The sequence below is a fragment of the Kitasatospora sp. NPDC028961 genome, from assembly GCF_055564815.1.
In genome coordinates this window covers 377,802-435,472 of sequence record NZ_JBVHVO010000001.1, presented here as the reverse complement: position 1 = coordinate 435,472, position 57,671 = coordinate 377,802, and the positions used below count along the sequence as shown (strand labels likewise).

The following is a 57,671-nucleotide window of genomic DNA, read 5'->3' as shown; positions in this document are numbered from 1 at the left end:
AGCTGCCACATCCGGCATCGAAGCGAGAACCGCATCCGCCGGAGCCCCGCGGAACGTGATACTGGTCACGCCGGGCAGGCGTCGTCCCGTTGATCCGTTGATCCGGCAGTCGCTGATCTGTTCAACGAGTGCCCCCTCCAAGGCGTCACGCAGCAGTGCGACCCGCCCCGCTTCGTCACCCAAGGCGAGGCGGGCGGCTTCGGCAGCCGCCCCGGCGCCGGCGATGCCAGCGACGTTCAGAGTGCCGGCTCGCCAGCCGCGCTCCTGTCCACCGCCGAGGAGCAGCGGGCGGTAGGGCAGGGGTGCGCCCCGGCGGACGAACAGCGCACCGACTCCCTGCGGTCCGCCGAACTTGTGCGCGGACAGCGACAGCAGGTCCACATCCGTCTCGGCGAGGTCGATCGGGAGCCGACCGACCAGTTGAGTCGCGTCGGTGTGGACCAGGGCTCCGGCCTCGTGGGCGGCCTCCACGATCGGCGCAAGATCCGTCAGCACACCCGTCTCGTTGTTGGCCGCCATGAGCGACACAACCGCGATCGTGCCATGGGCGAGCGCCTCGCGGAGGGCGGCCGGATCCACCAGGCCGTCGGTGTCGACGGGAAGAACCACAAGCGATCCAGGCGCATCGGCGGTCAGAGCCTTCGAGGTCTCCAGCACCGCCGGGTGTTCCACCGCACTCGTCACCAGCCGGCCGCCGGCGGAAAACGCCGCCCGCAGGGCGAGGTTGTTCGCCTCGGTGGCGCCCGAAGTGAAGACGATCTCCCCAGGAGAGCAGTTCAGGAGGGCGGCAACCTGACGGCGTGCCAGGTCAACGCGATCGGCGGCATCCCGGCCGGACCGGTGCGTGCTCGAGGCGTTGCCGACCGTACGCATGGCGGCGACAGCAGCTTCAAGAGCTTCGGGGCGAGCGGGGGCCGTCGCGTTGTAGTCGAGGTAGGCCGGAACCACATCAGGTGACTTGAATGTCACGCTCCACCCCATTTCGCTCTGCTCTGGTCGATCGACTGGTGGGGCGTCTCGTCCGGCGCGAGAACCTCCACCAGTAGTACCCCGCGATCCTAGCCGGATCGAAGGACAGACGGGGCGGAGGCTTGGTTTCCCCTTATCCGACGCGGGCCACAGCCAGCAAGGCGAACAAATGTTCCCACAGGTTGGCGCTGCCATTGAGGGGCCTAACCCCGTTGCCCAACAGGGAAGTTCGCTTACGGTCGAGAACTTCGCCGCCGCTGAGCAGCCGGATTTCCGGGGCCGACAGCGGCGTGTTGGCACGCAGAGCTAGGGTTTGGTCACCAACGGAGGGGCGAGGGGAAGGTCACACCGCAAGGTGGCCGGGTCCGGCAGAGGGGAATACCGCAGGTGAATGGCGATGGCGGAACGCGCACAGATCTGGCCAAGGCATGACGGGGTCACCGGGCATCCCGTTCGGGTCTGTCCTCGGGGGCGCGCCTCTGCCCTATATCCGGAGCCTTCTCGGCGAGCACGCCTGCGACCTCCTGGACCTCCTGCACCAGGGGCAGGACACCGAGGCAGCGTTGCGAAAGGTCGCGGCTTCGGCGGTCGCCCCCGAGCGGATCATCGGCGCCCCGGTCCGCCGCGCGGAGTTCCTGCAGCTGCTTCCTGAGGCAAAGCGGGCTGAACTCGCCGACCGCCTCGGCGGGACACCTGCCGGAACCACCGACCGCTTCCTTGCGGCCCTGCCGTGGTCTGCGGACCAGCGACGCACGCTTCTCGGGTTTCTGGGGCTCGTCGTCGACCGGGCGCCCGAGCCGCCCCCCGCGTTCCGGGGCTCCAGCACGCCGCAGTACGGGCTTTTCCCCCACCAGCGCCTCGCGGCCGGCCGCGTGCAGCGACTGCTGTACTCCGGGGAACGGCGCGTCGTCCTGCACCTTCCCACCGGTGTCGGGAAGACCAGAACCGGTATGAACATCATCTGTGACCACCTGCGGCGGCACGAACCGACCGTCGTGGTGTGGCTGGCCCGCGGACGTGAGCTCCTTGAGCAGGCAGCCGTGGAGTTCGAGAACGCCTGGACCGCTCTCGGCAACCGCGACGTGTCCGTGGTCCGGATGTGGGGGGACGCGCCGACCGACCTCGACGGAATCGAGGACGGCATCGTGGTCCTCGGCCTCGACAAAGCCACCGCGGCCGCCGGCACGGACCCGACGTTCCTCGACCGTCTCGGCATGCGCACCACGCTCACCCTTTTCGACGAGGCCCACCAGGCCATCGCCCCGACTTACCGCCGAACCGTCGACGCACTCACTCTGCGCAGCGACTCCAGCTTGCTCGGCCTCACGGCAACCCCCGGTCGGACCTGGGCCGACATCATCGAGGACGAGAAGCTGTCGGACTTCTTCGCACGCCAGAAGGTGATGCTGGAGATCGACGGCTACGACAACCCCGTCACCGCTCTCATCGAGCAGGGCTACCTCGCCCGCCCGTACTTCCGCACCGTGGCAGCCGAGTCCGGCACCACGCTCAGCAGCCGGGACAAGCAGGCCCTCGCCACCTCCTTCGACATCTCCGACACCCTCATGGCTCGCCTCGCCGGCAACGTGCAGTGGAACCTGCAGATCATACGGACGGTGATCGATCTCAGCCAGCGCCACCGCCGGATTCTCCTCTTCGCGGCCTCGGTCGAGCACAGCCGCCTGCTGGTGGCGATCCTGTCGGTACTCGGTCTCGACGCGGACCAGGTGACAGCCGAGTCCTCCCCCCGTCACCGCGATCGGGCCATCGCCAGGTTCAAGGGACAGGGCACCAGGCCGATGGTCCTCTCCAACTACGGCGTCCTGACTACCGGCTTCGACGCGCCGGCCGCGAGCGCGGCCGTGATCGCCCGCCCGACCCGGTCCCTGGTCCTCTACAGCCAGATGGTCGGCCGGGTCATCCGCGGCCCGAAAGCCGGCGGCACTCCGACCTGCGACATCGTCACCGTGATCGACCCCGCGCTGCCGGGCTTCGGAGACGTAGCGGAAGCATTCACCAACTGGGAGGACGTGTGGAAAGCCCGATGACATCCAAGTATTCGATCGTCACCTCTGACCTGACGGTCAAGGCGCTGCAGGACAGCGGCTACAAGTCCACCGCCCACGCCATCGCCGAGCTCATCGACAACGGTCTCGAGGCCGAGGCGGACCTCGTCGAGCTGTTCGTCGTGGAGGGCAACGAGCACACCGGCCAGCGAGCGCGGTACCGCGTCGAGAAGATCGCCGTCCTCGACAACGGGACCGGCATGGACCCCGAGACCCTTCGGCAGTCCCTGCGGTTCGGCGCCGGCACCCGCCAGCAGCGCAAGGGCATCGGCCGGTTCGGTGTCGGCCTGCCCAACTCGAGCATCTCTCAGTGCAACCGTGTGGATGTCTGGTCCTGGACCAACGGGCCCCAGAACGCCTTGCACACCTACCTCGACCTCAATGAGATCGGCAAGGGCCTTGAGGAGGTACCGGAGCCCAAGCTCGACGCCGTGCCCGACGAATGGCAGGCCCTGTCCGAGGGGCTGGGCAGCTCCGGCACCCTCGTGCAGTGGACGGAGCTCGAACGCGTCCAGTGGCGCGGCGCCCAGACCACCGTCGCCAACACCGAGAACCTGATCGGACGGATCTACCGGAATCTCCTTGCCAAGGGCAAGCGGATCAAGCTCGTCCCGGTGCGGGGCTGGGCCCAGCTCCCCGGCGCCGGTGACACCCGCCCGAACGACCCGCTGTACCTCATGACACCGAGCGCCACACCGGCACCGTTCGACAAGAAGCCGATGTTCCGGCCCTTCGGCGCCAGCAACACCGGCAAGGTCGGGGTCGAGAGGTTCATGGTCCGGGCCGCGAACGGGCACGAATACCCCGTGCACGTCCGCTCCTCCCTTGCAGTGGACTCCGCGCGTCGCACGGACGCGCCGGGCGAGCCGTGGCCGCCGAACGTGCCGCCGAGCCTCAAGCCCGGCGAGACGCCATGGGGCAAGCACGCAGCGAAGAACCTGGGAATCTCCCTCATCCGAGCAGACCGCGAGCTCGACCTCGACACCGGATGGATCAACTCCTACGACCCGGTCGAGCGCTGGTGGGGAGTGGAGATCGACTTCCCGCCAGAGCTCGACGAGGTCTTCGGTGTGACCAACAACAAGCAGTCCGCGACGATCTTCTCGAGCCTCGCCAACTTCAACTGGCGCGAGGAGGCAGCCGGACTGTCCTGGGAGGAGTACCGGGAGGAACTGCGCGACGAAGGCGATGCCCGCCTTCCGCTCATCGAGATCGTCTACCACATCCGCGAGAAGCTCCTCGGCCGCCTGCGCACCGAGCTCGCGCACCAGACCGAGGGCACCCGCTCCAGCCGCAAGCGGCACGAGGTGGCCGAGGTCCAGGCCGAGGTGGCGGTCCAGCGGCGGCGCACCGAGACCCGGCCCAGCCTGACCGACCAGCTCGCGGAAGAGACCACGGAGGCGGAGAGCAAGCAGCTCCAGTACGAGAGCCTGGTCGAAACGCACCGCTACAGCCCGGCCGACGCCCAACGCATCATCGAGGAGACGATGTCGCAGGGCAAGCACGTCCGCCTCCTGACCAGCCGCAACCCTGATTCGCCGGCCTTCTTCAACGTCGAGTACATCCCCGGCATGCTCCAGGTCGCCCTCAACATGGACCATCCGGTCTACAGCGATCTGATCGCCGTCCTCGACGGAGACATCGACGGCGCGAGCCGCGAAGAACTCGCCGAGCGTCTGACCCTGGCCGCCAACGCCTTCAAGCTCATCCTGATCTCCTGGGCCCGGTTCGAGGACGAGCAGCCCGAGAAGCCTCGCGAGCGCGCGAAGCGGATGCGCCAGGACTGGGGCCGCATCGCCAGCGAGTTCCTCGGTGCCAGCGACGCCGACGACGAGGACGACGAGTGACGCTCGACCACGTCTGGCGCCAGATCGAACAGCTCCTCGCAACCGCGACCGACCGCGTGATCCTGGTGGCACCCTTCATCAAGAAGGAGGTCTTCCAGGCGGTGCTCGACGCTGTTCCCGCGGATGTCGACAAGATCACCTGCGTCACCCGCTGGTCCGTTCCCGAGGTGGCAGCCGGCGTCTCCGACCCGGAGATCGCCGAGCTGGCGCACAACGACGGGCGTGCCACGATCCGCCTGTGCCACAACCTGCACGCGAAGCTGTACGTGGCCGATGGCCGCTGCCTCGTCGGGTCTGCCAACCTCACGGGCAAGGCCACCGGCCGTGTGCCGGCACCGAATATCGAGCTCCTCGTCGAAGCCGACACGGCCCACCCGGAGGTCCAGCGAGTCCTAGCCGCTCTCGAAGCCAACACGGTCCCCGGGACGGTCGAGCTGGCCGAACAGATCCGCGAACAGGCCGCCCTCATGCGGGACGACGAGGACAGCCCAGGTGTCGTGGTACCTGGCCACGGCGAACAGCCGGCACGATGGCTGCCGGAGACACGGAACCCGGACCGGCTCTACCGCGTCTACAACGGGCGACACCGCCACGTCGGCAGCGACGTGCTCATCGGCGTGCTTCGCGACCTCGCGCACCTCGATATCGGCCCCGGCCTCAACGAGCAGGCCTTCGGCGCAGAAGTACTGGCTCGCCTCCGCGCGATGCCCGAGCTGCACGCGCTGACGGCAGCGGGGCGGATGAGCCTCGCCGACGCCCAGGAGGAACTGCTGGCCGAGGGAGACCTGTCGGCCGAGCAGGCCAAACGCGCGGTCGAGACCATCGCGGCCTGGCTCCACTACTTCGACGACGTCCACTTCGTGGCCACCGGGCCCTGGGAGATCCGTCAGGGCAAGGAACTCGCATAGCGTCCCTGCTGGGGGTCGGGCGGCGCGGTAGTGCGCGCCGCCGGCTCCCGGCAGGCCCGGTCCCGGCGGGAGGGCCCAGCACGGAACCGAGCTGCGCGGTATTTTGAGGGGGCCCGCAACCGGGCTCGATCGTGGTGCGTACAGCGGAGAAGGCGCGGGACATGGCAGCAAGACGGGTCCCGTATCTGCTGGGGCACGCCGAAATCGCCGACCTCTTCGGCATCGAGCGCCAGACCTCGGCCAAGTGGCGCGTTGACGGCACGCTCGGCGAGCCGGATCTGCTCGCTTCGGGCAACCCGTACTGGCTGCTCGGAACCGTCCTCGAGCTTGATGGCCACGCCGGCCGGCACGTGACCGAAGATCGCCTACGACAGTACAAGGGGAAGATCCCCAACGGGTACCGCGTCGACACCCCTGAGCTGCTGCCCACCATCGCGGGCATCCAGGAAGTAGCCCTGGTTCTCGGCACCACCCAGCAAACGGTGTCCCGCTGGCGGCACCGTAAGCGGATCGCCGAGGCCGACCTGGAGCTTTCCCGATCCCCTCTCTGGCTACTCGACACCATCACCGCGGACGCCACCGAGCGCGGGCGCAGCCTTGTGATGGACGAGATCGAACGGCTGCAGGCCGGCGAGCGTCTCGCCCAGAAGCCGCGGGGCCGCAGAGCCGTGGCCGAGCCGAGGTCGCCCAAGAAGCCACTGCCCGAAGCGCAGAGCTTCACCAGTTCCGAGCACGAGGAAGCGCTCTCCTTCGTCACCGAGATGCTCGCCGAAGGACACACCACAGTCATCCGACCGAAGCGGTAGACACGCACGTCCAGGCAACTGGCTGCCCCGCTCCCACCCGCTCGCATCCGCCCACCCCCGAGTGAAATAAACAGTTGATGTGAGATACTCTATCCATAGAATCTCTCACATCGGGATTCACGCTCACCAGGGGGGCCTCATGCCACGCGACAACTGCGCCACCACGGCGCCGACCAACACCGGAAGTTCAATATCCACACCCTGTGGACAGGAAGTGGGCGCATGAGAGCGATCTCCTACGGTGGCGGGGTTCAGTCGACCGCGCTCCTCGTCCTCGCGGCCAAGCGCGAAATCGACTACACCACCTTCCTGTTCGCTAACGTCGGGGACAACAGCGAGCACCCGGCAACCCTCGCCTACATCCGCGACATCGCCGCTCCCTTCGCCGCAGACGCCGGTCTCGAACTGCACCGGCTACAGAGGACGCGCCGCGACGGTAGTACTGAGACGCTCATGGAGCGACTGAATCGGCCAGGCATCCGTTCGATCCCCATCCCGGTGCGGATGGCGAACGGAGCCCCCGGCCGCAGGTCCTGCACCGCGGACTTCAAGATCAAGGTGGTCGGACGCTGGCTCCGGCAGCACGGAGCGACCGCCAAGGCCCCGGCGACTGTGGGGATCGGTATCTCACTCGACGAGATCCACCGGGCGAACCGCCGCCGGAGCGAACCCCACGAGCAGATCGAGTACCCGTTGCTCGACCTACGACTGCGGCGCTCCGACTGCGAGCAGATCATCAAGGACGCCGGCCTCCCCGTGCCCCCGAAGAGCTCGTGCTTCTTCTGCCCCTTCCGCACCGTCGATGCCTGGCGCCAGCAGCGGCAGGCAGAACCAGAGCTCTTCGCCCAGGCGGTGGCACTCGAGAAGACCGTGAACGGCCGTCGCGCTGCCCTTGGCCGCGACCCGGTCTACCTGACCCGCTTCGGCAGGCCCCTCGCGGAGGCCATCCCCGCCCAGCGCGAAGCCCCGCCCGAGGAGACGGAGGACAGCAGCTGCGACTCCGGCTGGTGCATGACCTGACCACTCGCCGCCCGGCCAACCGGAGGACAGCACGGCTGCCCGAACCGCGGCCCGATAGAGTGCACAACTGGTAGAGCGCACCCAGACCAACCGCGCTTCCAAGGCCGTGACGGGGTGGAGATGCACGGAGCAAGGCTGGACAACCGGTACCGCCTGGACTCGATCCTGGGCGCTGGCGGTATGGGCCAGGTGTGGCGCGCCTTCGACGAACGGGTCGGTCGCCCGGTAGCAGTGAAGCTGCTGACGGGCGCCGACCCCGCCTCCGCCAACGTCGAACGGTTCGCCGCAGAGGCCAGGGCCGCCGGCAACCTCAGCAGCCCGCACATCGTGACCATCCACGACTTCGGCCGTAGCGGCCCTGACCACGGCCGTGCACCGTTCCTCGTCATGGAACTCCTCGAAGGGCTGTCCCTGGAAGAGGTCATCTCCCAAGGCGCCCTGCCGCCCGTGCAGGACGCCCTCGACTGGACCCGGCAGGTCTGCGTCGGCCTGGCCGCCGCCCACCGCGTCGGCCTCGTCCATCGGGACATCAAGCCCGCGAACGCCATGCTCCTGCCCGGCGGTACCGTCAAGATCCTGGACTTCGGGATCGCCAAGCACCTGTACGAGGACCTCGCCCTTACTGGGACCGGTCACGCCATCGGCACGGCCGCATACATGGCACCCGAACAAGCCCGAGGCGACCGAAACATCGGCCCCTCTGCCGATCTCTACGCCGTCGGCTGCCTGCTCCACACCCTCCTCACTGGCCAACCGCCCTTCACCGGAGCGCCGCTGGCCGTCCTCCACCAGCACCTGACCCGCACCCCCGAAGCCCCCAGCAGCCACCGCGCCTCAATCCCTGCCTCGGTCGACGAACTCGTCCTACAGCTGCTGGCGAAGGAGCCCAACGACCGGCCCGCAGATGCCGCCGAGGTCATCGAGGCGATCGACGCGCTGCTCTCGATCCCCCCACAGCGCCCACGCCCTATGCCGCCCCCCTCATCGGTCTCCCCGGACGTCTCGTCGGCCCCGACCAGGACCGCCTGGTGGGTACAGCCCGCAGCGCCACACCCTCCGACGGTTCTCGACGCACCCCCGGCCCGCACCCCGGCCAGCACCACGCCTGCTCAACGAGAGCCCGTACCTCTCGCCGAACCGACGGATTCCGAGCCGGAGGCCGCGCCCACGAAGCCCCGCACGGCGAGAAACGTCGCAATGGGACGAAGCGCGCTGGCAGGCGCCACGCTGATCGGACTGCAACTGGTCGCCTTCGCCTCCTGGTCGGTGCGCTGGACGGTCCCCGTTGCCATCGCTGCGGCTCTGCTGCTGGCCCTCGGAATGAAGTTTGACGTGCCCACAGAGGAAGACAAGGACGGTACGGGCGGGTTCTTCGTCTCCATGGGCGTGACCGCGGTCTCCTGCCTCCTCCTCCTGATCATCTCGCCCATGCCTTGGTGGAGCGTTCTGATCCTCAGCTGGGTGATGTGTCCCATCCTGCTCGTAGTCCAAAAGCCACTCGTGCGCGGGCTCGGGCGGGCATTTACGCGGCACCGGGCCGAAGTCCAGATGGGGGTCAGCGCCGGGCTGGTAAACGCCACGCTCACCACCGGCCTCCTCGCCGGCACCTGGTTGCCGGCTTTGGTCACCGGTCTTCTCGGAGTCCTCACCTGGATGGCCACGTCCGCCGCACTGGCCCTCCTGCTGCCCGTCCACACGTCGATCGGGTCCCGCGCCGTCCGTCAGAGCGGAGCGGGCAGGCACCGCTGACGGACGGCCCTGTGCTCGCACAACGGGCAGCGATCTGAATGGACTTGGTCGGCTGCGAGAAGGAGCCGTGCTCAGCGGGTACTACGGCGCGCTTCCCAGCGCCTGGATGACCGCTCGGATCGGGACGCGCTCTTGCTCCAGACGCAGGTATGGCCCATGGGTGCCGATGCGTAGTTCTCGGTCCACTGCGGCTTCGTCCGGGGTGAGGTGCAGTGGTGCCTCAGCGGTCTGGGTCTTCTCTTCGCCCCAGTGTGCTCGGTGGGCGAGGAGGGTTTCGCGGTCCATGAGGAAGGAGCGGGTGTGGGGGAAGTGGCGGCGAACGTGGCTGAGGATGGCGAAGCCGTGGGTGTCGATGTCGCCCCAGTAGCGGAGGTCGACGTCGGCGAGCCAGGGCAGGTACCGCAGGAGCGCGGCGGCGTAGCCGGCGCCGAGGATGGCGATGGCGCCGGGGACGTCGGGTAGCGACAGGTAGGTGATCTCGTTTTCGAGGACGAAGACGGTGTGGGTGCCTGGGGGTGGGGTGGTGAGTTCGTTCGCGCGGACGGTGATCTCGCTGAAGGGGCCTGGTTGGTTGCCGAGGTAGCGCAGGCGGACGTAGGGCGGCTTGGTGAGGAAGCCGTAGCGCTGGGCGAAGTCCGCCTTGGGGGTTCCGGTGTTGATGCGGTCGGCGGGCAGGGTGTGGTCGAGGAGTTCGCCAAGGATGCCTTTGTTGGTCTCGATGAACTTGGTGTCGACGCCGGCGACGTCGACCTGCCGGAGGTAGATCGGGCCGGTGTCGTGGGTGCGGATCCAGTGGACGGTGTCGACGAGCCGCTGCCAGTGGGCGTGGGCTTGGAGCGCCTTCATGGGGTTGGCGGTCATCCACTGGGCGAGGTGCGGGTCCTGCTGTGCGGTGCGGCTGTGGAGGGTGTGGAAGAGGTCGACCTGGGCGTCGACGCCCAGGATCGTCCAGAGGGCCTCGCGGGTGTCGACCCAGACCCGGTCGGGGATGGTGTTGGTGGGGGTGTTGTTGCGGCCACCGATGGTCTTGGTCTGGATGCGCAGGTGGGGGTGCTGGCGGGCGGCCCAGGACTCTGCCCATGCCCGTGCCTGGTCGTAGTGGCGGAGAGTGTCGGCCGCGACGGGGCCCTTGAGGGGGAGGCCAATGGGTTCGAACGGCTGGCCCTGGGCGGCGGCTGCCAGGAGGTGGCCGGCGGTCCACTTACGGCGCAAGGCCGTGACGACCTGGTCGGGGCTGGTCCACTGGGGCCCGGTCACGGCTGGACCTCGGGCTGGTGGAGCGGCTGGCGGGCCGCTGCCTGCTGGTCGCGGAATTCTTCGATGGTGAGTGTGGCCATGTGGGAGTGGACCTTGTCGGGTCGGTAGACGTAGCCGACGCGGTTGACGTGGGGGTCGATGACGTGCAGCTTCTGCAGCGGGGTGACGACGAGGAGCTGGAGCCCGAGGCGGTGGAAGAGGCCGAGCCCGAAGTGGGCGGCGTCGTCGTCGCCGCGGCCGAAAGCTTCGTCGATGACGACGAAGCGGAACGACTTGTCCTTCTTGGCCGTGGTGTCGATGTGGAACTGGTGGGCCAGTGAGGCGGCCAGGACGGTGTAGGCGAGTTTCTCCTTCTGGCCGCCGGACTTGCCGCTGGAGTCCGAGTGGATCTCGTACTCGGTGCCGTCTGAGCGCAGGTGCTCGCTGGCGGAGAAGGTGAACCAGCGGCGGACGTCGGTGACGCGGGCGGTCCACTCGGCGTCCCGGTCGCTCTGTCCGGGGCGGCCCTTGAACCGGTCGAGGAGGCGCTTCACCTGCAGGAACTTCTCCTCGGTGTAGGTGCCGTCGGTGTCGGTGGCCATGGTGTCGGTGGTGCATTCGCGCAGGTCGCGGCGGAAGTCGCGGATCTCGACGTTGGCGGTGGGTGCGGCGTTGAGGCGGACGTAGCGTCCGGGGTTGTAGTCGATCTCTTCCAGCGACTCGTTGATGACGTCGATGCTCTCGCCGATCTCCTGCTCCTGGGTGTGCAGGCGGGCCTGGAACGAGGCGACGTCGCGGATGACGTTGGTGCGCAGGTAGTTCTGGAACTGCGTCTCGAACCGCGGGAGGTCGTCGCTGACGAGCCGGCTGTGGAGTGCCCGGTAGTTCTTCGCGGAGGCGAGGGTGTGGTCCAGCTCTGTCGCGTCCTGCGGGAATTCGGTACGGAAGGCCGCCATCTTCATCGTGGCGGTGCTGGTCGCGGTCTGCAGGGCCCGTGTCTGGTGCTCGATCGTACGGTTGAGTTTCGTGGCCGCCTGGCTCTCGGCGCCCCGGAGGAGTTCGAGGTCGTCCTCGCTCTGGTCGGTGGCGGGCAGGAGGGCGGTGAGCGCCGTGTCGTGCTCGGCCACCGCTGTGAGGTCCGACTGTTCGAGGAACGCGGTGGTCGTGGTGAGCTGGGACTGCACTTTCTCGCTGTCGCGCCGGACGCCGCCGAGTTCCTCCAGCGCCTTGTCGGCGGCGTCGCTGCTCTGCCTGAACTCGTCTTCGGTCTTCTTCAGGTCGGCGGTGAGTTGGTCGAGACCGGCCTCGGCGACGAGGGCCTTCTTCTGTGCTTCGACCTGCTCGAGCTCGGCGACGGACGCCTGCCAGTCGATGTCGGTGTAGGAGCCGATGTTCGCGAGGAGTGTCAGGGCCTGGCCCTCGCCTGCTCTGGCCTTGTTGGCTTTCTCGATCTCGCGGGTCCGCTTGGTGATGGCCGCGCTCTGCTCGGTCAGCTGGGTCGCCTGCGCGAGCAGCGCGTCCAGTTTCGCCTGGTTGGACCAGCCGAGTACCCAGGACCTGCGGTCGTCGATGCGGGAGGTGTCGTTCTTCTCGTGCCGACCGCCGCCGCCCTTGATCAGGCCCTGCTGTGTCACGGCCGGGCGGGTGAAGCGGGTGAAGGCGTCCATGTCGGCGGCGCACAGGTAGTCGGCGCGGCTTCGCAGCTGTGTGGCGAGCCAGTCGCGTCCCCAGCTGTCGTCCCTGATCTCGAGTTTGCCCAGCAGCAGGTCCCGGTCCTGCGGCAGTTCGACGGCCGGTGTGTGGGCGGGCACCTTGTAGTAGACCAGGCGCAGTCCCAGGTGTCGGCCGTTCACCCAGGCCGACACCTGGGTGTAGTGGGCTTCGGGCACCAGGAGGGACAGGGCGAATCCGCGCAGGACGCGCTCGGCCGCGCCGGCCCAGGTGGCTTCGTCGTCGCGGACCTGGATGAGCTCTCCCGCGAACGGCAGGTCGTCGGCCGAGATGCCCACTGCTGCCGCGAGGTTGTGCCGCAGTTCGAGTAGGTGGGAGGGGATGCTGGAGCGCTGGTTCTGCAGGCTGGTGATCTCGCGGCGGATCTCACCCGATTCCTCGGTGTTGTTGTGGCGCTCCACGGCAAGGCGGTCGAGTTCCTCGCGGGCCCGCTGATCCTGCTGGGCGTCCCGGGCGCGGGCTTCGGTGATCTGTTCGGAGCGTTCGTGGAAGGACAGGGCGTCGGTGACCGGCTTCAGGCCGGCCTTCTCCAGCCAGCCCTCGTACGTAGCGGCTCGCTGCCGGCGCTGGTCACGCTCGCGGCCGAGGTTTTCGATGCTGACGTCGAGGCGCAGCAGCTTCTCCCCGCCTGCGCCGTCGATCCGGCGCTGCAGGATGTCGGCCATCTCGCGCAGCTGCTGCTGCTCGGCCTTGCGCCGCTGCTGTTGTTCGACGAGTTCCTGGATGCGGGTGCGCAGTTGCTTGTCGCGCCGGCGCAGGATGCGCTCGTGGTGCTGGGCGAAGAAGACGGGGAGGATGTCGCGGCGGCTCTGCAGCGTGTCGATCTCACGCTGGATGCCGTCGCAGCTGTCGCACGCTTCCACGATCGGCCCGAGAGCGGTGATCATCGCCTTCGCCCGGACGACTTCGTCGTGGCTGGCGGTCAGCGCGTTGAAGTGCGCGACGATCTTGTCGACCTCGGCCTTGGCGTTGAACGGTTCGAGCATCCGCTCGCGGACGAACTCGTCGAGGCTTCCGACGGCCTTCATCGACACCGTCTGGTGGAACAGGTCCAGGGCCTGGTCGCTGGGGATGCCGAGGCCGCGCCGCAGGGCCTTCGCGTAGGGCGGGTAGCTGGTGTGGATTGTCGCCTTGCTGCGCCGCAGTCGCTGGCGCAGGTCGTTGATGTCGGTCCCGAAGTCGGTGAAGTGCGTGGCGATGGACATCGGCTCGTCGGCGGTGACGTAGAACCGGTCGGGCTGGCCGGTGTTGGCGTCGGGTACCCAGAACACCTGGGCGAGGGTGACGTGGATGCCGAGCGTGTAGTTGGTGAACACGCCCAGGATCACGCTGTGCGAGGAGGAACCGCGAAGGCCGACCGGCCGGGTGCTGTTCGTCGCCTCGACACGCTCGCTCCGGTGGTGGCCGAGCACGTACGAGCGCAGGTTCCGCTCTTTCGCCTCGGCGCCGGCGGCCTTGTTGTAGGCGATCTTGTTGGCCGGCAGGAGCAGGGTGGTCATCGCGTCGACCAGCGTGGACTTGCCGGACCCCACCCCGCCGGTCAGCAGGGCGCTGTGGCCGTCGACGTCGAAGGCCCAGATGGTGCGGTGGAACGTGCCCCAGTTCAGCACCTCCAGGCGGGACAGCCTGAAGCCCGGGCCGACAGCGGGAGCGCCACCGGCGAAAGCCGACTGCCGCGGGATGAGGGCCGATACCGGCGTGGTGGTGCTCACTTGTCGTCCTCCGGCGTGATGGTGTCGCGGTAGGTGGAGAGCAGGTCGCTGAAGTCGTTGACGACCTGGGCGTCGACGAGGGCCTTGATGTGCCTGCGCACCTCGTACAGGCCGGCCTGCTTGGTCTGGCGCAGTGCCTTCAGGTCGCACAGCTTCTTGATGTGGCCGTCGATCTGGTCGACCAGCTGGGCCTCGTTGCTGCGCGGCGGCAGGAACCCGCGGACCATCTCGACGAGATCGTCGCGGGACATCAACAGCCGAGTGTCACCCGAGGTCGCGTCGCTCTCCGCGAGGCGTCCTCGCAGGAGGACCAGCATCAGGCTGACGGCGAAGGACAGGCGGTGGCGTGTCACCAGCCGCGGCACCGTGACGCCGTCGTCGCGGGCCTCCTGGTCGAGCTGGCGGGTGTAGGCGTAGCCCTCCGCCAGGTCGACCACGACGTCCAGGCCCATCACGCGCAGGTAGTCGCCGATGGCCGTTTGATGAGCGGTGATCTGCTCCCAGACCGCCGGCGCGTCACTCTGGTACAGGACACCGGCCTTCAGCAGCTGGACCACGGGCACAGACAGCGCGTCACTCACGCCTGTCCCTCCTCTCCGGCGGCCGTGCCGCCCTCGTTGAGCACGAACGTCACCTGCGGGACCGTGGCCACGGTGCGCTCCGGGGCGTTGACTCGCTCGTACACCAGGTCGTGGCTGTGATCGAGGTCGATCACAACGTCGAGGCCAGGGCGTTCCAGTTGGAAGTACGTCAGCAGTTCGGCCAGCCCCAGCGTCAGGGGATGACGGTCGACGACCGCGGCCAGGTTCGCCTGGCCGCTCGGGCTCTCCCCGAGCAGCGTCAGCACCTGGGCGGCCAGTGCCTCGCCGTCCACGTGCACACCGGCGAACAGCTCGGAGACGTCCACGTCCGTCTCGTCGGACGCCTCGCCCGCTGTGCTGTCCAGCTCCACCCGCTCGACCGGCATGTACAGGCGCCGCTCCATCGGCAGGACCAGCTCCACCTGGGGTGCCTCCAGGTCCATGCCCGGGAGGTCGCGGTGGCCATCACTCACCAGCTCCGTGACCAGGCGCTGGATGGACCGGGTGAGGGCCAGGACCCGGCGGTCCTCCTCCCTGCCGCGGTCGGTCAGGAAGCGGCGCAGCTGCTCGGTGAGCTGGCGGACCGTGTCCTGGGTGCTCTCGGCGGCCTGGAGCCACGCGCGGGGGATCTTCAGCAGGTTTCTGTTGGTCTTCCCGTCGAGCTGCGGCAGCCGGTTCACCTGCTCCAGGAGATCGCGCAGTTCTTCTTGGCGCTGAGCGGACAGCAGGTAGTCGAAGAAGGCCTGGAAGCTGCGGCCCTGGTCGGATTCGGCGATCATCTCGCGGTCCATGAGGAACGCCGCCAGCAGGTCGCCCTTGCCGCCGTCGGCCATCGCCACGTCCTGGCGAAGGCGCCGGTCCAGCTCCCGAAGGTTCGCCTCGACCTCGCGGAAGTCCCGGAGCAACTCGATCGCCGTGCTCTCCACCTGCTGGTAGCGGTCCAGCAGGGCCACCGGCGACAGCACCTCGACGTCGCCCGCGCGCAGCTGCGCGATCTGGGCGTCGATCAGGTCGCGTTCACGGCTGAGTTCGTCGATGCGTGCCTGGGGGTCCATCTCGGTACCGAACGCCATCTGCCGCAGCAGGTCCACGATGGTGCTCAGCCTGGACTCGGTTCCGATGAAAGAACGCGCAGGCAGGGCCCTCACCCACGCGACGGCCTTCTCCAACGCACTGGTCGCATCGAAGTGCGCCTCGTCCTCACCGAGCGGGTAGTACTTGCGCAGCCATCCGCTGTTGGTCCACTCCGTCAGGTACTCCGAGGCCGACCTCGGGTACGGGCCGAGCGCCCGCTCATTGAGGTCGTACAGCTGGTCGTCCAGGCGGGAGACCAGGACCGTTTCGGGAACCCCACGCTCATTCTCATCGACGAACACCGTCGCGCAGAACGCCAGGACCAGCGGCGCGTTCTCCGCACACAGCAGCCTCCACGCCGGATGCTTGAGCAAGCCGGTGACATCGTCGAATTCCATGCATCCCTACCTGGGCCGGACAGGTTCAGCGCCGCATTGGGCTCGGACCCGATCGGCGGTGCACACCCTAAAACCAGGCACTGACAAAACCGGATAATCAGACATATTTTCGATTCATCCTGTACCTTGTTCTCCCAGCGAGGATCCGGGCAGCCTGGACCGGACTGGCCACCTGGGGTCCTTCCGTAGGGCATGCTGGTGACGTGAGCAGGTATGCGGAGGCAAGGCTGCACGCCGTACCGGACACCCTGGCGGAGCTGGCAGGGCCGGTCCACGATGAGGTTCGCCTGCCTCGCCACATCGACTGGGGCCCGGAGTACACCTACGACCTCGCCGACCTCGCCGACCTCGCGGTCATGTACGAGCGTGTCGTGCGCGAGGCACGGTCCGTGGAGGAACTGCGGCAGTACATCGACGGTGCGACGCTGCGGCACCTGTGGCCACAGTTGATCATCCCCACGCCTGCCCGGATCCAGTGGGAACGGCGGATCCCACAGCTGCGGCAGCAGGCGACGGCTGCGTAGTGGACGAGCTGCACGGCCCGCCTGATCCGGATCTGCCTGGACGCGCTGGCCGACGACTTCGGGTTCGCCCTCGCGGGCGGCTACGCCGTCCAGGCCCACCAGATCGTGAACCGCCTCAGCGACGACGTCGACCTGTTCACACCGTTCGAGCGCAAGGAGCAGCTGCCGGCCGCCACCGCGCGCGTCGTATCGGCCCTCGACCGCGAGGGACTGCGAGCGGATGTCGCCACCAGCTTCGACACCTACGTCCGACTGCAGATCACCGACCCGGGCTCCGGCCGGGAGACCAAGGTGGAACTCGTCGCGGAGTTCCTGTCCCATCCACCCGTCGACGGGACACTCGGACCGGTCCTCCACCCGAAGTCCGCGACTTCATCGACGTCGACGGCATGCTCCGCGCCGGATACACGCCCGAGCGCCTCATCGCGCTCGCCGCCGACCGCGACGCCGACTTCGACACCGCCGTCCTCGCCGACATGTTCGCCACCGTACAGCGCTTCAGCGACCACCAGTTCGCCGCCTACGGCCTCGACACCGCCCACGCGGCCACCATCCGGGACACCTTCCTGCACTGGCGGAACCAGTTGCTCTCGCTCAATCCCAGCGGCCCACGCAGCGCTGCAGCCCGCACCCGGTCGATCGCGCCCACCTCGCACACAAATCCCCCGGCCACCGAACCGCAGAACCCTCCACACTCATCGCAACAGGACGGCCGCACCCACTGACGGAGCAGGGCCCGGGAGCCCCCGGATCAGTTACTCAGTGCGACCAATACGGGGCTACAATCGCGCGCAGCGGGACCAAGTGCCACCCAACCCGTTTCATGATCGCTGCACATGCGGGCACCCCTCGGGCACTTTCGGGACCGTTACAGCCCCGGAAACCCGCCCGACACCGTCCGCACAATCCAAAAAACCGCAGGTCAGAGGCTTACACACGGCCAAGCCAGGGCAATCCATCAGCGCAGAGTGCCCACCGATCCACGCAAATGGCATGCGTTGGTTTCGAGGGCAAATCGGGCACGGTTCCATGGTCACAAAAAAGCCCAACTCCCGCTTCAAATGCGGGAGTTGGGCTTTGCCTTGAGCCGCCTATGGGATTCGAACCCATGACCTACGCATTACGAGTGCGTTGCTCTGGCCAACTGAGCTAAGGCGGCACCGTTGCCGCACGTGGTGGCAACGCGGGCCAGTCTACACAGGTTCGCGGGTGATCCGTAACGGGGTTCCGCGGCGGTGGATCAGGCGGAGGAGACGGCCAGTTTGGCGGCGAAGCCGGCGAAGAGGACGGCGACGCCGCTGGTGAGGCCGGCGGAGAGGCGCTTGCGGCGGCGGAAGGCGGTGGCGAGGGTGGTGCCCGCGAAGATCAGCATGGAGAGGTAGAGCAGGCTGAAGGTCTGCAGGATGCCGCCGAGGAGGGCGAAGGAGAGGGCCGGCTGTCCGTAGGACGGGTCCACGAACTGGGTGAAGAAGGAGAGCAGGAAGAGGATCGCCTTCGGGTTCAGCAGGCTGATCACCAGGGCGCGGCGGAACGGGCGCTCGGTGGAGTCCGGGACGGCGGCCGCGGCGGTGTCGGGGGCGACCGCGGCGGCGCGGTGCTCGCGCCAGAGCTGGCGGGCGGCGCGGAGCATGCCGACGCCGATCCAGAGCAGGTAGGCGGCGCCGCCGAACTTCACCACGGCGAAGACCGCGGGGTTGGCCTCCAGCAGCGAGGCGGCGCCCAGCGAGGTGAGGCTGATCAGGGTGAAGTCACCGACGAAGACGCCGGCGGCGGCGGTGTAGCCGGTCCGGACGCCCTTGCGGGCGGCGACGGACAGCACGTACAGGGAGTTGGGGCCGGGGAGGAGGATGATCACGAGGGCGCCGAGGATGTACGTCGCCAGGTCGTTGACTCCGAGCACGGTGGGCTCCGGTGGGGGTGGCAGGGGCTGCGGGGCGCTCATCGTAACGTCGCACCGGTCGGCGGTTGAAGCCGAAATCACCCGCCGAGCCCCTCCCCCTCTACGCGCCGCAGCGCTTGCCCTGCTCCGGCGCCGAACCGCCCAGCAGGTACCCGTTGACCGCCCCGTCGACGCACTCGTCGTGCCGTCCGTACGCGGTGTGGCCGTCGCCGTCGAAGGTCAGCAGCCGCCCGGACTCCAGCTGCCCGGCGAGGGACCGCGCCCAGGCGTACGGCGTGGCCGGATCGCGGGTGGTGCCGATGACCACGATCGGAGCGGCGCCGGCGGCCCGGACGGTGTGCGCGGCGCCGGTGGCCCGGACCGGCCAGTAGCTGCAGGTCAGCGCCATCCAGGCCATGTCGCGGCCGAACCGGGGCGAGGTCCGCTCGAAGTCCGGCACGGCCCGCTGGACGTCGGCCGGGCCGGTGAACGGCGCGGGCAGGTCCAGGCAGTTCACCGCCATGTTGGCGAACATGAGGTTGGGGTACGAGCCGTCCGGACCACGTTCGTAGTACGAGTCCGACAGCTTGAGCAGGCCGGTGCCGTCACCGGCCTTGGCGTCGGCGAGCGAGGTGCGCAGCTTGGGCCAGAGGAAGTCGGCGTACATGGCCTGGATGACGCCGGTGGTCGCCTGGGACTCGGTGAGCCGGCGGGCGCCGTCGACGGTGGTCAGCGGCTTGGCGTCGATGGCCGCGAACAGGGCGCTGAGCTGCTCGCCCGCCTGCTGCTCGGTGCGGCCGAGCGGGCAGTCCTCGCGCTTGACGCAGTCCTTGGCGAAGGCCGCCCAGGCGGTTTCGAAGCCGCCGGCCTGGGTGCGGTTGCCGCTGATCGAGTCGAGCGACGGGTCCATCGCGCCGTCCAGCACGATCCGGCCGGTCCGGCCGGGGAAGAGACCGGCGTAGGTGGCGCCGAGGAAGGTGCCGTAGGACTTGCCCACGTAGTTGAGCCGTTCGTCGCCGAGCAGCGCCCGCAGGACGTCCATGTCGCGGGCCGCCTCGACGGTGCCGAGGTGGCCGAGCCGGTCGCCGGCCTGCTGCCGGCAGCCCTCCGCGAACTCCCGGTCCGCGGCCACCAGGGCGTCGATCTCGGCCTGGTCGTCGGGGGTGATGTCGGCGGCGGTGTACGCGTCCATCCGCTCGCCGGTCAGACAGGTCACCGGGCTGCTGCGGCCGACGCCGCGCGGGTCGAGCCCGACCAGGTCGTACCGGGCGCGCACGGCGCTGTCGTAGGTCTTGGCGACGGCCTCCACGTACTCGATCGCCGAGCCGCCGGGGCCGCCGGGGTTGAGCAGCAGCGACCCGAGCCGGCCGCCGGCCGCGCCGGGGGCCCCGCCCTGGTCCCGGTCCGCCGGGACGGCGACGGCCCGGACCGCCGAGAGGGTGAGGTCGCCGCCGCCCGGGCGGTCGTAGTCCAGCGGCACCGTGAAGGTGGCGCACTCGAAGCCGTCGTCGCAGGGCTGCCAGGCGGGCCGCTGGCCGTAGTACGGCGCCAGCGCGGCGGGAACGGCGGCCGGGAGCGGCTCCAGCGGAGTGACACCGGGACGGGCGTCGGCCGCCGCCGGCCCCCCGGAGGCGAGGGCCCCGGACGGGGCGGCGCCGGGCGCGGCGGTGTCCGAGGAGGCCGCCCCGGGGGTGGACGAGGAGGAGCTGCACCCGCCGACCAACAACCCCGCGACCGCCAGTGCCGCGGCCACCGCCCTCGCCCGCATGCCCCGCTCCGACCTCATCCGGTCCCTCTCAGGTGCTGGGGCGCGGCCGCTGCCGGCGCCCTGGGTACCGCGAAGCGTAGCCTCCGCGGACACCCTGGTCAGGACGCCTTCGCCAGCGTCTCGGCCAGGTACTGGACCGCCTGGCGGACCAGCCGCAGCCGCTCGCGGTCGGCCGTGTAGTCCTGCACGTTCTCGGAGATCCGGACGTCGGCACGGGCCGACGCGCCGGCGCCGCCGTGCAGCGCGGTCTGCAGCTTGCGGGCCGCGTCCAGGCCCGCGGCGTCGGCCTTGGCGGCGGCCAGGAGCAGCTTCGGGGCGGCGTCGGCGGGGGCCTCGGCCCCCGTCCGGGTCAGCGCGACGGTGTCGTACCGGCCGGAGACCGCGGCGGCCGCGCCGTACAGGTCGGGGCGGGCCAGCCCGGCGGCCACCGCGCAGGGCGCGCCCGCCTCGACGCCGAGCGTGCCCCAGGATGCCGGGCCGGGCGGCAGGGTGCGGAAGGTGGCCGCGATGGTGGTGCGCAGCGCGGCGTCGTCGGCGATGGCCTGGGGGGCGGCGGCGACCAGCTCGCACGGGTGCGCGGTGCCGTTCGGCGCCTCGGGGGCCACCAGGATGAACGGGCGGGCCTTGCCGGTCTGGACGGCGGAGCCGAGGCCCTCGAAGACGTCCGGGACTTCGGTGTCGGCGGTCATCCGGGGAGTGGCCGCGTGCATCACGACCACCGGGAAGCGGGCGTTCGGGTCCTTGGCGTACTGGGCGGGCAGCCAGACCCGGACGTTGCGGGGGTGCCCGTCCGGGCCGGGGACGGCGGACTGCAGCAGCTCGCCACCGCCCGGGTGGCCGACGCTGTCGAACCGGCTGGCGGCCGGTGCCGGCGCGGGGGCGGGAGCAGGAGCGGGGGCGGGGGCGGGGGCGGGCGCGACAGCCGGGGCGACCGGAGCGGGTGCCTCGTCGGCGGGCGGCGCGGCCTGCCGGCTCCCGCCCTGGCCCGTGCTGTCGGCGGTGAGCTCCGCGGAGTCGGACCGCGAGGCCGGTCCGCCGAAGGTGCCGAAGGTGCCCAGGGCCGTCAACACGGTCAGTGCCGTCACGCAGATGCCGCAGACCATCGCGCCGGCCGCGCGCAGCAGCATCGGCCGCTGATCACCGGTCAGCTCGTAGGTCTCGGCGGACCGCAGGTCGCGCCAGCGCAGCAGGGCGCCTCGGGCGAGCCAGATCCCGCCCGAGGCGGCTGCCAGCAGGGGGACGACGAGGAGCGAACGGACCATGGGACGCACCGCCTCGGGAGGAGGGCCGGACGACCGGTGGGGGCCGGTGCCGGACGGGACGCGACGGCCCCGGCGTCGGGGCGCAGTCGGCCCCAGCGTGCAGGGCGATCCGGCCGTCACACGCAGGTGTCCCCGGCGCGTACGGCTCGTTCACTCGAAGGTGGGACACCCGGGTAGCGCGGGAGGCCCTACCGGCGGCCCCACCGGCGGTCCTACCGGTGACGGCCCCGCCCCGGCCGCCATCCGCGTCCGCCGACTCAGCCCGCGCGCAGGGCGACGGTCATCGCCTCGACGGCGAGCAGCGGGTCGACGTTGCGGTCCAGCGCCTGCCGGCAGGCGAGCACCGCCTCGATCCGCCGCAGCGTGCCCTCCGGCGGGCCGGCCTGGGCGACGCGGTTCAGGGCCTGCCGCTGGTCCTCGTTGGAGAGCGCGCCGGTGGAGCCCAACTGGAGGGCGAGCACGTCCCGGTAGAAGCTCAGCAGGTCGAGCAGGGCGACGCCGAGCGTCTCCCGGCGGGTCCGGGTGGCCCGGCTCTTCTGCCGCTTCTCCAGTTCCTTGACCGCGCCGGCCATGCCACGCGGAGCCTTGCTGCCCTCGGCCGCGCCGTACGCGGCCCTGAGGTCGCCGGTCTCCTTGGCGTCCTGGGTCTCGGCGAGCGCCTCGGCATCGGCCTTCGCGGTGTCGACCAGCCGCTGGGCGGCGGCCAGGCAACCACCGATGTCACCGACCTCCAGCGGGATCCGCAGCACGTCCGTGCGCCGGGTGCGGGCCTGGTCGTCGACGGCCAGCCGGCGGGAGCGCTCGATGTCCCCCTGGCCGGCGAGCGCGGCCATCCGGGCCGTCGTGGGGTCGACACCGTCGCGGTTCACCAGCATGTCGGCGACGGCCTCGGCGGCGGGCTGGCGCAGCACCAGCAGGCGGCAGCGCGAGCGGATGGTGGGCAGGACGTCCTGCACGGAGGGCGCGCAGAGCAGCCAGACGGTGCGCGGGGAGGGCTCCTCCACCCCCTTGAGCAGGGCGTTGGCGGCGGCCTCGGTGAGCCGGTGGGCGGCGTCGACCAGGATCACCGACCAGCGGCCGCCGGTCGGGTAGCTGGACGCCCGCAGCACGAGGGCGCGCATGTCGCCGACGCCGATCGACAGGCCGTCGGTGCGCACGTACTTCACGTCCGCGTGGCTGCCCGCGAGCACGGTGTGGCAGCCGTCGCAGAACCCGCAGCCGGGCGTACCGCCGAGCGCGAGATCCGGGCTGGTGCACTGGAGGGCGGCGGCGAAGGCGCGGGCCGCGGTGATCTGGCCGGCTCCGGGGGGGCCGGTGAACAGCCAGGCGTGCGTCATCAGCGAGGCGTTGCCGCCCGGCTCCGGCGCGGCCCCGCGACCGGCGGCGGCCGTCGCCCAGGCCGCCCGGGCCGCGGCGCTCAGCTGCTCGACCACCCGCTCCTGGCCCACCAGGTCGTCCCAGACGGCCACTGCTGCTCCCAAGCTCGGTACGGACTGCGCCGGCGCCCGTCACCCGGGCGGCGGACGGCGCTCCGGGCACGGTTTCCCGGAGTCGAGCATACGTGCCCGGTACGACGGCGGGCGGTGCCGCCGGAGCACCGCCCCGGCCGCACCGCCCACCGTCCTTCAGGCCCCTGCCCCGCCCCGGCCGAGTCGGCCCACCAGGCCGCGTGGGACCGTGCGGGCCGGGGCCGAGTCAGCTCCGGCGCCCCCAGCGCCGGCCCTTGCCCTTGCCGTCGCCCCGGTCGTCCGACCCGCCCCGGTCGTCCGTCCTGCCACGGCTCTCCGGCCCGCCGGGGTCGGCCGGAGGAGCGGCCGCGCCACCGCGCGGGTCCTGCGGCGCCGGGTCGGCGGGGCCGCCCTGTTCCCAACGAGCCCACTCGTCGCGCGAGCCCAGCAGGGTGTCGGTGAGGCTCGGCAGGTCGTCCATCGGCGTCTCCTCGGCCCAGGAGGGCCGGGGGCGCGGTTCGGCCGCGGGCTGCTCCTCCACCGCCGGGAGCTCGCGGGTGCTGTCGACCGGCGTCTCCCGCCCGGCCGGGCCGGCCGGTCCGCCCCGGGCGTTCCGCTCCTCGCGCCACAGGCCCGGCGGCACCTGGTCCGCCGGACGGGTCGGCTCCACCCGCGGCAGCACCTCCGTCCGGTCCGCCGGACGGGTCGGCTCGACCCGCGGCAGCACCTCGGTCCGGTCCGCCGGACGGGTCGGCTCGACCCGCGGCAGCACCTCGGTCCGGTCGGCGTGGTCGCGCCGCCCGGCACCCGACCGGTCGGGATCCGCCGAAGGGACTCGGGGCAGCACCGCCGTCTCGTCCGCCGGAGCGGTGGGGACGACCGGCAGCTTCGTCGTCGCGTCGGCCTCCGGAGCCCGGGACGCCGGAGCGCCACCGGCCCCCGCGGCGCCGGCCGCCTCGGCCGCCCGGACGGCCGCCCGGCGGTCCCGCTCGGAGATCTCCTGGGTCGCGTCCTCGGGCTCCGGCACGATCCGCAGCTCGGTGGTCACGTCGTCGGCCGGCGGAGCGGGCCGGTCCGCCCGGTCCGCCGCGCTCTCGGCGGCGGCAGCGGCCGCGGCGAGCGCGGCGGCCTGCGCCAGCCGGGCCTCCTCGGCCCGCTGCAGCGCCTCCTCCGCGCGCCGGCGCTGCTCCTCGCGCTGCAGCTCACGCTGCCGCTGGAGCTCCGCCTGGGCGGCCGCCTCCTCGGCGAGCCGCCGGCGCTCGGCGGCCTCGGCGGCGAGCCGGGCCTCCTCGGCCGCACGCTGCCTGGCCTCCTCCTCGGCCCGCCGGCGGGCTTCCTCCTCCGCCTCGCGCCGGGCCTCCTCGGCCGCCTTGCGCGCCGCCTCGGCGGCGACCCGCTCGGCCTCCTCCTTGGCCAGCCGCTCCTTCTCCGCCTGTTCGGCGCGGAGCTGCTCCAGCAGCTCCAACCGCTTGCGCTCGGCCTCCGCCTCGGCCGCGCGCCGGCGGGCCTCCTCGGCGGCGCGGCGCTCGGCCTCCTCGCGGGCCAGCCGCTCCTGCTCGGCCCGGGCGGCCTTCTCCTGCTCCGAGAGCGGCAGCTCGCGGTCGAGCCGGTGGCGGATCGCGGTGGTGACGAAGCCGGGCTGCTGGCTGCCGTCCACGACCAGGTACCGGGCCGGGTCGGCGGCGGCCAGCGAGAGGAAGCCGGACCGGACCCGCTGGTGGAACTCGGTCGGCTCGGACTCCAGCCGGTCCAGCGCCTCGGTGAACCGCTCCCGGGCCTTGGTCGGGTCGACGTCGAGGACGACGGTCAGGTCGGGCACCAGCCCGCCGGTCGCCCAGCGCGAGATCCGGGCCACCTCGGTGGCGGCCAGGTCGCGCCCGGCGCCCTGGTAGGCGATCGAGGAGTCCATGTAGCGGTCGGTGATGACCACCGCGCCGCGGGCCAGCGCCGGGCGGATGACGTTCTCGACGTGCTCGGCCCGGTCGGCGGCGTAGATCAGCGCCTCGGCGCGGTGCGACAGACCGGTGTTGCCGACGTCCAGGACGAGGCCGCGCAGCCGCTGCCCGACCGGGCTGCCGCCGGGCTCACGGGTGAGCACCACCTCGTGGCCCTTGCCCCGGATCCACTCGGCGAGCGCCTGGGCCTGGGTGGACTTGCCGGCGCCGTCGCCGCCCTCCAGGGCGATGAAGAAGCCGGTACCGGTGGTGCGGTGCGGGGCCGGACCGGCGGCGCCGCGCACGGCGTCGACGAGGTCCCGGCCGAACGGGGCGGTGCCCCGCCGGTCGTCGGTCTTGAGCAGCACGACGGCCGCGAGCACCAGCGTCAGCAGCCCGGCGGTGGCCACCGCGAGGGCCGCGCCGCCGTGGATGAAGGTGAACGAGCCGGGCTCGAGCGTGCCGTACTCGACCTCGCCGTAGGCAGCGGCGATCAGCGGGACGACGATCAGCGCGCCGCCCACCACGGCCCGCAGCACCGCGTACAGGTGCTCGTCGACCTTCGGGAGCCGCGCCTCCTCGACCTCCTGGGCGAGCAGCGAGCGCCCGGCCGAGACGACGATCCCGGCGACCAGGCCAGCCAGCACGGTCAGCAGCAGCACCAGGACGAAGTCCAGCACCAGGCCGGCCAGGATCAGCGCGACGCCCTCGGTCAGCAGCGCCAGTGCGAGCAGCCGGCGGCGGGAGAGCGCGGGCAGGGTGGCCCGGGTGAGCCGGGAGCCGAGCGCCGGGGTGCCGACGGCGGCGAGCACCAGCAGGCCGTAGCCGATCGGCCCGGCCCGGTGCTCGGCGGCGGTCAGCAGCGCGAGCGCCGCGACGCCCGCCATCGACGCGAAGGCGGCGGCGACCGAGAAGGTGAAGTAGGGGGCGGCGCCGGTGCGGCCCTTGCTCAGCGCGGGGCCGGGCGTGGCGTCGGTCGGCGCGCGCAGGCTCCGCAGCGGGGAGTGCGGAGGGGCCACCGTCGGACCGCCGGGCAGCTGCTGGAGGTACGCCCGGACGGCCGAGACCGTGAACAGGGCGGCCGCGCCGAGCGCCGCGAAGGTGGTCTGGTGGACGCGCAGCCAGTCCGAGCCGAGGGCCGCGAAGACGTTGTTGACCAGGGTGAGCGCGACCAGCACGGCGGCCGCGAGCGGCACGGTGGCCCAGCCGGTGCGGCGGTCCAGCGTCCGCACGCTCTCCAGGTTGGCCGCGGACGGACGCTGCTCCCCGGGGGGCGCGAAGGGGTTGGCCGGCGGCAGCAGGCCGGGTACGGCGGCGCCCTTGGCGATCGCCCAGACCCGCTCGGCCGCACCGGTCACGAAGACGGTGGCGAGCAGTACGTAGGTCGCGGCGCCGGAGGGCCCGGAGTCGGAGCCCAGCCAGACGATCCACCAGGGCGCGACGCCGATCAGCACGGCCCGCAGCGCGTCGGCGCCGAGCAGCGTCCAGCGCCGGTCCAGGCGGCCGCTGAGCAGCCCGTGCACCGGGCCGAGCAGGGCGGCGCCGACCAGCAGGGTGGCGGCCAGCCGGGCCGCGAAGACCGCGGCGACGGCGAAGGCGAGGCTCCGCGGCAGGTCGCCGAACTGCCCGCCGAGGGCGGCCGCGATCACCGTCAGCGCGAGCAGCACCAGCAGCCCGAGCCGGTCGGCGGTGCCGCCGATCAGCTGGGTGGTCCAGAGGCGGCGGTAGGGGCGCAGCCGCAACAGTGCCCGGGCGCGCTCACCGGGGGTTCCGGCGGGCGCGACCTCCGGCAGGTCGGGCGTGCCGGCTCTGGCGGCACCGCCGGTGCCGGGGGTGGGCTGCTCCTCGCTCGTCATACGGTCAGCGTAGCGGTCGGCACCGGTCGGAAAAGAGGGGTGCGGGCTTCCGGATGCCCGTCATTGCAGGGTTGTGACGCGCCGCGCACACGCTCGCCACTCCGCGCCGGAGGTGCTCGCGCACCGCGCCGCGCACCGGTCGCCCACAGACCTCGGGCCCGCGCCTCCGAAGAGGGCGCGGGCCCGGTGCCGCTGGTGGAGGGTCAGCCCTCGTCGACGGCGGCGGTCTTGCTCGCGGCGGCCTTCTTGGTCGCCGTCTTCTTCGCGGCGGCCTTGGTCGTCGTCTTCTTGGCCGTGGTCTTGGCTGCGGCCGTCTTGGTGGTGGTGGTCTTCTTGGTGGCGGTCTTCTTGGCCGCCGCCTTCTTCGCCGGGGCCTTCTTGGCCGTCTTCTTCACCGGCCCGCGGGCCCGCTTCTCCGCCAGCAGCTCGTAGCCGCGCTCGGGAGTGATGGTCTCGACCTCGTCGTCCTTGCGCAGCGTCGCGTTGGTCTCGCCGTCGGTGACGTACGGGCCGAACCGGCCGTCCTTGACCACCACCGGACGCTCGCTGACCGGGTCGGTGCCCAGCTCCTTGAGCGGCGGCGCGGCCGCGGCCCGGCCGCGCTGCTTGGGCTGGGCGTAGATGGCCAGGGCCTCCTCCAGGGTGACCGTGAACATCTGCTCCTCGCTGGTGAGCGAGCGGGAGTCGGTGCCGCGCTTGAGGTACGGCCCGTAGCGGCCGTTCTGCGCGGTGATCTCCACACCCTCCTCATCGAGACCGACCACGCGCGGCAGGGACAGCAGCTTCAGCGCGTCGTCGAGCGTGACGGTGTCCAGCGACATCGACTGGAGCAGCGACGCGGTCCGCGGCTTCACGGCGTTCTTGCCGGTCTTCGGCGTGCCCTCGGGCAGGATCTCGGTCACGTAGGGGCCGTACCGGCCGTCCTTGGCGACCAGCTGGTTGCCGCTGACCGGGTCCTGGCCGAGCTCGAAGTCGCCGCTGGGCTTGGCCAGCAGCTCCTCGGCCAGCTCGACGGTGAGCTCGTCCGGCGGCAGCTCGTCCGGGATGTCGGCGCGCCGGCCGGGCTCGCCCTCCACGGTGGAGGCGCGCTCGACGTACGGGCCGTACCGGCCGACCCGCAGGGTGAGGTCGTCGCTGATCCGGAACGAGCTGATCTCCCGGGCGTCGATCGCGCCGAGGTCGGTGACCAGTTCCTTCAGACCGCCCAGGTGGTCGCCGTCGCCGTTGCCGGCCTCGGCGGCGCCGCCGGTGGCGTGGCCCTCGCCCTCACCGAAGTAGAAGCGCTTCAGCCACGGCACGGACTGCGCCTCGCCCGCGGCGATGCGGTCGAGGTCGTCCTCCATCCGCGCGGTGAAGTCGTAGTCGACCAGCCGGCCGAAGTGCTTCTCCAGCAGGTTGACCACGGCGAAGGAGAGGAACGACGGCACCAGCGCCGTCCCCTTCTTGAAGACGTAGCGGCGCCCGATGATGGTGTCGATGATCGAGGCGTAGGTGGACGGGCGGCCGATCTCCCGGTCCTCCAGCTCCTTGACCAGCGAGGCCTCGGTGTAGCGGGCCGGCGGCTTGGTGGCGTGGCCCTCCGGAGTGAGCTGCTCGGCGGACAGCGGGTCGCCCTCGGTCACCTGCGGCAGCCGGCGCTCGCGGTCGTCCAGCTCGGCGTTCGGGTCGTCGGCGCCCTCGACGTAGGCCTTGAGGAAGCCGTGGAAGGTGATGATCTTGCCCGAGGCGGAGAACTCGGCGTCCCGGCCGTCCGCGGAACGGCCGCCGACCTTCACGGTCACCGACTGGCCGACCGCGTCCTTCATCTGGGAGGCGACGGTGCGCATCCAGATCAGCTCGTAGAGCCGGAAGTCGTCGCCGCTCAGACCGGTCTCGGCCGGGGTGCGGAAGCGGTCGCCGGAGGGGCGGACGGCCTCGTGCGCCTCCTGGGCGTTCTTGACCTTGCTGGCGTACGTGCGCGGCGCGTCCGGCAGGTAGTCGGCCCCGTAGAGCTGGGTGACCTGCGCCCGGGCGGCCGAGATCGCGGTCTCCGACAGCGTGGTGGAGTCGGTACGCATATAGGTGATGAAGCCGTTCTCGTACAGCTTCTGGGCCACCTGCATGGTCCGCTTGGCACCGAAGCCCAGCTTGCGGCTGGCCTCCTGCTGGAGCGTGGTGGTGCGGAACGGCGCGTACGGCGAGCGGCGGTACGGCTTGGACTCGACGCTGCGGACACCGAACGAGGTCTGCTCCAGGGCGGCGGCCAGCGCCCGGGCGGCCTGCTCGTCCAGGTGCAGGGTGTTGACGCTGCCGGCCTTCAGCCGGCCGTCCGAACCGAAGTCGCGGCCGCTGGCGATCCGCTTGCCGTCGACGGCCGAGAGCCGGGCGCCGAAGGTCTCCGGGTTGGCGGCGTCGGCCGGGGTGCGGCCGGTGCCGAAGGTGGCGACCAGGTCCCAGTAGGAGGCGCTGCGGAAGGCGATCCGCTCGCGCTCCCGCTCGACCACCAGGCGGGTCGCGACGGACTGGACGCGGCCGGCCGACAGCTTCGGCATGACCTTCTTCCAGAGCACCGGCGAGACCTCGAAGCCGTAGAGGCGGTCGAGGATGCGGCGGGTCTCCTGGGCGTCGACCAGGCGCTGGTTCAGCTCGCGCGGGTTGGCCACCGCCTCCTGGATCGCGGTCTTGGTGATCTCGTGGAACACCATCCGGTGCACCGGCACCTTGGGCTTCAGGACCTGCTGGAGGTGCCACGCGATGGCCTCGCCCTCGCGGTCCTCATCGGTGGCGAGGAAGAGTTCGTCGGACTCGGCCAGCAGCGACTTCAACTTGCTGACCTGGGACTTCTTGTCCGCGTTCACCACGTAGATGGGCGCGAAGTCGTGGTCGACATCGACGCCGAGGCGGCGCACCTCGCCGGTGTACTTGTCCGGGACCTCGGCCGCTGTGCTGGGCAGGTCCCGGATGTGCCCGACGCTCGCCTCGACGATGTAGCCGGGGCCAAGGTAGCCCTTGATCGTCTTCGCCTTGGCCGGCGACTCGACAATGACGAGTCGCTGTCCGTGCGCGGTCTCGCTGCTCGGGGACACCTTCGCTCTTCTCTCCCGGTCGTTACGTGAGCTGGTCGGCGCCGGCAGCACAGGCTGCGCTCCGCCCGACCCCTCCACCGTCCCGGGGGCGCCGCTGCACGACGACCCCACCAGCGGAGTGTGACCGTACCCCGGCCACCCTTGTCAAACGGAAGGATCCTGCTTTTTCACCGGCAAGGCCGACCGACGCCACTCGAACGGTAACCCGATGATGGAGGATCGCGCCCCGTGGAGGGGGGCTTCGGCGGGTTTCGAAGGATGGAATGACGGATTTCAAAATCTGTCAACGGAAAATCGACACCGCGCGGCGGGCGGAGCGGCGGTGGGACGGGGCTCAGCCCGTGAGGCCGGCGGCGATCAGTACCGCCCCCGCGGCCACGCAGCCGGTGCCGAGCGAGGTCCAGAGCAGATCGGCCACCGCCGCCCGGCCGGTTTCCGCCGCCGCCAGGACCGCGCGGAGCGGCCGCCGAGGATCGTAGGAGATACGGACGGACGCCCCGGGCGCGAAGCGGGCCGGCCGGCGCAGCGGGGTGTGGCCGCGTGGGCGGGTGATCACCAGCTCGGCGCATCGCCCCGGGCCGGAGGCACCGGTGACGGCCGGCGCAGAGAAGGAGAGCAGCGGTGCGCTGTCCAGCTCACCGTGGGCGTCGGCCTCGGCGACCACCGTGGCCACCGCCGGCACGCCACGGCGTCGCACCAGGTGGCGAAGGCGCACTTCGGACGCGCACCAGAGCAGCAGTGCGCCGCCGAAGAGCGCGAGCACCGCGCCGCCCGCCGTGGCCGTCGTCGTGTCCACCCCTTGCCCCCAGCTCTGTCCACAGCCTGTGGACAGAGCTTCACATTCCGGGGCCAACGCGGGACAGCCGTTCGGCGACCGGCGGGCGAACCAGGAGACACCGGGAGATGAACCGGCAGGGGCCCGGCCCGGCCCGTTCGGACCGAATCGGGTCGTGCCCGGGCCGAGCCGTGGCGGGCCGTCGGACCGCGCCGGGCCGTGCCGGGTCACGGCAGGCCGTTTCGAGCCACGGCAGGTCGCGGCGGGGCCGCCTTCGGGCTTCGACGCGAGCCGAAGGAACGAGGGCACCGGCGGGTGGCGGACGGACAGCGGGGGGCGGCCGCGGGTGGGCGGCCGACCGGGCGCCGGGGGCGGCGGACCCGCAGGGCGGCCGGCCCGCGAGGCAGCGGGCCGGCCGGGCAGCGGGCCCGCGGGGCAGCTCCGGGGCCGTTACTCGACCGGTCGGATGAACCCCTGCTCGGTGAGGAGCCGCAACGACTCCGGCACCCGGTCCCGCAGGACCACCCGGTCCTCGCCGAGCAGCTGCGCGATGGCGTCCACGATCTCGCCGGCCGACAGCGTCCCGTCGCAGACCCCGGCGAACCCCGCTCCCACCGTGTCCACCTTGGTGGCCCGCCGCATGCCGCGGTTGTGACGCAGGATCACGTGCTCCGGATCCTCCGCCCCGGGTGCGCCGACCTGCTCCTGGACCACCTCGTCGGCCAGCACGTACCGGGCCGCGAGCAGCCCCGCGTCGTCGTGCGTGCGCAGGTAGTCCTGCCGGTCGAACCACTCCTCGATGTGCGGGCCGAGCGGCTGCTCGACCGGGTGCGGCCACTCCTCCACCCGGACGGTCGGCCGCTCGGCGCCGCTCGCCCGCAGCGTGATCCAGCCGAAGCCGATGCCCTCGACCCGGCCCGCCTCGAAGGCATCCAGCCACTCGCCGTACCGGGCCTGGTAGTCACCGCCGGCGCCGCGGTGGTCACCGCCGTCGCGCAGCCACAACTCGGCGTACTGGGCGACGTCCTGGACCTCCCGCTGGACGACCCAGGCGTCCAGGCCGGTGCCCGCCACCCAGCCGGCCAGCCGGTCGTGCCAGTCCTCGCCCTTGACGTGCTGCCAGTTGGCGAGCAACTGGCAGTAGCCGCCCGGCTCCAGGTGCGCGGCGGCGGAGCGGACCAGGCTGCGGCAGAGGTCGTCGCCGGCCATGCCGCCGTCGCGGTAGGTGAAGCGGCCGGTGGGCGAGATCACGAACGGCGGGTTGGAGACGATCAGGTCGAACTTCCGCTCTCCGACCGGCTCGAAGAGGCTGCCGGCGGCGGCGTCGGTGTTGTCGAAGCCGGAGAGCGCGAGCGTCAGCTCGGTGAACCGCAGCGCGCGCGGATTGAGGTCGGTGGCGGTGACCCGCTGCGCGTGCCGGGCGGCGTGCAGGGCCTGCACCCCGGAGCCCGAGCCGAGGTCCAGGGCGGCCCGGACCGGGCGGCGCACGGTGATGTTGGCCAGCGTCGTGGAGGCGCCCCCCACCCCGAGCACCAGGTCCTTGCGGGCCACGCCGTGCGCGGTCTCGCCGGAGCCGATCCCGCCCGCGCCGCCGACCGCGCAGCCCAGGTCGGAGACCACCCAGGCGTCCGAACTGGGCAGACCGGAGACCTCGTTGGCGTACGGGCGGACGTCCACGGTGGCGCGCACCTGGTCCCCGTCCGCGCGCAGCCAGCCGTCGGTCAGACAGTCCTCGACCGGCAGCGCGGCGGCGGCCGCCTGGTACGGCACGGGCTGCTGCAGCAGGAACAGCCGCACCAGCGTCTCCAGCGGGCTGCCGCCACGGGTGGCGCGCAGCGCCGGGACGGCCTCGCTGCGCGCCAGCGCCGCGTAGCCGGTGGGCCCGAGCAGGTCGAGGCAGCCGTCGGCGGTGTACGCGGCGGCGAGCAGCGCCTCACGGAACTTGGGGAGGCGGGTCGGGTCGAGAACGGGGCTACTGATCACCCCGCCATTGTCCCCCCGGCCGCCGGGCCCGCTTCCCCGCCGGGGCCGCCCGCGCCGGGGCGGCCGACCCGCCCGCGCCGGGCACGGCCGGGCGGGACCGGCTCCGGACCGGTCGGGTCAGCTCGCCGAGGGCGCGGGGCTGGACGGGGCGGGGGCGGGGGCGGGCGGGGCCGAGGTCGCGGCCGGGTCCGTCGCGGCCTGGCTGCCCGCCGGGCTCGCGCCGTCGGTCGCGCCGGGCGCGGGGGTGCCGGTGCTGCCGCCGGCCGTCGGCGTCCCGCTCGCTCCGGCGGTCGGCGCCGCGGCGGCCGAGCCCGGCTTGCAGCCCTCCTGCTTGGCCATCGCGGCACCGAGGTCGCCGCGCTGCAGCTTGGCCTGTGCCTGGGTGGAGAGCGAGGCCAGCTTCTGCACCTGGTCGGCGACGCTGCGCAGCCCGTCGGCGAACTTCGCCTGTTCGTCGTTGGGCAGCGCGTCCAGCTTCTTCTGGACGTCGAGGTACAGGTCGGCCGCCTTGTTGAGCTCGGAGACGGTGTCCTTCTGGAGGTTCCCGCCCTCGTCGACCTTGGGCGCACCCGCGGAGTCGATGGCGGCGGCGATCTCCTGGTTGGTCTTGGCCAGCCGCCCGATGTCGGCGGAGAGGCGCTTCTGCAGATCGGCCGGGGCCTCACCGGTCTTCACCTGGCCGGTGTCCGCCAGAGCGGTCTGCGCCTGGGCGATCGGGTCCTTGGCCGCGCCGCAGACGTTCGCCGCCCAGGACTCCAGCTGCTTGCTGTTGTCGTCGCCGCAGCCGACGGCGCCGAACGCCAGCAGCGCGCCGAGCGCGGGTACGGCCAGCAGTCGCTTGTTCACCGGGAGAAGCCCTTTCGGTTTCGGTCGTCGAACTGCGAACCTACACGGCCGCCACCCGGCCCCCGGTTCCCGCCCGTACCGGCTCCGACCGGTCTCCCCGGCCTGGATCGGTCGCTCCCCTCCTTCGGACGGCCTTCCCCGGCCTCGGGGGCCCTCACGACGGGAGGCGTACCGGGCCCGGGCGGACCGGGCCCGGGATAGGGACTCAGGCCGACCGAACCCAGGCCGACCCGAATCCAGGCGAACCGAGGCCAGGCTGACCGGGTTCAGGCCCGCTCGACCCTGACCGGGTCGTTCGGGCGTACGGTGCGCAGCACTTCGGGATCCCCGTCCAGGGAGCCGAGGATGTTGCAGGGGCTGGCCAGCCGGCACTCGCCGTCCCGGGAGATCGGCGTCGGCCCGAAGGGCAGCGCGAGGCTGTCACCGTCCGTCCAGAACGCCACGGTGCCCGGCTCGACGACCTGCCGGGCGTCATCCTCCCTGGGCACGCTGACCGGCGTCCCGAAGTACACCTCCTCGCCCCAGGTACTGGCCGACGAGCTGATCGGCAGCGCACCCCAGAGCGCCTGGGCGGTGGGGGTGGCCGCGAGCGTGGCGAGCGCCTGACCGGCGGGCCACAGGATGCGAATCCGCATGGGTTCCCTCTTCTACGACAGACCCGATCACCGATCGGGGCCGGTCGTGCCGAGAGCAGGGAACCGCTGGATTCAACAGTTTGTCAATGCGCTTCCGCCAGGTGGACTCCCCGGCTGCGGCCGTGGTGTGGCGCGAGGGACTGTGCGGCAACCGGTCGGCCGTCACGACGGCGGCGCGACCGCAACGGCGTGCGAGTGACCACGACAGCGGCCACCGCCGTAGTCGGCGGGCAGCAGGAACCGGCCGGACGGGAGGGACCGGCCGGCCGTCGGCAGTCGCCGGTCAGAGTGCCATCGCGTCGACCGAGACCGGCCAGCTCATCCGGATCAGGCCACCGCTCGCTCCACTGGTGACCTCCAGCTCCTCCACCAGTCCGGTGATCACGGCGAGACCCAGGGTGTCCTCGTCCGGATCGCCTTCGGCAGCACCCGGGGCCGGCACGGTGGCGGGGCCCGCCTCGTCCTCGACCTCGATGAGGAAACGCTTCTCCTGGTCCGTGAGAGCGACCCGGACCGCACCGGTGATGCCACCGCGCTGGTGCAGGCCGACCGCACGGGAGCACGCCTCACCGACGGCGAGCCGGACCTCGTCGAGCACCGACTCGTCGACCCCGGCTCGTCTTGCCACAGCCGCGGCGACCAGCCGGGCCGTACGGACATGCTCGGGAAGCGCGCTGAATCGAAGTTCGACGGTTGCCATCTCTCCCCCTCGGGGTGTCCGGCCGGGGCCGGGCATGCGGGCCCCTGCGAACCGGTCCCACCGGCTCCGGGGCGGGCCCGGACGGGCCGGGGCCACAGGGGCCCCGGCACGCCGGACACGTGGATCGGACGGGTCGACACGAGGCCGGCCCGGCCTGGTCAGTCGGTCGAGTTGACCGCGTCGTCCACCGAGGTGTGGATCGGGAAGACCTTGGTCAGGCCGGTGATACGGAAGATCTTCAGAATGCGCTCCTGGTTGCACACCAGGCGCAGCGAACCCTCATGGGCCCGCACTCGCTTCAGACCGCCCACCAGCACGCCCAGACCGGTCGAGTCGAGGAAGTCCACGCCCTCCATGTCGACGACGAGGTGGTAGTTGCCGTCGTTGACGAGCTCGACCAACTGCTCACGCAGCTTCGGGGCGGTGTACACATCGATCTCGCCGCCAACCTCGACGACCGTGCGATCGCCGACTGTACGGGTCGACAGGGACAGGTCCACGGAACCTCCAGCACCTTGCCTTGCTACGTCATTGCGATCTTCGGCCGGACGGCCGTCACCGCATGGTCGCGTACCCCGGACGCGCCCAATCACGCGTGGCGAGCCTCAGCGCTGCGACCCCCGGCCGTACGGCCGTCACGGCCACATTCAACCACCTGCGACCATGACCGCACGATGGCTTACGACGATTCTCCGTCACGCCGGTGACACACTGGGTCCTCATGCCGCCCCGTCACAGCCTGCCCGAGGCACTGCTCACGACCCTGTCCACCACCCGGGGGCGGTCGGACCGGCTCACCCATACGGAGCACCTTCCCGCCCGACCAGCACGTTATTCACCCTGGCCCGACTCGATCCGACCCGAGATCGTCGCCTCCGCCCGGGAGCTGGGCGTGGAACGTCCTTGGGCCCATCAGGCAGAAGCGATGAACCTGGCCAAAAGCGGCCATACTGTGGTGATCGCCACAGGAACCGCCTCGGGCAAGTCGCTCGGCTATCTGGCGCCGGTGCTCAGCGACCTGCTGGACGGGACCGAGGCCCGCAACGGCCGTGGCGCCACCGCTCTCTACCTGGCCCCGACGAAGGCGCTCGCCGCCGACCAGCGGCGACGGGCCGCCGAACTCGCCCCGCCCAGGGTCCGGCCCGCCCTCTACGACGGCGACACCCCGCCCGAGGAACGCGAGTGGGTCCGCCAGTACGCCTCCTACGTGCTCACCAATCCCGACATGCTGCACCGCGGCATCCTGCCCGCGCACGCGCGCTGGTCCTCCTTCCTCAAGACGCTGCGCTACGTGGTGGTCGACGAGTGCCACAGCTACCGGGGCGTGTTCGGCTCGCACGTCGCCCAGGTGCTGCGCCGGCTGCGCCGGATCTGTGCCCGGTACGGCTCCTCCCCGACCTTCATGCTGGCCTCGGCCACCACCGCCGACCCGGGCGCCACCGCCCGGCTGCTCACCGGGCTGCCCGCCGAAGCCGTCACCGAGGACGCCTCGCCGCGCGGTCCGATGGTGTTCGGGCTCTGGGAACCGCCGCTCACCGAGAACGTCGGCGAGCACGGGGCACCGGTCCGCAGGACAGCCACCGCCGAGGCCGCCCACCTGCTGACCGACCTCGTCGAACGGCAGACCCGCACCGTCGTGTTCGTCCGCTCCCGCCGGGCGGCCGAACTCGTCGCGCTCCAGGCCCAGGACCAGCTCGGCCGACCGCTCGCCGACCGGGTCGCCGCCTACCGCGGCGGCTACCTCGCCGACGAGCGCCGGGCCCTCGAACGCGATCTGCAGTCCGGCCGGCTGCTCGGCGTCGCCTCCACCTCCGCTCTCGAACTGGGCGTCGACATCTCGGGTCTGGACGCCGTCCTGATGGCCGGGTACCCCGGCACCCGGGCCTCGCTCTGGCAGCAGGCCGGGCGGGCCGGGCGCGAGGCCCAGGGCGCCCTGGCCATCCTGATCGCCCGCGACGACCCGCTGGACACCTACCTGGTGCACCACCCGGAGGCGCTCTTCGCCACGCCCGTCGAAGCCACCGTGCTCGACCCCGACAATCCGCACGTCCTCGCCCCGCACCTGTGCGCGGCGGCCGCCGAACTCCCACTCAGGGACAGCGACCTGGACCTGTTCGGCCCCTCCGCGGGCCCGCTGCTGCCCGTCCTGGAGCGGCGCGGGCTGCTCCGCCGCCGCGGCGGCGGTTGGTACTGGACCCGCCGCGAACGCGCCGCCGACGCCGTCGACCTGCGTGGCAGCGGTGGCAGCCCGGTGCAGATCGTCGAGGCTCCGACCGGCCGGCTGCTGGGCACCGTGGACGCCTCCGCCGCCCACACCACCGTCCACACCGGGGCCGTCCACATCCACCAGGGACGCAGCTACCTCGTCCGGGACTTCGACCTGGCCAGCTCCGTCGCCCTGGTCGAGCCGGCCGACCCGCCGTACACGACGGCCGCCCGGGACATCACCTCCATCTCGGTGCTCTCCACCGACACCTCCCTCGCCTGGGGCGAGGGCCGGCTCAGCTTCGGTTCGGTGGAGGTCGTCAACCAGGTGGTCGGCTACCTCCGCAAACGGATCTCCACCGGGGAGATCATGGGCGAGACCAAACTCGACCTGCCGCCCCGGACCCTGCGGACCCGGGCGGTCTGGTGGTCCGTCACCGAGGACCAGCTGCTCGACGCGGACATCCCGCTCGACCAGTTGCCCGGAGCCGCCCACGCCGCCGAACACGCCTCCATCGGCCTGCTGCCGCTCTTCGCCACCTGCGACCGCTGGGACATCGGCGGTGTCTCGGTGCCGCTGCACCCCGACACCGAGCTGCCGACGGTCTTCGTCTACGACGGCCACGCGGGCGGGGCCGGGTTCGCCGAACGCGGCTTCCAGCGCGCCGTCCAGTGGCTGACGGCCACCCGGGAGGCGATCGCCGCCTGCGAGTGCGAACGCGGCTGCCCGTCCTGCGTGCAGTCGCCCAAGTGCGGCAACGGCAACGAACCGCTGGACAAGGCAGCCGCCGTCCGACTGCTGGACATCCTGCTCGCCGGAGCACCGACGGCCGACGGGGCCGGGGCCGGGGCCGAGGCCCCGAGCGGGGACGGAGACGGGGACGGGGACCGCAACGGGGACGGGGGCCGGACGCCTCACGAGCCTCAGGGCGACGGCGACCCGGGGGCCGGGGCCGGGACGGCCGAGCCCTCCGCCGAGGGCTCATGAGCCGCCTGCCGTCGCACTGACGCCCTCGTCCGCGGCAGCAGCCGTAGCAGCAACCGCGGCACGGATCGGCCCGGCTCGGGAACGGGCCCGCGCCGGCCCGATCGGCAGATCCACCGGAAGGCGGCCGATCGACACCTCTGCCACCACCTCGACGGCGTCCGCCTCCCGGTCCACCGTGCAGGACACCAGGGCGGCCGCCTGTGCCCGTGCGATCCCGGCGGCCCGGGCGCACCCGCCGTCCAGGTCCAGCAGCAGCCGGTCGGCCGCCGCGAGGGCCGCCAGGTCGGCGGCGGACTCGGCGCGGTGGCGGGCTCCCACCACCGCGCCGACCGAGAGGACCGCGGCGAACGTCGTACAGCCGAGCACCGCGAACGCGACCAGCCAGACCGTCGCGGATCCGCCGTCGGTCGGGCGCCCGACCGACGCACGGGCGCCCCGGGCCCTGGCCACCCTGCCCATCACGGCCGCCCCAGGGATCAGGAGGGCCATGGACCCGCACCCGCGCCGCCCGTCAGGGTGTCCTCCCGCGCCGCCACCGCGGCCGCGCCGAGCCGCACCGAGAGCAGGCCGGCGAGCCGGCCCGGGGCCGCCGAGGGCGCGTCCACCGTGACCCGAACCGTGTCCGCCTCGACGGCCACCCGCACAGCCGCCCCGGGCGGGGCCGCCGCCTGGGCGATCGCGGCAGCGTCCACCTCGCCACGCGCGGCCGCCCGGGCACCCACCCGCGCCGCGTCGACGCAGCGGATCTGCGCGGCCGCCGCGAGCACTCCCCAGATCAGCATCACGGCGAGCAGGACCAGGGCCGGCATCGCCACCGCCGTCTCGGCGGTGACGAAGCCCGCGTCCCGGCGACGGAGCCGAGTCACCCCGACTGCCCCGGACGTCCTGGCTGCCCCGAATGCCCTGGGAGGCCTGTCGGCCCACCGGCCGTCACGACGCATGGAGCGCCCGGGTGATGACCTCGGTCAGCGCTTCGACGATGGCCGTGCTGGTCACCACCTTGTACAGCACGGCGGCCAGCGCGCACGCGGCGACCGTGCCCACGGCGTATTCGGCGGTGGTCATTCCGGCGTCCGACCTGCCCCGGGCGCGAGCTGCCCGCCGGATCCGGACGGCCGCCCAGCGACTCCGCCTGCGACACACCTCGAGCAGGCGCCGGTACGGTCGGCCGTTGTCGGCGGGCCTGTGCGCGATCACTGCAGTCATGGATTCTCTCCTTGGGTTCCTTGCCGCTCAGGACCGACTCGCGGCCCGGGCGGTGATTCGAGTTCGACAGCGGAGGTTTTGAGGTCGTCGATTCAGATAGACCGGGCGAAGCCGGCGGTGAGCCCCATGACCACCGGGACCACGCTGATCAGTACGAACGCGGGGAGGAAGCAGAGCCCCAGCGGCGCCGTGGCGAGCACTCCGGCACGGCGGACGCTGGCGTGCGCCGTGCGGGCGGCGGCGGTCCGACGGGCCTGCGCCAGCCCGACCAGCGGCCCGGCCGCCGGGGTTCCGCTCAGACTCGTCCGGATCAGGCAGCGCGCCAGCGGCGCCAGGGCCGGGTGCTCCTCACCCAATCGTCTCCAGCAGAGCTCCGGCGGTGCCCCCAGAGCCAGTTCGGCCGCGATCGTCACCAACCGTGGCCCCATCGGCGCGGCGACGCTCCGGCCGACCGCCGCCACCGCCGCGGCGGGCGAGGCGGCCGACCCGAGGCAGGCCGCGAGTAGCTCCGCCGCGAACGGGAGTTGCCGGGCCAGCTGTTCCTCCTCCCACGCGGACCGCCGCTCCGCCGGGGACCGCGCCCTGGTCAGCCACCGGTGCAGACCCACGGCCAGCAGGACGCCCGCCCCCAGGCCTGGCCCCCCGCCGAGCACGGCGGCCATAGCCGCGCCGGCGCAGGCCGCCACCATGGCCCGTTGCACACGCCCCATCGCGGCGATGCCCATCGCGGCGATGCCCGGTGCGGCGGACCCGGCGCTCCGGAGGTGGCCCTCTCCCCCGCCGGCCGGCCGCCCGGCCCAGGTCGGCCGACGCCCCCGCGCCGTGGGCCGGCCCGGCCGACGGGGCCGGGAGCGAGCACTGGACCGGCAGCCGCCGGAACGGAGCAGCGCGACCGCCCTCCGGCGGCCGGTCCGCCCCCTCGACCACCGCCGCAGAAACAGCGCTCCCGCTCCCAGCCCTGCCAGGAGGGCGAGCCGCTCGGTACCGGGCGTCACGCCGAAGCCGCCTCGGCACGGAACGAACCGCTCGGCCGACCGGGCCGGGCCCGCGTACGGGAGATGCCGCACCGCCACCCACCGTCCGGCCGGTCGCCGACTGCGCCGCCGCCTCCGGGCTCGACCACGACCCCGGACCCGACCGTGGCCCCGGCGGCCGAGCCTCCGCGGCCCAGAGGACCCTCCAGGGCGCCCCGGGAGGCAGCCCGGACGATCCGGGCCGTCCAGGCCGCGCCGAGCCCCTCCAGCGCCGCGCCGCCCGCCAGGCAGGCGAGCCCGGCCGGAGTGTGCAGCAGGACGGTCAGCGGCCGGGCCCCGAGCGCCGCGCCGAGCAGCAGCCCGGCGACGGGCAGCGCCGCCAGGACGGCGATCGTCGTCCTCGGCGCGGCCAGCTCGGCCGCGATCTCCTCAGCCAGCGCCCGTTCGGCCCGCAGTGCCTCGGCGACCCCGTCCAGCCCGGCGGCCAGCCCCGCGCCGCCGTCGGACGTGACGCGCCAGCAGGCGGCGATCGCGGTCGCCCCGCGGCCACCCGGCAACTCCGCCAGCGACTCGAAGGCACCGGGCACATCTCCGCCGTACCGGCCGGCCGCGAGCCGGGCCACCGGCTCCAGGCCGATCCGGCGCAGGGCCTCGTCGTCCTCGGCGATTCGCGTGGTCACCAGGTGGAGCGCCTGCTCGGGCGTGGCGCCGCTGCGCAACTCCCCGGCCAGTGCCGCGCAGAGGTCCACCACTGCGGCGGCCCGCCGACCGGCCTCCGCCTCCACCGCGCGACGCAGCCGTCGGCGCCGCAAGGGAAGGAAGGCCAAGCCCGCGGCCAGCACCGGCACGGGCGAAGCCGTCACCTGGGCGACTCCCAACCCGCCGGGCAGGAGGAGCAACTCCAGTGTCAGCCACTCCGGCCGTCGCGGCCGCGCGACCGAACCGGATCCGACCGCCTCGGGGCTCGACCAGGGCCACCGCCATCGGGGCATCGGCACGCCATCGCTCCCACCCCCTCCCCCACCCGTCCCACCGACGAACAGGAGCCTGGACCGCCTGACTCCCACCACCTGGCGCTGGAGAGCGCTCCACCCCACCGTGGCCACCACACAGAGCATCGCCACCCAGCACAGCTCGACCTGATCTCTCGTCATCTCGCTCACTCCTTTCGCCGTTCACCCTTGCCGCGCCACAACCCCAGCAGCCCGGCCGCACCCACCGCGCACCCGCAGACCAGCAGGCCGAACGCCACCTCGACCGCCCCCGGGTTCACGACGGTCCTCCCGCGAGCGCCGCGCCCACCGCCACCCCGCGGGCCGCGAGCAGCCGCAGAAGCCGGTCCCGGCCGGCTCCGGGCACGGTGGCCCCGCCCGCCGTGAACGCCACTGCCGCGGTGGTGACGGCCAGCCCGTCGCGGTCACCGGACAGCGTGTGGATCTCGGCGACCCGGCGCCTCCCGGAGGCCGGCTCCCGCACCAGGTGCACCACCACGTCCAGCGCGGCTCGGAGTTGGCTGTGCAGCGCCGCCCGGTCCAGCCCCGCGAGCGAGCCGAGCGCCTCCAGCCTGACCGGGACGTCCGCCGCGGCGTTCGCGTGCACAGTGCCGCAGCCACCTTCGTGTCCGGTGTTCAAGGCGGCCAGCAGGTCGGATACTTCGGCTCCGCGCACCTCTCCCACCACCAGTCGGTCGGGCCGCATCCGCAACGCCTGGCGGACCAGGTCCCGCAGGGTCAGCTCACCGAGCCCCTCCTGGTTGGGCGGTCGGCTCTGCAGCCGGACCACATGCGGATGGGCCGGTCGCAGCTCGGCGGAGTCCTCGACGACGACGATGCGCTCGCCGGGCCCGGCCAGCCCGAGCAACGCCGCCAGCAGCGTGGTCTTGCCCGTGCCGGTTCCGCCACTGATCAGCAGGGAGAGCCGGGCCCGCAGGATGCCTGCCAGCAGTTCGGCACCGGCGGCGGGAAGCGCGCCACCGGCCACCAACTCGTCGAGCGTGAAGGGGCGGGGCCGGCAGACCCGCAGCGAGATGTGGGTGCACCCGGCCGCGATCGGCGGCAGCACCGCGTGCAAGCGGGTGCCGTCCGGCAAGCGGGCGTCCACCCAGGGCCGCGCGTCGTCGAGCCTGCGCCCGGCCGCCGTGGCGAGCCGGTGGGCCAGCCGACGGACCGCTTCGGCGTCGGCGAAGCGGACACCGGTGGCCCTGCGCAGACCGCCGCCCCGGTCGACCCAGACCTCGTCCGGCCCGTTGACGAGGACGTCCGTGACATCGGGCGCCGACAGCAGCCGGTCCAGCGGGCCCGCACCCACCAGCTCGGCGCGCAGCGAGCGCACGGTGTCGAGGACTTCGTCGCCGCCGAGCGGCGGCCGGGTCGCCCGGAGCACCGCCGCGACGGACCCGGCGGTCGGCGCGGCGCCCGACTCGGCCAACCTGAGCCGCACCGCGTCGACCAGCGCCGCCGTCCGCTCCTCCCGAGCCGTCCGCCCGTAGGGGGGCGGCTCGGGCTGCCGGCCGGACTCCACCGGCCCGGCCGCCGTCACCACGCTGCGCAGCGGCCGGCGCTCCCGCGCACCGAGGCTCCGCCCGGTGGCGTTCGCCCTTCCCGTACCTCCGAGACGAACCATCAGTACACACCTCCGCCCACCGCCGGCACCGGCGGCAGCACCTCGTCCAGGAAGGTCTCGCAGAAACGCGCCAGCGGGCCCTCCGGACGGATCCCCGGCGGTACGCCCTGCTCGGCGTCGGCGGCCAGCCCGGGCTCCGGCTCCAACTCCCCCGCCAGGTGGAGCCGCAGCCCCTGCGCGATCCGGTGGGCCGGGAGCCCGAAGGGCCGCAGCGGGCGCACCACGGCCCGTACGTCCTGGAGCCGCATCCGGACGGATGCCGCGACCCGGCCGGCGGCCGCGACCGCGCGCAGTTCGGCCGGCACCACCAGGAGCGCCAGGTCGGACTGCTCCAGCGCCTGGCCGGCGGCCGGGTCGAGCCGGCGCGGCACGTCGACCACGACCAGCCCGCCCCTGCGCCGGGCGGCGGCCAGCACGCTGCGCATGGCCTCGGGCGGCACGGCGAGCGTGTCGCCACGGTCCCAGGACAGGCAGGAGAGCGAGGACAGCCGTTTGAGCACCGGCAGCGCCTTCGCGAGTTCGGCGCCGCTGACCCGGCCCCGCGAACCGGCCAGGTCGGGCCAGCGCAGGCCGCCGGCCGTCTCACCGCCGAGCAGGATGTCGAGCCCGCCGCCCAGCGGATCGCCGTCGACGAGTATGGTCCGCCGGCCCGTGCGGGCAGCCGTGACCGCGAGCGCGCAGGCCAGGGTGGAGGCACCGGCCCCACCCCGGCCGCCGAGGACGGCGACGGTGAGCGCCGAGGTGCCGATGCCCTCGGTGGCGTCCGCGATCCGGTCGAGCAGCCAGGCCTCGGCGTCCGGCAGGAACAGCACGTGCTCGGCGCCGAGTTGGACGGCCCTGACCCAGATGCCCGGGTCGTCCAGGTCCAGCCCGAGCAGCAGTACCCCGGTGCGGCGGGGGAGCCCGGAACAGCGCTCGGCCTGGTCGTCCCCGACGAGTACGAGCGGTGTGCTCTCCCAGAGCCCGCGCGTCGGCGGGGCACCCCGGATCAGCTGCGGCTCGGTACCGGCGGCCACGCACAGCCGCAGCAGGTGCTCGGCCAGGCCGTCGTCCTCGGTGACGACGAGCGGGCCGGTGGTCGCCGGGCCGTCCGCGGCGGCGTGGTCGGTGAGTGGTGTCGACATGACGGTCTCCCCTGTACGGCGCCCGTACCGCTCGCGCTGAGCGGTACGGGCGCGCATCCGGATGGACGCGGCGGGCGACCGCGCGGCCGGCCCCATGGGGTCCGACCGGCAACCGCTGCCGTGCATCACGGTGGGGGGTGATCCGGATTCCGTCAGCCCCGTTCCGATTCCCTGTGGACAACTCCGGGCTGTGGATAACTTCGTTCACTCGGACAGGGGGCTATTGAGCAATGAATTGACGAAACGGGCTCACCGAGAAGAGTCGGAACATCACGCCGAGGCTGATCGACCCGGCCTCCACCGAGGCCTCCCGAACACGCTCCGGGTTCTTCGCGCGCTCTTCGAAGCATCCCGAGGGCGTCTTCGGCGGCAGGGGGCCGACGCATGGCAACCCCGAGCAACTGACTACCGAGAGTGATGAAAGCGGACCGGTGCATCCTCGATCCGACACCCCTTGTAGATCGCCACCGGGCCGGGCGCGGAATCCTCCGCAGCAGCCGTTCAAGCCCTGAAAATGGCCCCGGACGTGCGACGACCCCCGCCGGGGGGGAGAGCGGGGGTCGTCTATCCACAGCCCGACTCGGGGGGGAGGAGCCGGACCGGGTTAGCACGGTCGCGAACGATCCGTGACTTCCATGGTGTACCCGAGCGGCCAGAAACACAAACCCGCGCGGCCATGAGTACACCGAATGGCGGGCTGTTTTCCAGCGCCCTCTATCCTCGGTTCCCGTGGACACCACCGAGAACGCCGACGAGTACGCCGACGAGTCCCCGGACTCCACCGCCGAGACTGCCGAGACCATCGAGACCATCGAGACCGCGGAGTTCGCCGGGACGACCGGGACGACCGGGACCGCGGCCTCGAAGTCCGCAGCGGCCACCGGGACCAAGGGGGCGGCTGTCGAGAACAGCGACAACCCCGCGGCGGACGGGAAGGCGGCGGAGGGGAAGCGCGGGAACTCCGGCGCCGTCCCGGATTCCGCGGCGGCCGAGCAGGACGGCGCCACCGCGGCCGAGGAGCCCGGCGCTCCCGCGGCGGCCGGCCTGCCGGTCACCCGCACGCGCCCGGCAGGCCCCAGGACTGCCGCCTTCTTCGACCTCGACAAGACCATCATCGCCAAGTCGAGCGCCCTGGCCTTCAGCCGGCCCTTCTACCAGGGCGGTCTGATCAACCGTCGGGCCGTCCTGCGCAGTGCTTACGCCCAGTTCGTCTTCCTGGTCGGCGGCGCGGACCACGACCAGATGGAGAAGATGCGCGAGTACCTCTCCGCGCTCACCCGGGGCTGGAACGTCCAGCAGGTCCGCGAGATCGTCGCCGAGACCCTGCACAACCTCATCGATCCGATCATCTACGACGAGGCCGCCTCGCTGATCGAGCAGCACCATGCCGCCGGGCGCGACGTGGTCATCGTCAGCAGCTCCGGCTCCGAGGTGGTCGAGCCGATCGGCGCGCTGCTCGGCGCGGACCACGTGATCGCCACCCGGCTGAAGATCGAGGACGGCCGGTACACCGGCGAGATCGACTACTACGCCTATGCCGAGAACAAGGCCGCCGCCATCCGGGAGTTGGCCGAGGTCGAGGGGTACGACCTCGCCCAGTGCTACGCCTACAGCGACTCCTCGACGGACCTGCCGCTACTGGAGGCCGTGGGCCACCCGTCCGCCGTCAATCCGGACCGGGCCCTGCGCAAGGAGGCGGTGGCCCGCGAGTGGCCGGTGCTGGTCTTCGACCGTCCGGTGGAACTGCGGCGCCGGCTCCCGGAATTCTCCGCGCCCAGCGGCTCGGTACTGACGGCGGTGGCGGTCGGCGCCGCGGCACTGACCGCCGGTGTGATCTGGTACGTGGCGCGCCGCCGCCGTCCGGCGGCCTGAGGGCGCGTGGCCGGCGGCCGGCGCACCGGGTGGGCTGACACTCGGCCCGTGCGCCGGGCGCCTGCCGCTCGCGCCGTCCCGGCCTGCCGAAAGCAGCTCCCCCCAAAGAGGTACTTAACCGGGCCCTTCGGGTAGAACGGGCAAAAGCCGAAGACTTCTCGATTCGGGTTCCCCTTTCCTCCGAAACGCGATACAAAGGAAGCACGGCCCGCGAGACCCGGTACAGGACCGAAGAGGTCAAACCGACAACGCAGTTCAGGCCCCACGGACCGCACGTACAGATAGTCGAGCACCCACATGCAGCCGACCCGCTGTCGGGCCGCCGCACCAGACGAACGGGCAGGATCCCCGTCTGATGGGCACTTCCGGTGCATGCATGGTCACCCGGCACCTGTACCAGCGGCGGCACCCAGGCAGGATCGGGTGCCGCCGCATCCTTGCTCTCACCGCCCGTCGACCGCCCGCGTCGCCGAAGCCGGCCGACCCCGCCGGGTCCGGCCCAGGGCGCGCCCGGCCGGACCGCGCCCCCGGACCGGTCAGACCATGCCGCGCTGCATCGCCTCGCAGACCGCCGTACTCTCCCGAACGCCCAGCCGCAGCGCCCGGCCGCAGTGGCCGATCCAGGCCGCCAGGCCGTCCGGCGTGCCCGCCAGGTAGCCGGCCAGCGCGCGCCGGTAGGTGTCCGTGCCGAGTTCCGCGAAACCGACCTCGGCCGGGCAGATCGACTTCGGGTCGAGCCCCTCGGCGATCAGGACGATCCGCTGCGCGGCACGCGCGATCACACCGTTGTACGAGCCGAACGGACGCAGCGCCAACAGCTCCCCGTGCACCACCGAGGCCACCACCAGGGCCGGCGTCCCGACGCCCTGGCCCTCGGCGCGGGCGATCAGCAGCCGGGAGAGCTGGTCCAGCCGGGCGGCGACCTCCTCGGCCCCGGGCGCCGGTGGCGGTTCGACCGCCGGCCCGGCCGGAGCCGCCTCCACCTCGACGCTCTCCACCGGCTTGAGTTCCAGCGGGAACAGGTCTTCCACACCCTCCCCGGCCCGCCTCGGCCGACCAGCCGCAGGGTCGGCGTCCCCGACCGCCAGCAGGTGCAGTCGGGCCAGCACCTGGAGCGGCGAGTGCCGCCAGATGCTCAGCAGCTGACCGGCCTCGGCCGCGATCCGCAGCGCGGCGCCGACGGTGCGGGACTCCTCGTCGGCGCTGAAGTCGCTGCGGCGCCGGACCTCCTCCAGCGGCCAGTCCGCCCCGGCCAGCGCCGCCGAGGCGCGGGCCCCGCGCAGCGCGGCTTCGGAGGTGACCTCGGCCGCGCGGCGGCGCATCACCCGGTGGCCGTAGAGCCGGTCGACGGCCTTGCGCACCTCGGCCACCGCGTCGGGCACCCCGGGGAGCTGGGCCAGCGGGGCGAGGGGATCTGTTCCTGTGCTCACCTACCCGAGAGTAATGAACGAGGGCCCCCTCCCGGAACAGCAACCCCGCATCACCCGTTAGAGGCAATCCTCACTTCCCTCCCCCGGTGAACCCGAAACCACGGATAGCATGGCCACTATCGGAGACGATAACGATTTCCAATTCAGGGGATCGTCGGCCTCGGCGCAGCCCGGACGCGACCCGGAAGGGGCGCGCGGAGCAGCCCGGCAGAGGCCCCGAGCAGGCGGCCCCGAGATCGGGCCCCAGAGCGAGAGCGGGAGTCCCAGTTGAAGATCGCCTTCGTCGGCAAGGGCGGCAGCGGCAAGACCACGCTGTCCTCGCTGTTCATCCGCCACCTGGCCGCCGCGGGGCGCCCGGTCATCGCCGTCGACGCCGACATCAACCAGCACCTCGGCCCCGCCCTCGGCCTGACGGACGCTCAGGCGGCGGAGCTGCCGTCGCTCGGCGCTCACCTGCCGGAGATCAAGGAGTACCTGCGCGGCGACAATCCGCTGATCCGGTCCGCCGATGAGATGATCAAGACCACGCCGCCCGGCCGCGGTTCGCGCCTGCTGCGGATCGTCGAGGAGAACCCGGTGTACGCGGCCTGCGCCCGCCCGATCGCGCTCGACGAGGGGTCCGTACGACTACTGGCCACCGGCGCCTTCACGGAGGAGGACCTCGGGGTGGCCTGCTACCACTCCAAGGTCGGCGCGGTCGAGCTGCTGCTCAACCACCTGGTGGACGGCCGGGACGAGTACCTGGTCACCGATATGACGGCCGGCTCGGACTCGTTCGCCTCCGGGCTGTTCACCCGCTTCGACCTGACCTTCCTGGTGGCCGAGCCGACCCGCAAGGGCGTCTCGGTGTACCGCCAGTACAAGGACTACGCCCGGGACTTCGGCGTCCGGCTGCGCGTGGTCGGCAACAAGGTGCAGAGCGCCGAGGACCTGGAGTTCCTGCGCGCCGAGGTCGGCGACGACCTGCTGACCACCTTCGGGCAGTCCGACTGGGTGCGCCGGCTGGAGCGCGGCGCCGAGCCTCCGCTGCGCGCCCTGGAGCCGGGCAACCGCGCCGTGCTGGAGCAGCTGCGCGCCGAGGCCGACGCCGCCCACGAGCGGCGGGACGCCCTCCGCTACACCGAGCAGGCCGTCCTCTTCCACCTCCGCAACGCGGAGAGCTGGGCCAACGCCAAGGTCGGCATCGACCTCGCCACCCAGGTGGACCGCGCCTTCGTGCTCGGCGGCCAGCGGCCCGCCCCGGCCGGCGCCCACGCCTGACGGCCGATCCCGCCCCACCCTCTCGGACCCCGCGCCGGAGCGCCTCCCGGTCGCACGCCCGCCCCGCCGCCGCCCATGGGCCGTGACTTCCCCCGCTCCCGGGGAAGCCACGGCCCATTTGCGCGTGTTCGACGCCGCCACGGGCGCCACCAGCAGATTTCCATCCGTTCGAACACCACCCAATGGGGTGAATCAAGGGCGCTGGACCTACCGCCAGAGATGACGCTGTGCAAAGCTTTCATTACCCTCGGTTTACCGAGTCTTGATGGTCCTCTCTGCGGCCCGGTCCTCCCCGGCTTCTTCGAGGCCCCTTGATGGTCCACGGCCCGGCCGGTGACACCCGCAATCCCCGCCGCGCCCCACGCCATCCCGCCACACCGTCGCGACCCACGACAGCCGATCCGACTCCCCGAGCCCCCACAACCGGACTCACCACCGGACCTGACTGCGTTCGTTCCCCCGGACAGACGGGAAGACAATGACCCTCGACATCTCCAGCGCACCCATCGCCTCCGACACCAACGACCACGCCCCGCCCGGACCCCCCTCTCGCGGTCACTGGGCGCAGGACCTCTCCGCCTCCCTGGTGGTCTTCCTGATCGCGGTGCCGTTCTCCCTCGGCATCGCCCTGGCCACCGGCGCCCCGCTCACCGCCGGGCTCGCCGCGGCCGCCGTCGGCGGCATCGTGGTCGGCTTCTTCGGTGGCACTCCCCTCCAGGTCAGCGGCCCCTCCGCCGCGCTGACCGTGATCACCGCCGGGCTGATCACCCAGTACGGCTGGCAGGCCACCTGCGCCATCACGCTCGCCGCCGGGCTGCTCCAGCTCCTGCTCGGCGTCCGCCGGGTGGCCCGGACGGCGCTCGCCGTCTCGCCCGCCATCGTGCACGGCATGCTGGCCGGCGTCGGCCTCACCATCGCCATCGCCCAGTTGCACGTCGTCCTCGGGGGATCCCCGCAGAGCTCCGCACTGGCCAATCTGCGCGCGCTGCCGAGCCAGTTGGCGGGCCCGCACCCGTCCGCGCTGGTCGTCGGCACGGTCACCGCCGCCGTCCTGCTCGGCTGGCCCAGGCTCGGCCGACTCCCCGGCAGGGCCGGGGCGTTCGGTGCCCGGCTGACCAAGGTGCCGGGCCCGCTGGTCGCCGTCGGCGCCGCCACCGCGCTCGCGATGACCCTCGGGCTGCAGCTCGCCCGGGTCGAACTGCCCGCCTGGGAGCCGCACGACCTCGTCCCCGACCTGCCGCACGGGCCGCTGGCCGCGATCCTGGCCGCCGTGCTGACCGTCACCGCCGTGGCGAGCGTCGAGTCGCTGCTCTCCGCCGTCGCCATCGACCGGATGGCCCACCGCACCGGAGACCTCGACCGCGAGCTGCGGGGCCAGGGCCTCGCCAACATGATCAGCGGCCTGCTCGGCGGGCTGCCGATCGCCGGCGGCGCGGTGCGCAGCACGGCCAACGTCCGGGCCGGCGCACAGACCAGGTGGTCCTCGATCCTGCACGGCGTCTGGGTGCTCGCGGCCGCGCTGGCGCTCACCGGCGGGCTCCGCCGGATCCCGCTCGCCGCGCTGGCCGCGCTCGTGCTGGTGGTCGGCCTGCAGATGGTCAGCTTCGCGCACATCCGCAAGGTGCACCGGCACCGGGAGTTCCCGGTCTACCTCGCCACCGTGCTCGGCGTGGTGCTGCTCGGCGTCCTGCTCGGGGTGGCGCTGGGCGCCGCGACGGCCGTCCTGCTCGCGCTCTACCGCCTGACCCGCGCCCATGTGGACGTCCTGGCCGGCCCCGACGGCTCCTTCACGGTGCAGACGCACGGGCCGCTCACCTTCACCGCCGTGCCCCGGCTGAGCCGCGCGCTGGCCGGCATCCCCGCCACCGCCGACGTGGCGGTCGTCCACGACGGCTCCTTCCTGGACCACGCCGCGTACGAGACGCTGCACAGCTGGCGGACGGGTCGCCAGGCGGCCGGCGGCCAGGTGTCCATGGTGACGCGGCGCCAGGACGACGAGGTCCTCGATCCCGACGGCACCGTCCGGGCGGGCAGTTCCTCCGGCCCGCACCGCTGCCGTGCCTGGACACCCTGGGTCGGCCACCACTGCATCGACCAGCAGGAGGATCCGCACGGCCGGCTCCTGGACGGCGTCCGGGTGTTCCAGCTGCACACCGCTCCGCTGGTCCGCCCCGAGCTCGCCCGGCTCGCCCGGGAAGGGCAGACGCCCTCCCAGCTGTTCCTGACCTGCTCCGACTCGCGCCTGGTCACCAGCATGATCACCAACAGTGGGCCGGGCGACCTGTTCACCGTTCGCAACGTGGGCAACCTCGTACCGGCGCCGTTCGAGCCGGGCGCCGCCGACGACTCGGTGGCCGCCGCAGTGCAGTACGCCGTCGAGGTACTGGAGGTGCGCTCCATCACGATCTGCGGGCACTCCGGCTGCGGGGCCATGAAGGCCCTGCTGGAGGGCGTCCACGACCGCCCCGGGCCGCCGACCGCGCTCACCCGCTGGCTGCGCAACGGCCGCGGCTCGCTCGACCGGATGCGCCGCGTGCCCGCCGAGTTCGCCACCCGCCCGGCGGCCGACGTGGTGGAGCAGCTCTGCATCACCAATGTGGTCCAGCAGCTGGACCAGCTGATGGCGAACCCCGCCGTGGAGCGCCGGGTCGCCGAGGGGAGCCTGCGGCTGGTGGGGATGTACTTCGACTTCGCCACCGCCCAGGCCTACGTGCTCGACCGGGAGAGCGGCCGGTTCAGTCCGGTCGAGGCGCTGGGCGGCACGGCGGGCCCGGCGCCCTGCGACACGCCCGGGCGAATGAGTGAAATCGAAGAGGTCTCCGCCACCGGCGCGGACCTCGCCACGGCAGCCGTCACCGGGGGCGACCCCCGGCTGGCCGCCTGAGAGCCGGGCCCGTGTCCCGCCGGGGCGGGCCGGGGCACGGGCCCAGTTCTCCGTACCGCCACCGAGGCTCTCCTCCCTCGGCCTACCGTTCGACTCTCGGTCAAAGGTCTACACCAATTACCCGGCGCCTCTTGTCAACCGACCACTTCGCCTGGTGAGCTGTGCGCTGGGACACACGGGACAATCCCCACGCACGGGATTGACCCCGATCATGACTCGATGAGGAGTGCGCGTTGAGCAACGAGAGCCTGGCCAACCTGCTCAAGGAGGAGCGGCGCTTCGCCCCGCCGGCAGAGCTCGCCGCAGCCGCCAACGTCACCGCGGCCGCGTACGCGCAGGCCTCCGAGGACCGCCTGGGCTTCTGGGCCGAGCAGGCCCGCCGCCTCACCTGGGCCGTGGAGCCCACCGAGACGCTCGACTGGTCCAACCCGCCGTTCGCCAAGTGGTTCGCGGACGGCAAGCTCAACGTCGCGTACAACTGCGTCGACCGCCACGTCGAGGCGGGCAACGGCGACCGGGTCGCGATCCACTTCGAGGGCGAGCCCGGCGACAGCCGCTCGATCACCTACGCCCAGCTCAAGGACGAGGTCTCGCAGGCCGCCAACGCGCTGCTGGAGGTCGGCGTCGCCAAGGGCGACCGGGTGGCGATCTACCTGCCGATGATCGCCGAGGCGGTCGTCGCGATCCTGGCCTGCGCCCGGATCGGCGCCACCCACTCCGTGGTCTTCGGCGGCTTCTCGGCCGACGCCGTCGCCTCCCGGATCCAGGACGCCCAGGCCAAGCTGGTCATCACCGCCGACGGCGGCTACCGCCGCGGCAAGCCGTCCGCGCTCAAGCCCGCCATCGACGAGGCGCTGACCAAGGCCGACGGCGTCGAGCACGTCCTGGTGATCCGCCGCACCGGCCAGGAGGTCTCCTGGACCGAGGGCCGCGACGTCTGGTGGCACGAGATCACCGGACGTCAGTCCACCGAGCACACCCCCGAGGCGCACGACGCCGAGCACCCGCTCTTCATCCTCTACACCTCGGGCACCACCGGGAAGCCCAAGGGCATCCTGCACACCTCGGGCGGCTACCTCACCCAGGCCAGCTACACCCACCACGCCGTCTTCGACCTCAAGCCGGAGACCGACGTCTACTGGTGCACCGCCGACATCGGCTGGGTCACCGGACACTCCTACATCGTCTACGGCCCGCTCTCCAACGGCGCCACCCAGGTCATCTACGAGGGCACCCCGGACACCCCCCACCAGGGCCGGTTCTGGGAGATCGTCCAGAAGTACGGCGTGACCATCCTCTACACCGCGCCCACCGCGATCCGGACCTTCATGAAGTGGGGCGACGACATCCCCGCGAAGTTCGACCTCTCCTCGCTGCGGGTGCTGGGCAGCGTCGGCGAGCCGATCAACCCCGAGGCCTGGGTCTGGTACCGCGAGCACATCGGCGGCGGCAAGGCCCCCATCGTGGACACCTGGTGGCAGACCGAGACCGGCGCCATGATGATCAGCCCGCTGCCGGGCGTCACCGAGACCAAGCCGGGCTCCGCCCAGCGCGCCCTGCCGGGCATCGCCGCCACCGTCGTCGACGACGAGGCGAACGAGGTCCCCAACGGCTCCGGCGGCTACCTGGTGCTCACCGAGCCGTGGCCGTCCATGCTGCGCACCATCTGGGGCGACGACCAGCGCTACATCGACACCTACTGGTCGCGCTTCCAGGGCCGGTACTTCGCCGGTGACGGCGCCAAGAAGGACGAGGACGGCGACATCTGGCTGCTCGGCCGGGTCGACGACGTCATGCTCGTCTCCGGCCACAACATCTCGACCACCGAGGTCGAGTCGGCCCTGGTCGGCCACCCGGCCGTCGCCGAGTCCGCCGTGGTCGGCGCCGCCGACGCCACCACCGGCCAGGCCATCGTCGCCTTCGTCATCCTGCGCGGCACCGCCACCGACAGCCCCGAACTGGTCGAGGAACTGCGCGCGCACGTCGGCCGCACGCTCGGCCCGATCGCCAAGCCGAAGCAGATCAAGGTCGTCGGCGAGCTGCCGAAGACCCGCTCCGGCAAGATCATGCGCCGCCTGCTGCGCGACATCGCCGAGGGCCGCGAGGTCGGCGACACCACCACGCTGGCCGACAGCTCGGTGATGAGCCTGATCCAGTCCCAGCTGCCCCCCGCGGGCAGCGAGGGCTGACACCCCGTCGAACGACGCGGTGCCCCGGGCGGTCGTGACCACCCGGGGCACCGCTGTCCGCTACCGGCGGCGCGGAACCTCCCGCACCTCACGGCGCTTCGCGCGGATCCGCTTCGGCGGGATCACTCCCCCTGCGACCGGCGCTCGGTGACCAACGTGCGCAGGGTGTCGTACGCGCTCTGGGCGAAGCTCCGGCTGCGCAGCGGCAGCGTGCCGGCCATCACCGCCAGCCCCACCTGCGCACGCGGGCTGAATCCGACGAAGGTGGTGAACCCCCGGGTGACTCCGGCGTGGTAGACCACCTCGTCGTCGAACTCCCGGCCGGTGCCACCCGAAGCAGCAGCAGCCGGGGCACCGACACCGCCCGTGGCGCCGCGCAGACCGTCACGCAGGTCGTCGCCCGAACCGCCACGTGGGTCGTCGCCCAGCGGGCTGCCGGCCGGTTCGGCCGCCGGGCGGCCCGCTTCCGGAGCCGTCGGGACCGAGCGGTGGTTCCAGCCCAGGCAGATCCGTGCCCCTCCCCGCCGCCGATCCACTCGCGGGCGCCGGACCTCGCCCAGCGCCGTCCGCAGCACCGAAGCGTCGGCCCGGGCGGGCAGCGGGACGGCGTCCAGCGCCAGATGCGCCTGCAGATAGCGGAGCATGTCGTCCGCCGTGGAGCGCAGCGCCGAGGCCCCGGGCAGCGCGGGCAGCCGGAAGGACGGGACGCGCCGGCCGCGCCGGTATCCGGCGGCGTCCTCGCGGCCCGGGCCGCAGGAGGTGTCCACCAGGCCGAGCGGCCCGCAGACCCTGGCCTCCAGCAGGTCCTCGTAGCGCTGCCCGGCCGCGTTGGCCAGCAGCAGTCCGAGCAGCCCGAAGCCGAGGTTCGAGTAGCGCACCTGCGCGCCCGGAGTACCGCGGACCGGGGTGCGGGGCAGCGCCCCGAGCAGGTGGGCCGGGCCGAACGTGGCGTAGGGGCTGGTGAACCACCGGGGGGCCATCGCCGGCAGCAGTCCGACCAGCAGCCGGGGCAGTCCCGAGGTGTGGGTGGCCAGGTGGAGCAGGGTGATCGGCCGCTCGCGCGGGTACCCGGGCGCGGCGCCGGCGGGGAGGTAACGGTCGATCGGGTCGTCGTAGCCGACCTCGCCGCGGGCGGCCATCTCGGCGAGCAGCAGTCCGGTGAAGGTCTTGGTGACGGAGCCGAGCGCGAACCGGGTGTCGGCACGGACGGGGCGCTCGCTGGAGCGGTCGGAGTGGCCGCGGCAGGCGACGGTCCGTTCATCGCCGCGGATCACCACGACGGCGGAGCCGCTGCCCGGAGCGGCGGCACGGAACAACGGGCGGAGCAGACGACCGAGTTCGGGGCCGGGCTCGGTGGCGGTGGCGGTGGCGGTGGCCGGAGCAGCGGCGGCGGCGGCGGGGGCGTACGTGGAGCCGTTCACCGGTCAGCGCTCCTGCGGAGCGGTCGGTCGGACAGCAGGGGCCAGTAAGAGGGGCGGTCTGGGCATCGTCAGGTCTCCACAGGAGGGCAACGGGGAATCGCGCCACCCGATCGGGTGGCACTGCGATCGACGATAGGGAGGCGTTCACCCGTCTGCATGCGGCCGACTCCATTCGGGTGCCGCGGCCGGGTGCAGCACGGGACACCGGGGCCCGAGTCCTGAATTATGACAATGCGGATATCCCACTCCGGTTCCGGCTAGACTGTCAACGACGCGACAAGATCTCCCCCGGGAATCGGTCGCGTCACAGGGCGCGCCGGGAAGTCTGGTCGGCACTGCACCACAGGTGCATCCGTACACCGTTCCCCCGCCCGAGGAGGTCCCCGCGTGACCGACCAGCAGCCCGTCAACGAGCCGACCCGGCGACGCCAGTTCCTCGGCAGACTCCCCCTCCCCGAGCGGACCTACATCGCCGACGCCCTGCGCACCGAGACCGTCGGCGGCGTGCTGCTGCTGATCGCTGCCGTCGTCGCACTGATCTGGGCCAATGCCTGGCCGGCCGCGTACGAGAGCGTCCTCGACTACACGATCGGGCCGTCCACGCCGCTCCACCTGGACCTCAGCCTGGGTTCCTGGGCCAAGGACGGTCTGCTGACCATCTTCTTCTTCGTCGCCGGCATCGAGCTCAAGCGCGAGTTCGTGGCGGGCGAGCTGCGCAGTCCCAGTGCCGCGATGCTGCCGGTCATAGCCGCGGTCTGCGGCGTCGCCCTGCCCGCGATCATCTTCGCCCTCGCCAACTCCGGCAGTGGCGGCCACCCGGGCGGCTGGGCGATCCCGACCGCGACCGACATCGCCTTCGCACTCGGCGTGCTGGCCGTGGTCGGCACCCATCTGCCCTCCGCGCTGCGGGCCTTCCTGCTCACCCTCGCCGTGGTGGACGACCTGATCGCGATCCTGATCATCGCCGTCTTCTACAGCTCCGGCATCAAGTTCTGGGCACTGGGGCTGGCCTTCGCCGGCCTGGTCCTGTTCTGGTTCCTGCACCGGCGCGGCGTGCACGGCTGGTACCTGTTCGTCCCGCTCGCCTTCGTGATCTGGGCACTGATGCACGAGAGCGGCGTGCACGCCACGGTGGCGGGCGTCGCGATGGGCCTGATCCTGCGCTGCCACCGGGTGGGCGACGAGAAGTACTCCCCCGGCGAGCACATCGAGCACCTCGTCCGACCGCTCTCGGCCGGGTTCGCCGTCCCCGTGTTCGCGCTGTTCGCGGCCGGGGTGGCGATCTCCGGGTCGGCCCTCGCCGACGTGTTCACCCAGGCCACCCCGCTCGGGATCGTCCTCGGTCTGCTGGTCGGCAAGACCGTCGGCATCTTCGGCGGCACCTGGCTGGCCGCCCGCTTCACCCGCGCCGAGCTGAATCCGCAGCTCAAGTGGGCCGACATGTTCGCGGTCTCGGTGCTCGCGGGGATCGGCTTCACCGTGTCCCTGCTGATCAGCGAGTTGGCCTTCCCCGACGACGCCGACCTCGCCGACCTCTCCAAGGCCGCCGTGCTGGTGGGCTCGCTGCTCTGCGCGCTGGTCGCCACCGTGCTGTTGAAGCTGCGCAACCGGCACTACCGGGAGCTCTGCGAGGAGGAGGACCGCGACGTGGACGGCGACGGCATCCCCGACGTCTACCAGCAGGACGATCCGGCCTGGCAGGCCCGGGTGGCGGAGGCGGCCCGCCGGTCGGCCGAGAGCGGCCCCGGCGGCGCCGGACCGGGACCCGGCTCCGGCCCCGCCCGCTGACGGCCCGCCGACGGGTACGAGGCGGCGGGCGGCCGAAGGCGGTGGCCCCCGGCACCACCCCGGCGCCCCGCCCCGCCCGACTGAGCGCGCCCGCCGCGGCCGGGCGCGCTCCCCCCGAACGGGACACGTACCCCGGGCGGGGCCCCGGAGTGGTGTGCGACTGACCGGTAGGGGCATGATTCTGAGCTGTCGACAGTCCACAGACGCCGCCGGCCGCCCCGATCCCCGGAGCGGTCCCCGATGACGGCCCCCGGAACGACCGGGAGCCGCACCGCCCGGCGGCGTCGTGCCGCACAGCCGCAGAGGAGAACCGCTGATGCCCGCAGGAGCCGCAGACCCGTCCAGCAACGGCCGGGCGCCCTACGAGGGCGAGCGTTCGGTGGGGCAGCTGTTCGCGGCGGCCACCACCGACCTGTCCGCCCTGGTCCACGACGAGATCGCGCTCGCGAAAGCGGAGCTCCGCGCGGACGTCAAGCGCGGCGTCTCCGGGGGTGTGTCGCTGACGGTCGCCGGCGTGGTGGCACTGGCCGCGGTGCCGATGCTGAGCGCGGCGGCGGCGTACGGGATCCACGCCCTGGGCCTCTCGCTCGGCTGGTCGTTCCTGATCGTGGCCGGCGCGTACCTGCTGCTGGCGCTGCTGCTCGGGCTGCTGGCACTGCGTTCGTTCAAGCGGATCGAGAAGCCGCACCGCACCATCGAGGGCGCCCAGAAGACCGCGGACGTGCTCAAGAACGCCCGGCCCCGCCCGGCCACCCAGGAGGAGATCGACCGGGCCCTCGGCCGCATCCCGTAGGCACCGCCCGAACCGCCCCGGGGCCCACCCACCCCCCCCCCCCCCCCCCCCCCCCCCGTTGTCCGGGGGGGGTTTGTTTCCCCTCCCGTGGTTGCGGCCAGGAAAAGAATGGGGGGGGGGAAAGGGGGGGTTGGCCTGGTCGA

41 protein-coding genes and 1 tRNA gene (1 of these 42 only partly in view) are annotated in these 57,671 nt (G+C 72.4%); 15 read left to right on the top strand and 27 right to left on the bottom strand.

The annotated features are described in order from the left end of the window. Positions 1–969, bottom strand: partial view of a cysteine desulfurase family protein gene (locus ACZ4UX_RS01915; RefSeq protein WP_465704931.1) — the 5' portion only. 201 nt of this gene lie to the left of the window's left edge; the window shows 969 of its 1,170 coding nt (coding positions 1–969); its start codon is at positions 967–969; its stop codon lies beyond the left edge, outside the window. Positions 970–1,397: 428 nt separating this feature from the next. Between ACZ4UX_RS01915 and ACZ4UX_RS01910 the strand changes: the two genes are divergently transcribed. The 6 genes from ACZ4UX_RS01910 to ACZ4UX_RS01885 all read left to right on the top strand — a co-directional run bounded on the left by ACZ4UX_RS01910 (position 1,398) and on the right by ACZ4UX_RS01885 (position 9,365). Then, the gene (locus ACZ4UX_RS01910; protein ID WP_465704929.1) at positions 1,398–3,017 is read left to right on the top strand and encodes a DEAD/DEAH box helicase; all 1,620 of its coding nucleotides are present in this window, start codon (positions 1,398–1,400) and stop codon (positions 3,015–3,017) included. After that, entirely contained in the window at positions 3,014–4,882 is a 1,869-nt protein-coding gene (locus tag ACZ4UX_RS01905; protein WP_465704927.1) for an ATP-binding protein, read from the top strand. The genes ACZ4UX_RS01910 and ACZ4UX_RS01905 overlap by 4 nt, the downstream gene beginning before the upstream one ends. Next, complete coding sequence (locus ACZ4UX_RS01900; protein ID WP_465704925.1) at positions 4,879–5,790, top strand: phospholipase D family protein; 912 nt, start codon at positions 4,879–4,881, stop codon at positions 5,788–5,790. The genes ACZ4UX_RS01905 and ACZ4UX_RS01900 overlap by 4 nt, the downstream gene beginning before the upstream one ends. 161 nt (positions 5,791–5,951) lie before the next feature. After that, positions 5,952–6,596 (top strand): hypothetical protein, encoded by a 645-nt coding sequence (locus ACZ4UX_RS01895; RefSeq protein WP_465704923.1) that lies wholly within the window; start codon positions 5,952–5,954, stop codon positions 6,594–6,596. A 222-nt stretch (positions 6,597–6,818) separates the two neighbouring features. Continuing rightward, complete coding sequence (locus tag ACZ4UX_RS01890) at positions 6,819–7,616, top strand: phosphoadenosine phosphosulfate reductase (protein ID WP_465704920.1); 798 nt, start codon at positions 6,819–6,821, stop codon at positions 7,614–7,616. 120 nt (positions 7,617–7,736) lie between these two features. Then, positions 7,737–9,365 (top strand): serine/threonine-protein kinase, encoded by a 1,629-nt coding sequence (locus tag ACZ4UX_RS01885; protein WP_465705399.1) that lies wholly within the window; start codon positions 7,737–7,739, stop codon positions 9,363–9,365. Between the two features lie 81 nt (positions 9,366–9,446). Here ACZ4UX_RS01885 and ACZ4UX_RS01880 read toward each other — a convergent pair whose 3' ends face one another. Genes ACZ4UX_RS01880 through ACZ4UX_RS01865 form a run of 4 tightly spaced genes read right to left on the bottom strand, consistent with a single transcriptional unit; the run spans position 9,447 to position 16,097 of the window. After that, the gene (locus ACZ4UX_RS01880) at positions 9,447–10,622 is read right to left on the bottom strand and encodes a Wadjet anti-phage system protein JetD domain-containing protein (protein ID WP_465704918.1); all 1,176 of its coding nucleotides are present in this window, start codon (positions 10,620–10,622) and stop codon (positions 9,447–9,449) included. Continuing rightward, positions 10,619–14,044 carry an ATP-binding protein gene (locus tag ACZ4UX_RS01875; RefSeq protein WP_465704916.1) on the bottom strand — a complete coding sequence of 1,142 codons (3,426 nt, stop codon included), beginning with the start codon at positions 14,042–14,044 and terminating at the stop codon, positions 10,619–10,621. Before ACZ4UX_RS01875 ends, ACZ4UX_RS01880 begins: the two co-directional genes overlap by 4 nt. Then, a complete protein-coding gene (locus ACZ4UX_RS01870; protein ID WP_465704915.1) occupies positions 14,041–14,625 on the bottom strand; it encodes a DUF4194 domain-containing protein in 585 nt (194 codons plus the stop codon). The genes ACZ4UX_RS01875 and ACZ4UX_RS01870 overlap by 4 nt, the downstream gene beginning before the upstream one ends. Further along, positions 14,622–16,097 carry a DUF3375 domain-containing protein gene (locus ACZ4UX_RS01865; protein WP_465704913.1) on the bottom strand — a complete coding sequence of 492 codons (1,476 nt, stop codon included), beginning with the start codon at positions 16,095–16,097 and terminating at the stop codon, positions 14,622–14,624. Before ACZ4UX_RS01865 ends, ACZ4UX_RS01870 begins: the two co-directional genes overlap by 4 nt. 203 nt (positions 16,098–16,300) lie before the next feature. Here ACZ4UX_RS01865 and ACZ4UX_RS01860 point away from each other — a divergent pair, with 203 nt between their 5' ends. Continuing rightward, the gene (locus tag ACZ4UX_RS01860) at positions 16,301–16,621 is read left to right on the top strand and encodes a hypothetical protein (protein WP_465704911.1); all 321 of its coding nucleotides are present in this window, start codon (positions 16,301–16,303) and stop codon (positions 16,619–16,621) included. 389 nt (positions 16,622–17,010) lie between these two features. Next, positions 17,011–17,346: a hypothetical protein gene (locus tag ACZ4UX_RS01855; RefSeq protein ID WP_465704909.1), complete on the top strand. Its 336-nt coding sequence runs from the start codon at positions 17,011–17,013 to the stop codon at positions 17,344–17,346. A gap of 360 nt (positions 17,347–17,706) precedes the next feature. On the opposite strand, the gene ACZ4UX_RS01850 is transcribed toward ACZ4UX_RS01855, so the two are convergent. The 13 genes from ACZ4UX_RS01850 to bldG all read right to left on the bottom strand — a co-directional run bounded on the left by ACZ4UX_RS01850 (position 17,707) and on the right by bldG (position 35,272). Continuing rightward, a tRNA-Thr gene (locus ACZ4UX_RS01850) sits at positions 17,707–17,780 on the bottom strand. Positions 17,781–17,861: 81 nt separating this feature from the next. Continuing rightward, positions 17,862–18,521: a leucine efflux protein LeuE gene (gene leuE / locus ACZ4UX_RS01845; RefSeq protein ID WP_465704907.1), complete on the bottom strand. Its 660-nt coding sequence runs from the start codon at positions 18,519–18,521 to the stop codon at positions 17,862–17,864. Between the two features lie 100 nt (positions 18,522–18,621). Further along, a complete protein-coding gene (locus tag ACZ4UX_RS01840) occupies positions 18,622–20,268 on the bottom strand; it encodes an alpha/beta hydrolase (protein ID WP_465704905.1) in 1,647 nt (548 codons plus the stop codon). 98 nt (positions 20,269–20,366) lie between these two features. Beyond that, positions 20,367–21,530, bottom strand: coding sequence for an alpha/beta hydrolase (locus ACZ4UX_RS01835; RefSeq protein ID WP_465704903.1), 1,164 nt, complete (start codon positions 21,528–21,530; stop codon positions 20,367–20,369). Between the two features lie 257 nt (positions 21,531–21,787). Further along, the gene (locus ACZ4UX_RS01830; RefSeq protein WP_329492156.1) at positions 21,788–22,999 is read right to left on the bottom strand and encodes a DNA polymerase III subunit delta'; all 1,212 of its coding nucleotides are present in this window, start codon (positions 22,997–22,999) and stop codon (positions 21,788–21,790) included. Between the two features lie 226 nt (positions 23,000–23,225). Further along, positions 23,226–26,768 (bottom strand): dTMP kinase, encoded by a 3,543-nt coding sequence (tmk, locus tag ACZ4UX_RS01825; protein WP_465704901.1) that lies wholly within the window; start codon positions 26,766–26,768, stop codon positions 23,226–23,228. Positions 26,769–26,971: 203 nt separating this feature from the next. Next, on the bottom strand, positions 26,972–29,833 hold the full coding sequence (gene topA, locus ACZ4UX_RS01820) for a type I DNA topoisomerase (RefSeq protein ID WP_380382484.1): 2,862 nt from the start codon (positions 29,831–29,833) through the stop codon (positions 26,972–26,974). Between the two features lie 334 nt (positions 29,834–30,167). Next, a complete protein-coding gene (locus tag ACZ4UX_RS01815; protein WP_465704899.1) occupies positions 30,168–30,629 on the bottom strand; it encodes a hypothetical protein in 462 nt (153 codons plus the stop codon). Between the two features lie 429 nt (positions 30,630–31,058). Then, a complete protein-coding gene (locus ACZ4UX_RS01810) occupies positions 31,059–32,591 on the bottom strand; it encodes a DUF7059 domain-containing protein (protein ID WP_329488495.1) in 1,533 nt (510 codons plus the stop codon). Between the two features lie 117 nt (positions 32,592–32,708). Then, a complete protein-coding gene (locus tag ACZ4UX_RS01805) occupies positions 32,709–33,437 on the bottom strand; it encodes a hypothetical protein (protein WP_465704898.1) in 729 nt (242 codons plus the stop codon). A 266-nt stretch (positions 33,438–33,703) separates the two neighbouring features. Then, positions 33,704–34,072 (bottom strand): cyclophilin-like fold protein, encoded by a 369-nt coding sequence (locus ACZ4UX_RS01800; RefSeq protein ID WP_380382476.1) that lies wholly within the window; start codon positions 34,070–34,072, stop codon positions 33,704–33,706. A 283-nt stretch (positions 34,073–34,355) separates the two neighbouring features. After that, complete coding sequence (locus ACZ4UX_RS01795; protein WP_329488498.1) at positions 34,356–34,772, bottom strand: ATP-binding protein; 417 nt, start codon at positions 34,770–34,772, stop codon at positions 34,356–34,358. Positions 34,773–34,930: 158 nt separating this feature from the next. Next, the gene (gene bldG, locus ACZ4UX_RS01790) at positions 34,931–35,272 is read right to left on the bottom strand and encodes an anti-sigma factor antagonist BldG (RefSeq protein ID WP_148644090.1); all 342 of its coding nucleotides are present in this window, start codon (positions 35,270–35,272) and stop codon (positions 34,931–34,933) included. 221 nt (positions 35,273–35,493) lie between these two features. Here bldG and ACZ4UX_RS01785 point away from each other — a divergent pair, with 221 nt between their 5' ends. Beyond that, the gene (locus tag ACZ4UX_RS01785; protein WP_465704895.1) at positions 35,494–37,965 is read left to right on the top strand and encodes a DEAD/DEAH box helicase; all 2,472 of its coding nucleotides are present in this window, start codon (positions 35,494–35,496) and stop codon (positions 37,963–37,965) included. On the opposite strand, the gene ACZ4UX_RS01780 is transcribed toward ACZ4UX_RS01785, so the two are convergent. From ACZ4UX_RS01780 to ssd, 7 genes are all read right to left on the bottom strand, one after another. Next, the gene (locus ACZ4UX_RS01780) at positions 37,960–38,454 is read right to left on the bottom strand and encodes an Rv3654c family TadE-like protein (RefSeq protein ID WP_465704893.1); all 495 of its coding nucleotides are present in this window, start codon (positions 38,452–38,454) and stop codon (positions 37,960–37,962) included. The genes ACZ4UX_RS01785 and ACZ4UX_RS01780 overlap by 6 nt on opposite strands. Further along, on the bottom strand, positions 38,442–38,831 hold the full coding sequence (locus ACZ4UX_RS01775; protein ID WP_465704891.1) for a TadE family type IV pilus minor pilin: 390 nt from the start codon (positions 38,829–38,831) through the stop codon (positions 38,442–38,444). The genes ACZ4UX_RS01780 and ACZ4UX_RS01775 overlap by 13 nt, the downstream gene beginning before the upstream one ends. Before the next feature lie 64 nt (positions 38,832–38,895). Further along, complete coding sequence (locus ACZ4UX_RS01770) at positions 38,896–39,171, bottom strand: DUF4244 domain-containing protein (protein ID WP_465704889.1); 276 nt, start codon at positions 39,169–39,171, stop codon at positions 38,896–38,898. A 92-nt stretch (positions 39,172–39,263) separates the two neighbouring features. After that, the gene (locus ACZ4UX_RS01765) at positions 39,264–39,881 is read right to left on the bottom strand and encodes a type II secretion system F family protein (RefSeq protein ID WP_465704887.1); all 618 of its coding nucleotides are present in this window, start codon (positions 39,879–39,881) and stop codon (positions 39,264–39,266) included. Between the two features lie 281 nt (positions 39,882–40,162). Continuing rightward, a complete protein-coding gene (locus ACZ4UX_RS01760) occupies positions 40,163–41,008 on the bottom strand; it encodes a type II secretion system F family protein (RefSeq protein WP_465704885.1) in 846 nt (281 codons plus the stop codon). A 406-nt stretch (positions 41,009–41,414) separates the two neighbouring features. Continuing rightward, entirely contained in the window at positions 41,415–42,767 is a 1,353-nt protein-coding gene (locus ACZ4UX_RS01755; protein WP_465704883.1) for a TadA family conjugal transfer-associated ATPase, read from the bottom strand. After that, entirely contained in the window at positions 42,767–43,891 is a 1,125-nt protein-coding gene (gene ssd, locus ACZ4UX_RS01750; RefSeq protein ID WP_465704881.1) for a septum site-determining protein Ssd, read from the bottom strand. The genes ACZ4UX_RS01755 and ssd overlap by 1 nt, the downstream gene beginning before the upstream one ends. A gap of 1,044 nt (positions 43,892–44,935) precedes the next feature. On the opposite strand from ssd, the gene ACZ4UX_RS01745 reads away from it, so the two are divergent. Continuing rightward, on the top strand, positions 44,936–45,763 hold the full coding sequence (locus tag ACZ4UX_RS01745; protein ID WP_465705397.1) for an HAD family hydrolase: 828 nt from the start codon (positions 44,936–44,938) through the stop codon (positions 45,761–45,763). 536 nt (positions 45,764–46,299) lie between these two features. On the opposite strand, the gene ACZ4UX_RS01740 is transcribed toward ACZ4UX_RS01745, so the two are convergent. Beyond that, positions 46,300–47,193, bottom strand: coding sequence for a Fic family protein (locus tag ACZ4UX_RS01740; protein WP_359834021.1), 894 nt, complete (start codon positions 47,191–47,193; stop codon positions 46,300–46,302). Between the two features lie 267 nt (positions 47,194–47,460). On the opposite strand from ACZ4UX_RS01740, the gene ACZ4UX_RS01735 reads away from it, so the two are divergent. The 3 genes from ACZ4UX_RS01735 to acs all read left to right on the top strand — a co-directional run bounded on the left by ACZ4UX_RS01735 (position 47,461) and on the right by acs (position 53,526). Next, entirely contained in the window at positions 47,461–48,453 is a 993-nt protein-coding gene (locus ACZ4UX_RS01735) for an ATP-binding protein (RefSeq protein WP_465704878.1), read from the top strand. 478 nt (positions 48,454–48,931) lie between these two features. After that, positions 48,932–51,337 carry a SulP family inorganic anion transporter gene (locus ACZ4UX_RS01730; RefSeq protein ID WP_465704876.1) on the top strand — a complete coding sequence of 802 codons (2,406 nt, stop codon included), beginning with the start codon at positions 48,932–48,934 and terminating at the stop codon, positions 51,335–51,337. Between the two features lie 233 nt (positions 51,338–51,570). Then, positions 51,571–53,526 (top strand): acetate--CoA ligase, encoded by a 1,956-nt coding sequence (acs, locus tag ACZ4UX_RS01725; RefSeq protein WP_465704874.1) that lies wholly within the window; start codon positions 51,571–51,573, stop codon positions 53,524–53,526. A 122-nt stretch (positions 53,527–53,648) separates the two neighbouring features. On the opposite strand, the gene ACZ4UX_RS01720 is transcribed toward acs, so the two are convergent. Next, positions 53,649–54,947, bottom strand: coding sequence for a serine hydrolase domain-containing protein (locus ACZ4UX_RS01720; protein WP_465704872.1), 1,299 nt, complete (start codon positions 54,945–54,947; stop codon positions 53,649–53,651). A gap of 387 nt (positions 54,948–55,334) precedes the next feature. On the opposite strand from ACZ4UX_RS01720, the gene nhaA reads away from it, so the two are divergent. Together nhaA and ACZ4UX_RS01710 are read left to right on the top strand one after the other, a co-directional pair. Next, positions 55,335–56,735 (top strand): Na+/H+ antiporter NhaA, encoded by a 1,401-nt coding sequence (nhaA, locus tag ACZ4UX_RS01715; RefSeq protein WP_465704870.1) that lies wholly within the window; start codon positions 55,335–55,337, stop codon positions 56,733–56,735. Between the two features lie 316 nt (positions 56,736–57,051). Next, entirely contained in the window at positions 57,052–57,528 is a 477-nt protein-coding gene (locus ACZ4UX_RS01710) for a phage holin family protein (RefSeq protein WP_329488513.1), read from the top strand. Positions 57,529–57,671: the final 143 nt, after the last annotated feature.

What these genes read in the sequence shown, in the direction of transcription:
- ACZ4UX_RS01910 (WP_465704929.1), top strand. Translation starts at nt 1,398, where the DNA reads ATGACGGGGTCACCGGGCATCCCGTTCGGGTCTGTCCTCGGGGGCGCG.
- ACZ4UX_RS01905 (WP_465704927.1), top strand. Translation starts at nt 3,014, where the DNA reads ATGACATCCAAGTATTCGATCGTCACCTCTGACCTGACGGTCAAGGCG.
- ACZ4UX_RS01895 (WP_465704923.1), top strand. Translation starts at nt 5,952, where the DNA reads ATGGCAGCAAGACGGGTCCCGTATCTGCTGGGGCACGCCGAAATCGCC.
- ACZ4UX_RS01890 (WP_465704920.1), top strand. Translation starts at nt 6,819, where the DNA reads ATGAGAGCGATCTCCTACGGTGGCGGGGTTCAGTCGACCGCGCTCCTC.
- ACZ4UX_RS01885 (WP_465705399.1), top strand. Translation starts at nt 7,737, where the DNA reads ATGCACGGAGCAAGGCTGGACAACCGGTACCGCCTGGACTCGATCCTG.
- ACZ4UX_RS01865 (WP_465704913.1), bottom strand. Translation starts at nt 16,097, where the DNA reads ATGGAATTCGACGATGTCACCGGCTTGCTCAAGCATCCGGCGTGGAGG.
- ACZ4UX_RS01855 (WP_465704909.1), top strand. Translation starts at nt 17,011, where the DNA reads ATGCTCCGCGCCGGATACACGCCCGAGCGCCTCATCGCGCTCGCCGCC.
- ACZ4UX_RS01840 (WP_465704905.1), bottom strand. Translation starts at nt 20,268, where the DNA reads ATGCGGGCGAGGGCGGTGGCCGCGGCACTGGCGGTCGCGGGGTTGTTG.
- ACZ4UX_RS01835 (WP_465704903.1), bottom strand. Translation starts at nt 21,530, where the DNA reads ATGGTCCGTTCGCTCCTCGTCGTCCCCCTGCTGGCAGCCGCCTCGGGC.
- tmk (WP_465704901.1), bottom strand. Translation starts at nt 26,768, where the DNA reads ATGACGAGCGAGGAGCAGCCCACCCCCGGCACCGGCGGTGCCGCCAGA.
- ACZ4UX_RS01800 (WP_380382476.1), bottom strand. Translation starts at nt 34,072, where the DNA reads ATGCGGATTCGCATCCTGTGGCCCGCCGGTCAGGCGCTCGCCACGCTC.
- ACZ4UX_RS01795 (WP_329488498.1), bottom strand. Translation starts at nt 34,772, where the DNA reads ATGGCAACCGTCGAACTTCGATTCAGCGCGCTTCCCGAGCATGTCCGT.
- ACZ4UX_RS01785 (WP_465704895.1), top strand. Translation starts at nt 35,494, where the DNA reads ATGCCGCCCCGTCACAGCCTGCCCGAGGCACTGCTCACGACCCTGTCC.
- ACZ4UX_RS01780 (WP_465704893.1), bottom strand. Translation starts at nt 38,454, where the DNA reads ATGGCCCTCCTGATCCCTGGGGCGGCCGTGATGGGCAGGGTGGCCAGG.
- ACZ4UX_RS01770 (WP_465704889.1), bottom strand. Translation starts at nt 39,171, where the DNA reads ATGACTGCAGTGATCGCGCACAGGCCCGCCGACAACGGCCGACCGTAC.
- ACZ4UX_RS01765 (WP_465704887.1), bottom strand. Translation starts at nt 39,881, where the DNA reads ATGGGGCGTGTGCAACGGGCCATGGTGGCGGCCTGCGCCGGCGCGGCT.
- ACZ4UX_RS01755 (WP_465704883.1), bottom strand. Translation starts at nt 42,767, where the DNA reads ATGGTTCGTCTCGGAGGTACGGGAAGGGCGAACGCCACCGGGCGGAGC.
- ssd (WP_465704881.1), bottom strand. Translation starts at nt 43,891, where the DNA reads ATGTCGACACCACTCACCGACCACGCCGCCGCGGACGGCCCGGCGACC.
- ACZ4UX_RS01730 (WP_465704876.1), top strand. Translation starts at nt 48,932, where the DNA reads ATGACCCTCGACATCTCCAGCGCACCCATCGCCTCCGACACCAACGAC.
- ACZ4UX_RS01710 (WP_329488513.1), top strand. Translation starts at nt 57,052, where the DNA reads ATGCCCGCAGGAGCCGCAGACCCGTCCAGCAACGGCCGGGCGCCCTAC.